Source organism: Rhizobium sp. WYCCWR10014, from assembly GCF_001657485.1.
Taxonomy (GTDB): domain Bacteria; phylum Pseudomonadota; class Alphaproteobacteria; order Rhizobiales; family Rhizobiaceae; genus Rhizobium.
In genome coordinates this window covers 56,186-111,702 of the sequence record NZ_LXFU01000036.1, presented here as the reverse complement: position 1 = coordinate 111,702, position 55,517 = coordinate 56,186, and the positions used below count along the sequence as shown (strand labels likewise).

The 55,517-nt window shown below is 61.6% G+C and carries 55 protein-coding genes and 1 tRNA gene (1 of these 56 cut by a window edge); 31 read left to right on the top strand and 25 right to left on the bottom strand.

Features of this window, described 5'->3' with window-relative positions:
* Window positions 1–149 precede the first annotated feature (149 nt).
* Complete coding sequence (locus A6U98_RS16770; protein WP_064651557.1) at window positions 150–680, top strand: hypothetical protein; 531 nt, start codon at window positions 150–152, stop codon at window positions 678–680.
* 175 nt (window positions 681–855) lie between these two features.
* On the opposite strand, the gene A6U98_RS16765 is transcribed toward A6U98_RS16770, so the two are convergent.
* Window positions 856–929 (bottom strand) — tRNA-Gln (locus tag A6U98_RS16765).
* Between the two features lie 243 nt (window positions 930–1,172).
* On the opposite strand from A6U98_RS16765, the gene A6U98_RS16760 reads away from it, so the two are divergent.
* The 3 genes from A6U98_RS16760 (at window position 1,173) to A6U98_RS16750 (ending at window position 4,020) form a co-directional block, all read left to right on the top strand.
* Window positions 1,173–2,744 carry an exopolyphosphatase gene (locus A6U98_RS16760; RefSeq protein WP_064651556.1) on the top strand — a complete coding sequence of 524 codons (1,572 nt, stop codon included), beginning with the start codon at window positions 1,173–1,175 and terminating at the stop codon, window positions 2,742–2,744.
* A 14-nt stretch (window positions 2,745–2,758) separates the two neighbouring features.
* The gene (locus A6U98_RS16755; RefSeq protein WP_017959110.1) at window positions 2,759–3,478 is read left to right on the top strand and encodes an RlmE family RNA methyltransferase; all 720 of its coding nucleotides are present in this window, start codon (window positions 2,759–2,761) and stop codon (window positions 3,476–3,478) included.
* Window positions 3,479–3,636: 158 nt separating this feature from the next.
* Entirely contained in the window at window positions 3,637–4,020 is a 384-nt protein-coding gene (locus A6U98_RS16750) for a VOC family protein (RefSeq protein ID WP_020048594.1), read from the top strand.
* A 7-nt stretch (window positions 4,021–4,027) separates the two neighbouring features.
* On the opposite strand, the gene A6U98_RS16745 is transcribed toward A6U98_RS16750, so the two are convergent.
* Window positions 4,028–5,452: a DHA2 family efflux MFS transporter permease subunit gene (locus A6U98_RS16745; RefSeq protein ID WP_064651554.1), complete on the bottom strand. Its 1,425-nt coding sequence runs from the start codon at window positions 5,450–5,452 to the stop codon at window positions 4,028–4,030.
* A gap of 251 nt (window positions 5,453–5,703) precedes the next feature.
* Here A6U98_RS16745 and A6U98_RS16740 point away from each other — a divergent pair, with 251 nt between their 5' ends.
* From A6U98_RS16740 to A6U98_RS16730, 3 genes are all read left to right on the top strand, one after another.
* Window positions 5,704–6,696, top strand: a complete 993-nt coding sequence (locus A6U98_RS16740) for an MBL fold metallo-hydrolase (RefSeq protein ID WP_064651552.1) — start codon at window positions 5,704–5,706, stop codon at window positions 6,694–6,696.
* A 279-nt stretch (window positions 6,697–6,975) separates the two neighbouring features.
* Window positions 6,976–8,460 (top strand): IMP dehydrogenase, encoded by a 1,485-nt coding sequence (gene guaB / locus A6U98_RS16735; RefSeq protein WP_064651550.1) that lies wholly within the window; start codon window positions 6,976–6,978, stop codon window positions 8,458–8,460.
* Window positions 8,461–8,462: 2 nt separating this feature from the next.
* The gene (locus A6U98_RS16730) at window positions 8,463–9,017 is read left to right on the top strand and encodes a hypothetical protein (RefSeq protein ID WP_064651548.1); all 555 of its coding nucleotides are present in this window, start codon (window positions 8,463–8,465) and stop codon (window positions 9,015–9,017) included.
* An 8-nt stretch (window positions 9,018–9,025) separates the two neighbouring features.
* On the opposite strand, the gene A6U98_RS16725 is transcribed toward A6U98_RS16730, so the two are convergent.
* Complete coding sequence (locus A6U98_RS16725; RefSeq protein WP_064651546.1) at window positions 9,026–9,943, bottom strand: LysR family transcriptional regulator; 918 nt, start codon at window positions 9,941–9,943, stop codon at window positions 9,026–9,028.
* A 92-nt stretch (window positions 9,944–10,035) separates the two neighbouring features.
* Between A6U98_RS16725 and A6U98_RS16720 the strand changes: the two genes are divergently transcribed.
* The 3 genes from A6U98_RS16720 to A6U98_RS16710 all read left to right on the top strand — a co-directional run bounded on the left by A6U98_RS16720 (window position 10,036) and on the right by A6U98_RS16710 (window position 12,178).
* Window positions 10,036–10,791: an SDR family oxidoreductase gene (locus tag A6U98_RS16720; protein ID WP_064651544.1), complete on the top strand. Its 756-nt coding sequence runs from the start codon at window positions 10,036–10,038 to the stop codon at window positions 10,789–10,791.
* A 112-nt stretch (window positions 10,792–10,903) separates the two neighbouring features.
* Window positions 10,904–11,320 (top strand): MAPEG family protein, encoded by a 417-nt coding sequence (locus tag A6U98_RS16715; RefSeq protein ID WP_064651542.1) that lies wholly within the window; start codon window positions 10,904–10,906, stop codon window positions 11,318–11,320.
* 216 nt (window positions 11,321–11,536) lie between these two features.
* Window positions 11,537–12,178, top strand: coding sequence for a TetR/AcrR family transcriptional regulator (locus A6U98_RS16710; RefSeq protein ID WP_064651581.1), 642 nt, complete (start codon window positions 11,537–11,539; stop codon window positions 12,176–12,178).
* A 6-nt stretch (window positions 12,179–12,184) separates the two neighbouring features.
* Here the strand turns inward: A6U98_RS16710 and A6U98_RS16705 are convergent, their stop codons facing one another.
* Complete coding sequence (locus tag A6U98_RS16705) at window positions 12,185–13,141, bottom strand: LysR substrate-binding domain-containing protein (protein WP_064651579.1); 957 nt, start codon at window positions 13,139–13,141, stop codon at window positions 12,185–12,187.
* A 214-nt stretch (window positions 13,142–13,355) separates the two neighbouring features.
* Here A6U98_RS16705 and A6U98_RS16700 point away from each other — a divergent pair, with 214 nt between their 5' ends.
* A complete protein-coding gene (locus A6U98_RS16700; RefSeq protein WP_017990379.1) occupies window positions 13,356–13,655 on the top strand; it encodes a DUF1127 domain-containing protein in 300 nt (99 codons plus the stop codon).
* 263 nt (window positions 13,656–13,918) lie between these two features.
* On the opposite strand, the gene A6U98_RS16695 is transcribed toward A6U98_RS16700, so the two are convergent.
* A complete protein-coding gene (locus A6U98_RS16695) occupies window positions 13,919–14,785 on the bottom strand; it encodes a DUF937 domain-containing protein (protein ID WP_064651540.1) in 867 nt (288 codons plus the stop codon).
* Between the two features lie 192 nt (window positions 14,786–14,977).
* Between A6U98_RS16695 and A6U98_RS16690 the strand changes: the two genes are divergently transcribed.
* Window positions 14,978–15,862, top strand: coding sequence for a hypothetical protein (locus A6U98_RS16690; RefSeq protein ID WP_064651538.1), 885 nt, complete (start codon window positions 14,978–14,980; stop codon window positions 15,860–15,862).
* Window positions 15,863–15,928: 66 nt separating this feature from the next.
* Here A6U98_RS16690 and A6U98_RS16685 read toward each other — a convergent pair whose 3' ends face one another.
* The 4 genes from A6U98_RS16685 to A6U98_RS16670 form a co-directional block, all read right to left on the bottom strand.
* The gene (locus tag A6U98_RS16685) at window positions 15,929–17,302 is read right to left on the bottom strand and encodes a glutamate--cysteine ligase (protein ID WP_064651536.1); all 1,374 of its coding nucleotides are present in this window, start codon (window positions 17,300–17,302) and stop codon (window positions 15,929–15,931) included.
* Between the two features lie 147 nt (window positions 17,303–17,449).
* Complete coding sequence (locus A6U98_RS16680; RefSeq protein ID WP_064651534.1) at window positions 17,450–18,187, bottom strand: 16S rRNA (uracil(1498)-N(3))-methyltransferase; 738 nt, start codon at window positions 18,185–18,187, stop codon at window positions 17,450–17,452.
* A 119-nt stretch (window positions 18,188–18,306) separates the two neighbouring features.
* On the bottom strand, window positions 18,307–19,803 hold the full coding sequence (locus A6U98_RS16675; protein ID WP_064651532.1) for an inorganic phosphate transporter: 1,497 nt from the start codon (window positions 19,801–19,803) through the stop codon (window positions 18,307–18,309).
* 62 nt (window positions 19,804–19,865) lie between these two features.
* Window positions 19,866–20,390, bottom strand: a complete 525-nt coding sequence (locus A6U98_RS16670) for an NUDIX hydrolase (RefSeq protein WP_064651530.1) — start codon at window positions 20,388–20,390, stop codon at window positions 19,866–19,868.
* A 232-nt stretch (window positions 20,391–20,622) separates the two neighbouring features.
* Between A6U98_RS16670 and A6U98_RS16665 the strand changes: the two genes are divergently transcribed.
* The gene (locus A6U98_RS16665) at window positions 20,623–21,531 is read left to right on the top strand and encodes a LysR substrate-binding domain-containing protein (protein ID WP_064651528.1); all 909 of its coding nucleotides are present in this window, start codon (window positions 20,623–20,625) and stop codon (window positions 21,529–21,531) included.
* A gap of 98 nt (window positions 21,532–21,629) precedes the next feature.
* Window positions 21,630–22,787: an adenosylhomocysteinase gene (locus A6U98_RS16660; RefSeq protein WP_064651525.1), complete on the top strand. Its 1,158-nt coding sequence runs from the start codon at window positions 21,630–21,632 to the stop codon at window positions 22,785–22,787.
* Window positions 22,788–22,806: 19 nt separating this feature from the next.
* Here A6U98_RS16660 and A6U98_RS16655 read toward each other — a convergent pair whose 3' ends face one another.
* A complete protein-coding gene (locus tag A6U98_RS16655) occupies window positions 22,807–23,802 on the bottom strand; it encodes a zinc-dependent alcohol dehydrogenase family protein (protein ID WP_064651523.1) in 996 nt (331 codons plus the stop codon).
* 142 nt (window positions 23,803–23,944) lie between these two features.
* Here A6U98_RS16655 and A6U98_RS16650 point away from each other — a divergent pair, with 142 nt between their 5' ends.
* Window positions 23,945–24,796, top strand: a complete 852-nt coding sequence (locus A6U98_RS16650; protein ID WP_064651521.1) for a LysR family transcriptional regulator — start codon at window positions 23,945–23,947, stop codon at window positions 24,794–24,796.
* Window positions 24,797–24,809: 13 nt separating this feature from the next.
* Here A6U98_RS16650 and A6U98_RS16645 read toward each other — a convergent pair whose 3' ends face one another.
* Complete coding sequence (locus tag A6U98_RS16645; protein ID WP_064651519.1) at window positions 24,810–25,706, bottom strand: LysR family transcriptional regulator; 897 nt, start codon at window positions 25,704–25,706, stop codon at window positions 24,810–24,812.
* 161 nt (window positions 25,707–25,867) lie between these two features.
* On the opposite strand from A6U98_RS16645, the gene A6U98_RS16640 reads away from it, so the two are divergent.
* From A6U98_RS16640 to A6U98_RS16625, 4 genes are all read left to right on the top strand, one after another.
* Complete coding sequence (locus tag A6U98_RS16640) at window positions 25,868–27,307, top strand: FAD-linked oxidase C-terminal domain-containing protein (protein WP_064651516.1); 1,440 nt, start codon at window positions 25,868–25,870, stop codon at window positions 27,305–27,307.
* On the top strand, window positions 27,304–28,503 hold the full coding sequence (gene glcE / locus A6U98_RS16635; protein ID WP_064651514.1) for a glycolate oxidase subunit GlcE: 1,200 nt from the start codon (window positions 27,304–27,306) through the stop codon (window positions 28,501–28,503). The genes A6U98_RS16640 and glcE overlap by 4 nt, the downstream gene beginning before the upstream one ends.
* A gap of 251 nt (window positions 28,504–28,754) precedes the next feature.
* The gene (gene glcF / locus A6U98_RS16630) at window positions 28,755–30,065 is read left to right on the top strand and encodes a glycolate oxidase subunit GlcF (RefSeq protein ID WP_064651512.1); all 1,311 of its coding nucleotides are present in this window, start codon (window positions 28,755–28,757) and stop codon (window positions 30,063–30,065) included.
* A 65-nt stretch (window positions 30,066–30,130) separates the two neighbouring features.
* Window positions 30,131–30,571, top strand: coding sequence for a hypothetical protein (locus A6U98_RS16625; RefSeq protein WP_064651510.1), 441 nt, complete (start codon window positions 30,131–30,133; stop codon window positions 30,569–30,571).
* A gap of 138 nt (window positions 30,572–30,709) precedes the next feature.
* Here the strand turns inward: A6U98_RS16625 and A6U98_RS16620 are convergent, their stop codons facing one another.
* The 3 genes from A6U98_RS16620 to A6U98_RS16610 all read right to left on the bottom strand — a co-directional run bounded on the left by A6U98_RS16620 (window position 30,710) and on the right by A6U98_RS16610 (window position 33,184).
* Window positions 30,710–31,384 carry an outer membrane beta-barrel protein gene (locus A6U98_RS16620; protein ID WP_064651508.1) on the bottom strand — a complete coding sequence of 225 codons (675 nt, stop codon included), beginning with the start codon at window positions 31,382–31,384 and terminating at the stop codon, window positions 30,710–30,712.
* Window positions 31,385–31,503: 119 nt separating this feature from the next.
* Window positions 31,504–32,196 carry a L,D-transpeptidase gene (locus A6U98_RS16615; protein ID WP_064651506.1) on the bottom strand — a complete coding sequence of 231 codons (693 nt, stop codon included), beginning with the start codon at window positions 32,194–32,196 and terminating at the stop codon, window positions 31,504–31,506.
* Window positions 32,197–32,434: 238 nt separating this feature from the next.
* Entirely contained in the window at window positions 32,435–33,184 is a 750-nt protein-coding gene (locus tag A6U98_RS16610) for a L,D-transpeptidase (protein WP_064651504.1), read from the bottom strand.
* 249 nt (window positions 33,185–33,433) lie between these two features.
* Here A6U98_RS16610 and A6U98_RS16605 point away from each other — a divergent pair, with 249 nt between their 5' ends.
* Together A6U98_RS16605 and A6U98_RS16600 are read left to right on the top strand one after the other, a co-directional pair.
* Window positions 33,434–34,063 (top strand): DNA-3-methyladenine glycosylase I, encoded by a 630-nt coding sequence (locus tag A6U98_RS16605; RefSeq protein WP_064651502.1) that lies wholly within the window; start codon window positions 33,434–33,436, stop codon window positions 34,061–34,063.
* Window positions 34,060–34,566, top strand: coding sequence for a hypothetical protein (locus A6U98_RS16600; protein WP_064651500.1), 507 nt, complete (start codon window positions 34,060–34,062; stop codon window positions 34,564–34,566). The genes A6U98_RS16605 and A6U98_RS16600 overlap by 4 nt, the downstream gene beginning before the upstream one ends.
* 19 nt (window positions 34,567–34,585) lie before the next feature.
* On the opposite strand, the gene A6U98_RS16595 is transcribed toward A6U98_RS16600, so the two are convergent.
* On the bottom strand, window positions 34,586–35,290 hold the full coding sequence (locus A6U98_RS16595) for an HAD family hydrolase (RefSeq protein ID WP_064651499.1): 705 nt from the start codon (window positions 35,288–35,290) through the stop codon (window positions 34,586–34,588).
* A gap of 347 nt (window positions 35,291–35,637) precedes the next feature.
* Here A6U98_RS16595 and A6U98_RS16590 point away from each other — a divergent pair, with 347 nt between their 5' ends.
* Window positions 35,638–36,687 (top strand): aldo/keto reductase, encoded by a 1,050-nt coding sequence (locus tag A6U98_RS16590; RefSeq protein WP_064651577.1) that lies wholly within the window; start codon window positions 35,638–35,640, stop codon window positions 36,685–36,687.
* A 64-nt stretch (window positions 36,688–36,751) separates the two neighbouring features.
* Here A6U98_RS16590 and A6U98_RS16585 read toward each other — a convergent pair whose 3' ends face one another.
* The 3 genes from A6U98_RS16585 to A6U98_RS16575 form a co-directional block, all read right to left on the bottom strand.
* The gene (locus A6U98_RS16585; RefSeq protein WP_064651498.1) at window positions 36,752–37,111 is read right to left on the bottom strand and encodes a DUF305 domain-containing protein; all 360 of its coding nucleotides are present in this window, start codon (window positions 37,109–37,111) and stop codon (window positions 36,752–36,754) included.
* A gap of 73 nt (window positions 37,112–37,184) precedes the next feature.
* Entirely contained in the window at window positions 37,185–37,550 is a 366-nt protein-coding gene (locus tag A6U98_RS16580; RefSeq protein ID WP_064651497.1) for a hypothetical protein, read from the bottom strand.
* Between the two features lie 57 nt (window positions 37,551–37,607).
* Window positions 37,608–38,369, bottom strand: coding sequence for a hypothetical protein (locus A6U98_RS16575; protein ID WP_197496398.1), 762 nt, complete (start codon window positions 38,367–38,369; stop codon window positions 37,608–37,610).
* Window positions 38,370–38,499: 130 nt separating this feature from the next.
* On the opposite strand from A6U98_RS16575, the gene hisS reads away from it, so the two are divergent.
* The 3 genes from hisS to hisG all read left to right on the top strand — a co-directional run bounded on the left by hisS (window position 38,500) and on the right by hisG (window position 42,011).
* Window positions 38,500–40,020, top strand: coding sequence for a histidine--tRNA ligase (gene hisS / locus A6U98_RS16570; protein ID WP_064651495.1), 1,521 nt, complete (start codon window positions 38,500–38,502; stop codon window positions 40,018–40,020).
* A 177-nt stretch (window positions 40,021–40,197) separates the two neighbouring features.
* Window positions 40,198–41,319: an ATP phosphoribosyltransferase regulatory subunit gene (locus A6U98_RS16565; protein ID WP_064651494.1), complete on the top strand. Its 1,122-nt coding sequence runs from the start codon at window positions 40,198–40,200 to the stop codon at window positions 41,317–41,319.
* The gene (gene hisG / locus A6U98_RS16560; protein WP_029872589.1) at window positions 41,316–42,011 is read left to right on the top strand and encodes an ATP phosphoribosyltransferase; all 696 of its coding nucleotides are present in this window, start codon (window positions 41,316–41,318) and stop codon (window positions 42,009–42,011) included. The genes A6U98_RS16565 and hisG overlap by 4 nt, the downstream gene beginning before the upstream one ends.
* An 81-nt stretch (window positions 42,012–42,092) precedes the next feature.
* On the opposite strand, the gene A6U98_RS16555 is transcribed toward hisG, so the two are convergent.
* Window positions 42,093–42,506, bottom strand: a complete 414-nt coding sequence (locus tag A6U98_RS16555; protein WP_029872590.1) for a DoxX family protein — start codon at window positions 42,504–42,506, stop codon at window positions 42,093–42,095.
* A gap of 314 nt (window positions 42,507–42,820) precedes the next feature.
* Between A6U98_RS16555 and A6U98_RS16550 the strand changes: the two genes are divergently transcribed.
* Complete coding sequence (locus tag A6U98_RS16550) at window positions 42,821–43,531, top strand: glutathione binding-like protein (protein WP_064651493.1); 711 nt, start codon at window positions 42,821–42,823, stop codon at window positions 43,529–43,531.
* Between the two features lie 74 nt (window positions 43,532–43,605).
* On the opposite strand, the gene A6U98_RS16545 is transcribed toward A6U98_RS16550, so the two are convergent.
* From A6U98_RS16545 to groES, 3 genes are all read right to left on the bottom strand, one after another.
* Window positions 43,606–44,043, bottom strand: a complete 438-nt coding sequence (locus A6U98_RS16545) for a hypothetical protein (RefSeq protein ID WP_064651492.1) — start codon at window positions 44,041–44,043, stop codon at window positions 43,606–43,608.
* 734 nt (window positions 44,044–44,777) lie between these two features.
* Window positions 44,778–46,421, bottom strand: a complete 1,644-nt coding sequence (groL, locus tag A6U98_RS16540) for a chaperonin GroEL (RefSeq protein ID WP_003545786.1) — start codon at window positions 46,419–46,421, stop codon at window positions 44,778–44,780.
* A 72-nt stretch (window positions 46,422–46,493) separates the two neighbouring features.
* Window positions 46,494–46,790, bottom strand: a complete 297-nt coding sequence (gene groES, locus A6U98_RS16535; protein WP_003545797.1) for a co-chaperone GroES — start codon at window positions 46,788–46,790, stop codon at window positions 46,494–46,496.
* Window positions 46,791–47,179: 389 nt separating this feature from the next.
* Here groES and A6U98_RS16530 point away from each other — a divergent pair, with 389 nt between their 5' ends.
* Both A6U98_RS16530 and A6U98_RS16525 read left to right on the top strand, forming a co-directional pair.
* Window positions 47,180–48,028, top strand: coding sequence for a TIGR01459 family HAD-type hydrolase (locus A6U98_RS16530; protein ID WP_064651491.1), 849 nt, complete (start codon window positions 47,180–47,182; stop codon window positions 48,026–48,028).
* 31 nt (window positions 48,029–48,059) lie between these two features.
* On the top strand, window positions 48,060–49,052 hold the full coding sequence (locus A6U98_RS16525) for a bifunctional riboflavin kinase/FAD synthetase (RefSeq protein WP_064651574.1): 993 nt from the start codon (window positions 48,060–48,062) through the stop codon (window positions 49,050–49,052).
* Here the strand turns inward: A6U98_RS16525 and A6U98_RS16520 are convergent.
* Together A6U98_RS16520 and A6U98_RS16515 are read right to left on the bottom strand one after the other, a co-directional pair.
* Window positions 49,041–49,475, bottom strand: a complete 435-nt coding sequence (locus tag A6U98_RS16520; RefSeq protein ID WP_064651490.1) for an RES family NAD+ phosphorylase — start codon at window positions 49,473–49,475, stop codon at window positions 49,041–49,043. The genes A6U98_RS16525 and A6U98_RS16520 overlap by 12 nt on opposite strands.
* Before the next feature lie 3 nt (window positions 49,476–49,478).
* Window positions 49,479–49,889, bottom strand: a complete 411-nt coding sequence (locus A6U98_RS16515; RefSeq protein ID WP_003545804.1) for an antitoxin Xre/MbcA/ParS toxin-binding domain-containing protein — start codon at window positions 49,887–49,889, stop codon at window positions 49,479–49,481.
* Window positions 49,890–50,179: 290 nt separating this feature from the next.
* Between A6U98_RS16515 and ileS the strand changes: the two genes are divergently transcribed.
* Window positions 50,180–53,143, top strand: coding sequence for an isoleucine--tRNA ligase (ileS, locus tag A6U98_RS16510; RefSeq protein WP_064651489.1), 2,964 nt, complete (start codon window positions 50,180–50,182; stop codon window positions 53,141–53,143).
* A 133-nt stretch (window positions 53,144–53,276) separates the two neighbouring features.
* Window positions 53,277–53,906 carry a hypothetical protein gene (locus tag A6U98_RS16505; RefSeq protein ID WP_028743735.1) on the top strand — a complete coding sequence of 210 codons (630 nt, stop codon included), beginning with the start codon at window positions 53,277–53,279 and terminating at the stop codon, window positions 53,904–53,906.
* Between the two features lie 50 nt (window positions 53,907–53,956).
* Here the strand turns inward: A6U98_RS16505 and A6U98_RS16500 are convergent, their stop codons facing one another.
* Window positions 53,957–54,394, bottom strand: a complete 438-nt coding sequence (locus A6U98_RS16500; protein ID WP_064651488.1) for a nucleoside deaminase — start codon at window positions 54,392–54,394, stop codon at window positions 53,957–53,959.
* A 90-nt stretch (window positions 54,395–54,484) separates the two neighbouring features.
* Between A6U98_RS16500 and A6U98_RS16495 the strand changes: the two genes are divergently transcribed.
* On the top strand, window positions 54,485–55,517 hold the beginning of the coding sequence (locus A6U98_RS16495; RefSeq protein ID WP_064651487.1) for a pseudouridine synthase. Its footprint extends 1,103 nt past the window's final position; 1,033 of the gene's 2,136 nt are visible here — the first part of the coding sequence; it begins with the start codon at window positions 54,485–54,487; its stop codon lies off the right edge, out of view.

Here is a 55,517-nt window from a genome sequence, read left to right as displayed (position 1 = left end):
CCACTCGTGTCCATGTCAATCACACCGCGGCGGCTTGGTCCAAAATGATCCGGTCGGCTTTTCCCGTAGAACTTCTTCAAGCCTAAACGGCATCCCCGTTGGACATGTCTCCAAGGCGCGCGGCGACCGCTGAGCGTATGAGAGCCAGGATGGCTCGCCTCGGCGTAACTCCCGTAGGGCACAAGGTATGGACGGAGATCGAAGACGATTTCTGTCGTCTTCTGTATTTTGACCACTTCGCGCTGCGCCAAATACTCAGACATCGAACGGCGCGGGCAATTCAAGCGCGCTGCTGCAAGCTTGGATTTGGGCGGAAATATCACCGCTGGGGCCCATTAGAACGGCAGAAGCTTCGAAAGTTGTATCCCGAGGCTTCTCGGGAAGAGATATGCGCCACGTTTCCCGACATCCCCTGGGAAAACATCCAAGCCGCTGCTCGCTATTATGGTTATCGGCGAAAAAAGAAGCGATACGTCATAACGGGCATCGCAGCCAATGATCAGGTTCGAGCTTTTTGCTACGATCTGGGGTGGATAATGCGGGACCTGGATGAGGAAAGCGGCACAGGCCGCTACTTTCAGAGAAACGGCAGCAGGCGCAAGTATCCAGATTTCAAGGCGATAAGCAAAGCCGTCAAGGCGCTCGGGGGCATCCTCGAAGTCCGTTGGCAAGAGGAATGATGGCTCAGGGGTGTCAGCGCCGCATGTTGCATTCCATGTCGCGTGGATTCGCCGCTACCTAATTGAAACGCTTGGAAATCAACGCAAGCAGATGTAACACGCTTGCGACATGGGACTGGCTCGATCGAGTGGGCTGATCGCTCACTAACTAACTGAAATTGTCGAAGAAATTGATTGGCTGGGGAACCTGGATTCGAACCAAGATTAACGGAGTCAGAGTCCGTCGTTCTACCATTGAACTATTCCCCAGCATAAGCGAACCGGCGGGCGGTCGGCTGGTGTGCGGCGCTTATAACCAAAAGCCGGGGGATTGCAAATAGCTGTTTTGAAAAAAATCGGTGCTGCCGCGGAAAGGTGAAACCGCTGCAAATCCCTTGGTCCAAAAAAGAATTTGGCGAATTCGGCGGGCGCTGATATTCTTGCCGCAACGCAAAAATCGAATGAGCGCCTGCTGCATATCTCAAGACTTGCGCGGCGCGATGGAAAAACAACGTGGAAGACCCCGAAGGCGGCGCAAAGTCGCAATTTGACGGGGCGTCGGCGGCAGGGCGCAAGGACGGCAAGAAGTCCAGGCGCCGCAAGGGCAAGCGTGGCGGGCAATCCCGCAACGCGGCTCATCCCGCTTCGCATGAGCCTTCCGGCGGTGCCGGACAGCCTGCGCGCCCGATGGAAGATGCAGCCGGGAATCCGGCCCGCAAGCGCAAGCGTCGCCGTCGTGGCGGCCATGGTGCTGTGCAGGACGGTTCACCTCTCCCCCAGGCAATCGAACAGACGGCAGCGGCAGGCAATGCCGTCCGCGCCGATAGCGATTCAGCGCCGAGCCGTCGCAACCGCCGCAAACACCGCGGCAAGCGCGGTCTGCAGGGCCGACCGCTGACACCGGCAAAACCATCAGGTGTCTCGCAACAGGAACGTCGCGCGGAAGAGACGGCGTTCGGTGCCGAACTTCGTGAAACACTGAATGGGGCGAGCGCCGACCGCAGGGCCCGCCAGGAAAGCCATTCCCATTCCGGGCATCAGGGGGATCGTCAGGCCGCCGGCGAATATGCGTGGCCGGAAGAGCTCTACGCCGCCCTCGATCTCGGCACCAACAATTGCCGTCTCCTCATTGCCCAGCCGACTCGTCCGGGTCAATTCCGCGTTGTCGACGCTTTTTCCCGCATCGTGCGCCTCGGCGAAGGCCTTGCGGCCAGCGGCCGTCTGTCGGATGAGGCGATGGAGCGGGCGATCGAGGCGTTGAGGATCTGCGCCTCCAAGCTCAGGAACCGGCAGATCCGCCGCATGCGGCTGATCGCCACCGAAGCCTGCCGCCAGGCCGTCAATGGCGAGGAATTCCTCAGCCGGGTCGTTGCCGAAACCGGCCTCGCGCTCGAGATCATCGATCGCGAGACAGAGGCGCGGCTTGCCGTCTCCGGCTGCTCCTCGCTGGTCGGTCGCGAGACGCGCTCCGTCGTGCTCTTCGATATCGGCGGCGGCTCGTCGGAGATCGCCGTCATCCGTATCGGCGACAATCGCTTCAGTCGCCTTGCCAATCACATCACCCACTGGACCTCGCTTCCGGTCGGCGTCGTAACGCTGTCGGAGCGCCATGGCGGGCACGACGTCACGCCGGAGGCTTTCGAAGGCATGGTGCGCGAAGTCGAAGGCATGCTTGGAAGCTTCGATTGCCCGGAGATCGAGGTCGCCCAGACCGGCGACTTTCACCTGATCGGCACATCGGGCACGGTGACGACGCTTGCCGGCGTCCATCTCGACCTGCCGCGTTATGACCGGCGCAAGGTCGATGGCATCTGGCTGTCCGACGATGAGGTCTCCGCCATGCAGGCAAAGCTTCTCTCCTGGGATTTCGCAAGCCGCGCCGCCAATCCCTGCATCGGGCCTGACCGGGCCGATCTGGTGCTCGCCGGCTGCGCCATTCTCGAGGCGATCCGCCGCCGCTGGCCGAGCCCGCGCATGCGGGTTGCCGATCGCGGCTTGAGGGAAGGCTTGCTCACCGACATGATGGCCGATGACGGCGTGTGGCGGCGCAATCGCAACCGCCGCGGCCAGCGCGTGAGATCGTGAGATAAGGAATAGGCATGACCAAGGCACCGATCGCGGGAAACCGCACCGGCCGCAAGCTCGGCCAGCGCGTCAAGAACAAGAAGATGAAGGCCTCTTCCCGCCAATGGCTGGAGCGCCACATCAACGATCCCTATGTGCAGCGCGCCCAGCTCGAAGGCTATCGCGCCCGAGCCGCCTTCAAGCTGCTGGAGATCGACGAGAAACATCATATCCTGCGTGGCGCCAGGCGCATCATTGACCTCGGCGCTGCCCCCGGCAGCTGGTCGCAGATCGCCGCCAAGGTCACCGGCTCGACAGATGATGATATTCGTGTGGCTGCGATCGATTTCCTTGAAATGACCCAGCTGCCGGGGGTCAAGATCCTGCAGCTCGATTTCCTCGATCCGACTGCGCCGGAAAAGCTGCTGGAGGCCGTCGGCGGCACACCCGACCTTGTCATATCGGACATGGCAGCACCCACCACCGGCCACCACCGCACCGACCATCTGCGCACCATGCATCTCTGCGAAGTCGCGGCCCATTTCGCCGTCGAAGTGCTGGGGGAAGGCGGGCACTTCCTCACCAAGACCTTTCAGGGCGGCACCGAGCGTGAGCTGCTCGCCATGCTCAAGCAGAACTTCCGCCAGGTCGTCCATGTCAAGCCGAACTCGTCGCGCGCCGAATCGGTCGAGATGTTCCTGCTGGCCAAGGGGTTCAAGGGGCGCAAGGCCGAAGGCGAAGCAGAAGAAGCTTGATCTTCGGGCCGATCCTGACGGATGATGGCGATCGACTGCATAATTCCTTAAATCGGGATCGATTTAAGGATAAGATAGGCAGCAATGGAAAGCGTTGCCGCGTCCTTTGCGTGTCCGAAAGGACGCGCGGCGCTGTGAGGATTTGAACCGCTGATCCCATGCTTCTTTACGTCACGCTCGGAACCAACGACCTTTATCGCGCAGGGCATTTTTACGATGCCGTGCTATCTCCCCTCGGCTATCGCCGCCAACGCTCTTCCGAAGAGGAAATCGGCTATTCCGCCGAGGGCGATACGCGCTGCCGCTTTTGGGTGGTGACGCCGTTCAATCACCGCCGGGCGACCTCAGGCAATGGCGCCATGGTCGCGCTGGCGGCCGAAACGCGGGCCGATGTCGATGCCTTCCATGCCGCGGCGATCGCGGCAGGCGCCGTGGATGAGGGTGAGCCCGGCCTGCGCTCCTACCACGCCCATTTCTATGCCGCTTATATCCGTGATCTCGACGGCAACAAGCTCTCTGCCGTCTGCGAAAGCCCGGACTAGCGTCTGCCTATTTCACCGCCTGCTGTTCGGCTTCAACCGTTGCGGCCGTCATCGCCTTCGAGCGGTGGCCGGAAACGAGCGCGCCGGCATTGCGGTCCATCCGGATGAAGGGAATGGTCGCAATGACGGTCAGTCCGGCGATGATGTAGAAGGCGAGGTGGAAATCGGCCACCTTCAGCGCTTCGCCGCGGAAGTAGATCGAGCTCTCCAGGATCGCGGCGGCGACAGCGACGCCAAGCGCGAGGCTGATCTGCTGCATCACCGAGCTCATCGATGTCGCCTGGCTGGCTTCCGCATCATCGATATCGGCGAAGGCAAGTGCATTGACCCCGGTAAACATGAAGGAGCGGGAGAAGCCGCCGAGCAGCAGCACGCCGATGATGACGAGATGCGGCGTCGACGGCGTGAACAGGCCGGTGATGACAGTCACCAGGGTCGTTACCATGGCGGCGCCGAGAAGCGTCGTGCGGAAGCCGGCGGCTGCGAAGACGCGCTTCGCCATGAACTTGGTGGTGATCGCCCCGATCGCCCCGGCAAAGGTAATGAGGCCGGATTGGAACGGCGTCAGCCCGAAGCCGAGTTGCAGCATCAGCGGCGTCAGGAAGGGCATGGCGCCGACGCAGATACGGAAGAGCATGCCGCCCAGGGTGGAGGTTCGAAACGTCGGGTTCTTGAACAGGTTGAGGTTGAGGATCGGCGCCGGATGCCGCTTTGCATGGCGCACATAGAGAAAGCCACAAAGCACGCCGATCAAGGTGGCGGTGACGCCGATGATCGGGGGCAAGGCCGGCAGACTGACCACCGACAGGCCGAAGACGACGCCCGCGGCCGAAAGCGAGGTCAGCACGAAACCGGTGAAATCGAGCTTCGGTGGCGCCGTCGCTTCCACCTCCGGCAGGAAGATCGTCGCCAGCCAGATGCCGATGATGCCGACCGGCACGTTGATCAGGAAGATCCAGTGCCAGCTGAAATAGGTGGTGATGAAGCCGCCGAGCGGCGGTCCCGTGAGCGGGCCGACAAGGGCCGGAATGGTGAGCAGCGCCATGGCCGAGACCAGATCGCTGCGCTTTGTGGTACGCACCAGCACGAGGCGGCCGACCGGCGTCATCATCGCGCCGCCCATGCCTTGCAGGAAGCGGGCAAACACGAATTCGACGAGGTTGGACGAAATTGCGCAGAAGATCGAGCCGATGACGAAGACCGAGATGGCAAGGCGGAAGATTTTCTTGGCGCCGAACCTGTCGGCCATCCAGCCGCTGACCGGGATGAACACTGCCAGCGCCACCATGTAGGAAGTCAGCGCCAGCTTCAGCGTGATCGGCCCGACATTGAGATCCGCCGCAATCGCCGGCAGCGCCGTCGCAATGACGGTCGAGTCCATCTGCTCCATGAAAAGGGCGACGGCAAGGATCAGCGGGACGATGCGATTCATAGGCGGGAGCCTTGATGGGGCAGCGGATTGGAGCTGGGAAGGCCCGTGCTGTTTAGTCCCAGCTTCAGGTTCTGCCAATCCCCAATTCCGGGTCGATGACACGTTTGCTTCACGTCTGCGTGAGACGGCTTGCGCATCAACGTCGCGTGTCAAGATTGACATATGTTTACTTGGCCGGGGCAAGAAATCCGGCTGGAAACATCATCGGGGGCCGTGCGGCGACGCACCGCACGTCATAGGAGGATGGACATATGGCAAATTCGTCGGGAATAAAGCGGCGCACCCTTTTTGCCGCAGGTCTCGGCCTGCTCGCAGCGCCGGTCATTTTAAGAGAGAAGGCCGAAGCGGCCGCAACTGGAGAGCGCAATCATATGGATGGAACGCCTTTGCCTGAGATCAATCAATTCAAGCTCGGTTCCTATAAGTTCACCGTCGTCCGCGACGGCACCAGCATTGTCGAAAAGCCCTATGAAACCTTCGGCACCAATCAGGACGCCGAAACGGTCAAGACGTTGCTGACCGCAAACTTCCTGCCGGCCGACAAGTTCATGAATGGTTATACGCCGGCTCTCATCGATACCGGTTCGGATGTCATCCTCGTTGATACTGGCTTCGGCGCTGGCGGCCGTGCACGCGGCGCCGGCCAGCTTGCAGAAGGCCTGAAGGCGGCAGGATATTCGGCCGACGACGTCACGCTGGTGGCTCTCACCCATCTGCACGGCGATCATATCGGCGGCCTGATGGAAGACGGCGCGGCTGCCTTCAAGAATGCCCGCTATGTCGTCGGCCAGGCCGAATATGATTTCTGGTCGGACAAGGCGCGTGAGGGCACACCTGCCGAGGGCGGTCACAAGGCCGTGCTCGCCAATGTTGTGCCGCTCGCCGAGAAGACCACTTTTATTAAGGACGGTGATAGCGTCGCACCCGGCCTAACGGCGATGCTGGCGGCCGGCCACTCACCGGGGCATATGGTGTTCCACGTCGAATCCGAGGGCAAACGCATTGTGCTGACAGGCGATACGGCCAACCACTATATCCTGTCGCTGCTGCGGCCGGATTGGGAGGTGCGTTTCGACATGGACAAAACGCAGGCAGCCGCCACCCGCCGCAAGGTTTTCGAGATGATCGCGACCGAGAAGATCGCCTTCCTCGGTTATCACATGCCATTCCCGGCAGTCGGCTTCGTCGAGAGGCAGGATGGCGGTTATCGCTTCGTGCCGAAGACCTATCAGTTCGACATCTGATCCAAAGCGGTTCAGCCTTTCACGGAAGTGCTGAACCGCTATAAGCTCTTGTTTTTACCCAATTCCGGACAGAAAAACGCTTAGCGGTTTTCCCGGAATGCTCCTGGCGCATGGCACCCATGACGAGCCCGGCGGGCAGGCCGGGCTTTTTGCTATTTCCTTCCTGTCATAGACGTGTTACCAGCCCTCGCCAACTTCCAAGCAACCCATGCAGACCGCCGGGGCGGACGATTCGTTTCCGGACAGGGTCGCATTTTTATTAAATGAAGGAATTTGGCCATGGCACGCATCATTGAAACGGCAACCGGCGCCGACGCGCTTACCTTCGACGACGTGCTGCTGCAGCCGGGACATTCCGAGGTTATGCCCGGCCAGACGAATATCTCCACCCGCATCGCCCGGGATTTCGAACTCAACATCCCGATCATTTCATCCGCCATGGATACCGTCACCGAGAGCCGCCTGGCGATCGCCATGGCCCAGGCCGGCAGCCTCGGCGTCATTCATCGCAACCTGACGCCGATCGAGCAGGCCGAGCAGGTCCGGCAAGTCAAGAAATTCGAAAGCGGCATGGTCGTCAATCCGGTGACGATCGGCCCCGATGCGACGCTTGCCGATGCACTCGGGCTCATGAAATCCTACAGCATTTCCGGCATCCCTGTCGTGGAGAAGTCCGGCCGCCTCGTCGGCATCCTGACCAACCGCGACGTCCGCTTTGCTTCCGATCAGGAACAGAAGATCCATGAGCTGATGACCAAGGACAATCTGGTCACCGTCAAGGAAAACGTCGATCAGCAGGAGGCCAAGCGGCTGCTGCATTCGCATCGCATCGAGAAGCTCTTGGTCGTGGACACCGAAGGCCGCTGCGTCGGCCTCATCACCGTCAAGGATATCGAGAAGTCGCAGCTGAACCCGAACGCTTCCAAGGATGCGCAGGGCAGGCTTCGCGCCGCTGCCGCCATCAGCGTCGGCGATGACGGCTTCGAGCGGGCCGAGCGGCTGATCGAGGCCGGCGTCGATCTTCTGGTCGTCGATACCGCCCATGGCCACTCGCAGCGAGTCCTCGATGCCGTCACCCGCGTCAAGAAGCTTTCCAACTCGGTGCGCATCATGGCCGGCAACGTCGCCACCTATGACGGCACCAGGGCGTTGATCGATGCCGGCGCCGATGCCGTCAAGGTCGGCATCGGTCCGGGTTCGATCTGCACGACGCGCATCGTCGCCGGCGTCGGCGTGCCGCAGCTCGCCGCCATCATGTCGGCGGTGCAGGCCGCGAATGAACAGGACGTGCCCGTCATCGCCGATGGCGGCATCAAATTCTCCGGCGATCTTGCCAAGGCGATCGCCGCCGGCGCTTCCGCGGTCATGATCGGCTCGCTGCTTGCCGGTACCGATGAGAGCCCGGGCGAGGTCTATCTCTACCAGGGCCGTTCGTTCAAGGCCTATCGCGGCATGGGCTCCGTCGGCGCCATGGCCCGCGGCTCGGCCGACCGTTACTTCCAGGCCGAGGTGCGCGACACGCTGAAGCTTGTGCCTGAGGGGATCGAAGGTCAGGTGCCCTACAAGGGACCGGTCTCGGGCGTCATCCACCAGCTCGCCGGCGGTCTCAAGGCGGCCATGGGCTATGTCGGCGGCAAGGACCTCAAGGATTTCCAGGACCGCGCCACTTTCGTGCGCATCTCCGGTGCCGGTCTTCGCGAAAGCCACGCCCATGATGTGACGATCACCCGCGAGAGCCCGAACTATCCGGGCGCCGGCCTCTGACTATGAAGGCGGGCAGCGGGATTCCTCTCTGGGTCGTCGCGCTGCTCGCAGCCCTCTGCCTTGCCGTGCTCGCCTGGACGACCTTCGGCTTCGTCGTTCCCTTCAAGCACGAAACCGGCCAGGCGGTGCTCGATACCTATTTCGCCGGTTACGACGAGTCGGCGGTCTTCCACATGCAGAAGCTGCTCGATGAGAACGAGACGGCGACGAGGTTGCTGCGCGCCATGTATTTCGGGCCGGAGCTGATCTTTCCGGCATTGCTGACGGCGCTGCTGTTTCTCGCTTTCCTCAAGCTCGGTCCTGTCTGTTCGTGGTTCGGCCAATCTGGGCATCCGCTCATCGGCAAGGCGGTCTACCTGCTGCCGTTCATCTATGGCATCGCCGACTACGGCGAGAACATTTCGAGCCTGATCGCCTTCGGCAACGGTGCGCCCTCAACTGTTGCAACGCAGCTGCTGCCGTGGATGACACGGCTGAAATTCGCAAGCCTCGCCATCTGCTTCATCCTCATCGCCCGGCTTGCCATCGCCCGCTGGCTCTCGCCGCGCCAGGACTGAGGGTGCTATCAGCCTGTCCACCGCCACGCCGGATTTGATAGCCGCGCCACCATGAAATCCGAGAGCACCTCCACCTTCGCAGGCCGAGCCCGGGCAGAGGGCGTGACGAAATAGAGTGCTCCGCTCGGCAGCGTCCAGTCGGCGAGGATCGCTTTCAACCTGCCATCGGCGAGATATTCATGCGCCATGAATTCCGGCAGCTCTACAATCCCAAGGCCGTGCAACGCCATCGGAATCAAGGCTTGCGAATTGGTGGAGCGCAACGGACCGGCCGGCACGACAACTTCCTCTTCGCCTGCCTTATTGCGAAAGCGCCAGACGTCCTGGCGCGGCCGATAGGCGTACCCTAGGCAATGGTCAGCCTTAAGCTCGCGCGGATGCCGCGGCGCGCCGTATCTATCGAGGTACGCCGGTGCAGCGAGAATGAACGGAGCGACCGCTGTCAGCCTGCGGGCGACCAATGAGGAATCCGGCAGAACTGCAATCCTCAGGGCAGCATCGAAACCGTCTCCCACCAGGTCGACGATGGCGTCGCTCATATGCAGGTCGATAGAAATATCGGGATAGAGGTCGAAAAAGTCGGGCAGGATCGGCGCCAGCCAGCGTGTGCCGAAGGCCATCGGCACGGCAAGCCGGATAAGCCCCCGCGGTTGGCTGGACAGCTCGCGCGCTGCATTTTCCGCAGCCTCTGCCTCCGCATAGAGCCGCGAGGCACTGTCTACCAATCGCAAGCCGAAATCGGTGAGCGCCAGTTGCCGCGAGGTGCGGTTGAAGAGCCGTGCGCCAAGCCTCTCCTCCAGCCGGCTCACAGCCCGCGAAACGGTAGGCACCGACACACCGAGCGTCCTAGCGGCGCGGGCGAAAGAACGCTCTTCGGCGACCTTGGCGAACATTGCGAGGCCTTCGAAATCCGGAAATTTCGTCATTTCATTCCTGTAATAATAGCTTTCATTTCTTTCTATTTCGAAACGTTCGTCGCGTCCATATCTCAGCCTTGGTCGAACAACAGGAGACGACAATGACACAGAGGTTGAGTGGAAAGATTGCCGTGATTACTGGCGCAACGTCGGGCATCGGTCTTGCGACTGCCAAGCGTTTCGCCGCCGAAGGCGCCCAGCTTTTCGTGACCGGCCGGCGCAGGGACGTGCTCGACGCGGCCGTTGCGGAAATAGGGGGTAAGGTTGTTGGCATCCAGGCGGACTCGGCAAAGCTGGCGGACCTTGACCGGCTCTATGACCGCGTGAAAGCCGAAGCCGGCCGGATAGATGTGTTGTTCGTCAATGCCGGCGGTGGTTCGATGCTGCCACTCGGCGAAATTACCGAAGAGCAGTATGACGACACGTTCGACAGAAATGTGAAAGGTGTTCTTTTCACCGTGCAAAAGGCGCTGCCGCTGCTCGGTCAGGGCTCATCGGTCATCTTAACGGGATCGACGGCGGGCTCGACCGGCACTCCGGCCTTCAGCGTCTACGCCGCCTCGAAGGCCGCGCTACGAAGCTTCGCTCGCAACTGGATCCTTGATCTCAAGGATCGCGGCATTCGTATCAATACGCTGAGCCCTGGTCCTACAAAGACAACCGGTCTCGTCGAACTCGCCGGCAAGGATGAGGTGCAGCAGCAGAACCTGCTCGATTATCTCGCAACGCAGGTGCCAATGGGGCGGGTCGGCCGCGCCGAAGAGATCGCCGCCGCCGCACTCTTTCTCGCTTCCGACGATTCGAGCTTCGTCACCGGTACCGAACTCTTCGCCGACGGTGGCGCCGCGCAGGTTTGATGAAATTCGGCGGCCCGCCATATTCTGATGGCTGGCCGCCGACGCTGGTATCCTGATCGTCTTTCGACTAATGCTCGCGTCGAAATCGGAAGCGGAAAGGAAACGGCCACACATGACCGGCTATCAAATCTTCTGGCCACTCCTCGCCCATGTGGCCCTGGTCTATGGTCTTTATGCGCTTCTGGGCCTTCGGCGCGCAAAAATGGTCCGCGCCGGCAGCGTAGCGAAATCGGATTATCGCGAAAACCGCGGCGAGCCGGCCGAAAGCCTTGTCGTCAAGAACTGCCTTGCCAACCAGTTCGAACTGCCGGTGCTCTTCTACGCCTGCTCCGTTCTCCTCTACATCACCGAGGCCGACAATCTCGTTGCCCTCGGTCTCGCCTGGGCCTTCGTCGCCCTGCGCTACGCCCACGCCGCCATCCACGTCACCAGCAACGATCTGCGCTACCGCAGCCCGATCTTCGCTGCCGGTTATCTGGTGCTTGCCGCCATGTGGATCTGGCTTGCCGCATGGATGCTGATGAGCTGAGACGGCAGGCCTATCAACCATCATGCGGCCCAGACCGCATGGAACTGGTTGTGAGGCGACAAAACCGCAGCCTGAAATCGCGATTACACACGCTTTTGCCGGCCGTTAAAATGCGAGTGTTTCCATTTACGGCGGATGAAGACCTGCATGTCATATCGGCCCGACGCGGTGGTTTGGTACATGCCTTCCGCCGCGGACAAAAAGAATGGGAACGACATGGGCGCGGAAAGCATGGATCGGATAGGCCTGCGAAGGAAGCCGAAGCAGGAGCGCAGCATCCAGAGGCTGGACCTCATTCTCGCCGCCGCCGCCACGATCATCGCCGAAAAGGGCGTCAGCGCCATGCGGATGACGGAGCTCGCCGCCGCCGCCAAGGTGCCGATCGGTTCGGTTTACCAGTATTTCCCGGAGAAGGCGGCGATCGTCAAGGCCCTGTTCGACCAGCACGCCTCGGCGATCCAGGCGAAGATGGCGGCGATGTTTGCCGACGTACGGTCACTCGACCAGGCGCTGGACGTCGTCTGCGCCACAATCGACTGGTATTACGATTCCTACCACAACGATCCCGTCTATCTCGGCGTCTGGATGGGAACGGAAACCGATCAGGATCTGTTGCAGTTGAATATCGAGCATAGCGGTCACGTCGCCGGCATCTTCCGGGACGCCGTGCGCCAACTGGCCCCAGACCTTTGCGACGAAGAAATGTATGCGCGCACTTACCTGTTCAGCCACCTGATCGGCGCCGTCATCCGGCTTGCCGCCGTCAGCGAGGAGGCCCTAGCGCGGCGTATGCTCGATGAGTGGAAGCGCGTCATCCGCGCCTCACTTTTCACCAAGACCGTGCCGGCTGCTGCCTGAGAGCTCTTACCAGCTTGGGACCATATTGGCCGCCTTCAGCCGCGGATAAAGGCGCGCCTGGGCGGATTTGACGTCCGCATCGAGGCTGTCGTCGACGACAGCAGGCGTGATATTGTCGAGGCAGGCGGTGATATGCGCCGTGATCGCGTTCATCAGCGAGAGCGAAACGCCCGGCCGCTTCATGATTCCGATCTGCACCGGCGGCAGCGCCGGAAAGCCGTCCGCCTGGCTCAGCACCTTCATGCCCGTCCGCAGCGCTGATTCCGGCATCACCGAAACCGCCATGCCGGCAAGCACGGCGGCGGCAACGACGGTGCACGACCAGCTGGTGAACAGGATCTGGTGCTCGCGTCCCACAGCATCGAGCGCTGAGCAGGCGAGCTGGCGCCACTGGCAGTCGCGTCGGCCGACGGCAAGCGGCACCGGCGCGTCGTCGCGGATCGGATGATTGGCCGAACCCACCCAGCAGAGCGGCTCGGTTCTCACCACATCGGACATGCGCTCGCGCGGATTGTGGGTGACGAGCGCGATGTCGAGCTCGCCCTTATGCATACGTTCGGCAAGATCCACCGAGGGCTCGCAGACGATATAGAGCTCGACATTCGGATGCGTCTTGGCGAAGCGGCCGATGATTTCGGGCATGTAGCGGTCGGCGTAGTCGTCCGGCGTGCCGATCCGCAGCATCCCCTCCAGCCTGTTGTCGTCGAAGGCCGCGATCGCCTCGTTGTTGAGGCGGATGATGCGCCGGGCATAGTTGAGCAGCTTTTCGCCCTCGACCGTCAGCCGGTTGCCGCGCCCATCCTTGATGAACAGCTGCTTGCCGATGCGTTCCTCGAGACGGCGCATCTGCATGGAGACAGCCGATTGGGTCTTGTAGACCCTGTCGGCGGCCTTGGTGAAGCTGCCGGAATCGACGATGGCGATGAAAGTCTGCAATTGGTCGAGATCAAGAGGCGCGGACATGTTGTCACCCATAAAGATAGCTGATGATAATCATTAGAAACATTCGTTGGACTGATCAATAGGTCTTTGGCATCTTCGGGATGCAAATCAAGCAAAGTGAAGGACAGACCCCTGCCTGTCCGAGCCCAATTCAGCCTTGCTCCCTCCCGCGCGACCTCGTGGGAGGGGTGGGTTGTTGCGTGCCTGAAAGAAAATCGAAAGAAAGGAGAGTCCCATGCGGATGACAGACAGAACAATAGAACTCGACTGCGGCAAGCTCACCCCGACGTTTTCCCAGCGTCTGGTAGCAGGCCTCGCACCGTTGACCTCCCTCTTTCGCGGATTCCGCAATCGCATGGAGATTAACGCGCTGCACGATCTGAACGACACGCAGCTGAGGGATATCGGCCTTAGCAGAGCCGACCTGACCTCTGCGTTCCTGGCGTCGACCTTCTTCGAGGACCCGTCGGAACACCTGACGCGCTCGGCGCGCAATCGCTGGCGCCTGTCGCTCTTCCGCTCCTACGAACAGTAGGGGCGTCGAGTTTCCCCGCAGGGTGATAGCCAATAGCCCTGCCGCTTGACCCGGTGATCGGCTTTCCCAAGCCATCTCCGGGTTTTTTTGCGCCAAAGCATGTCGCGCAAAAGTGTGCCGCGGTTTTGCGATAACGACATGCGCAAAAAATCTAAAGCATGTCGCGCAAAAGTGTGCCGCGGTTTTGCGGCAACAACATGCGAGAAACCAAGGACCTAAAGCGTGGCAAGCGAATCTGAAAGATCGCGACGCGCTTTAGAGCGCTATTCGCTCTGTTCCGAGGAGGGCTTCGGCCGATAGGTTTCGAAGATCGCTTCCAGGTTCCGCTGGTAGTTCTTCTGCACTTCCAGTCCGCTGTCGAACATGGCGTTCAGCATTGCCGTATAGCTGTCGGCATTGACCTTCGCCTCTTCCTTCGGCGCCTCCGGCGTCTTGGTCTTGGCTGGGGCCGCCGGCTGCTGGCCGAGCCCGCCCATCATCTCCTGGAAGGCCTTGGCGAAGGGATTGTCGAGGAAGGGGTTCGGCTGAGATGTCGCTTCCGGCTTCGGCACCGAAAACATCTGCTGCATAGCCTGCGTGAAGGGATTGTCGAAGATGTTGGGTTCCGGAGCCGTCTTCGGCTTCGGCGCAAAGCCGGTGCTTTCCAGCCATTTCTGGATGGTCTCGTTCATCGCGGTGTTGACGAAGGGGTTGACCGGCGAGGCCATCTGGCCGGTCGTCTGCTTGAAGAGCCCGCCCATCAGCGTATCGGCCAGAACCGGCAGCATCCGTTTGTAGATATCCTGGCCGATGCCGGTCATCTGCGCCGCCTGGGCGGCGACCGCGCGCGAAACCTCCTTCGAGCCGAAGAGCTGGGCAAGGATGTTGTTGCCGTCGGAAATACCCTCCGGCGTGAAGGCCCGGCTCATATCCTCGAAATATCGAGCATAGTTGCCGGAGGAGACCGCCTGCATCAGTCCGACGAAATCATAGGGATTGCTGGTACTGCGTTTCAGCCCGGCGGAAAAGGCCGGCGTCAGCGCCGCCATCGCCTTCGTCGCCTGTTCCTGCGCAAGGTTGAACTGCCGGGCGATCGCTTCCATCGCCGCGCCGTTCTGCGCCTGCATCATCATGTCGAAGAGTGGCAGCATGGAAGTCCCTTTCCCCCGGTCGTGACGCGTTGTAACGCCACTATAACCGGAAATGGTAATGCGCAAACGGCTTTTTGCCATAAGAACTTAGCTTGATGAGGCGAAAGCGGCGATAACGACGGCCGGCACTTCCGTCGGCCTATATGCTATCCTCACCGGAAACCGATCCCTGCGCGCCGGCGTTCTTCTTCCATGGCCGAAACCAAATCTTCCACTGGTCACGACGAGGTGCCGCCGAATGAAGACGGTGCGAAGCCGGGCGCCGACATTTCCTTCCCCTATGACAGGATGACCGTCGAACAATTCCGAAGACGTTTCCCCCGTGCCCGCTGGAGTGATGCCCGCAAGGCCTGGTTCGTTCCCGGGCGGACGGCGTCCCGCCGCATCGGGCAATGGCTTGCTGAGATGGAGGCCGAAGCCGACGCCCATGCAGATGCGAAGGGCCGCGACGCCTTCGCCTTCGATCCCATCGACAGTCCTTACCTTGAACTCGGCAAGGCCGGCTTTCGAATCCGCACGCCCTATTCGAAGACCGTCGTCGACGAACTGCGCGAGGTGCCACTCTCGCGATGGGACGGTGATCTCAAAATATGGCACGTTCCCTTCCGGTCCTATGAGGAACTCAGACGCCGGTGGCAGGAGATCGAGCCGGCGGCGCGCAGAAACGAGCCGGAAGAAAGACGACGTCGAGCCGAAGAGCGCAAGGGGACCGAAGAGGATGTGCGCAGCAAGCTCCGCTCTGCGGAGCGGAAGCGTCATCGATACCCGCTTCAGAGCGACGACTTGCCGCCGATAGGTCGTCCCGTGGTCACCGCCTACGGAATCGTCGTCTTTACCGAAATCTCAGGTGAATTGGTCGACCCGAACGTCGTTACGGACTTCTATGCCAGCGTGACCGAGGATCATGTCTGGGGATATTGGCGGGTCCCCACATTGGAAGAACTCGTCCGCACCTGGCCTGCGAAGATGCCACCAGTTCAGGAGGGCGAGTGGTGGCTGCCGACGATCGAGGAACTGAGGCCCGCCCGCCGCACGGCAAGATCGCGCGAAACCAGGAAGCGCGCGCAGGCGCCGTGACCACGGCTTGCCACAGCATATTCCTTGAATCGGTTCCGATTTAGGGAATTATGCAGTGGCTCAGGCTCAGTACTGATAGTCCTCGAATACGGGTTCCACGGAGCCCTGCCAGCGGCCGTGATAGAGCGACAGCAGATCCTCGGCGAGCGTCGCTTTCTTGGCAAGCACTTCTTCGAGCGGCGCCAGGAAGATGCTCTCGTCCTGGCCTTCCCGGTTGAGCTTGCCGCGCGCCTTGAGGCCGGCCCCTGATATGCCGATCACCTCGCGCGCCATGTCGAAGAGCGGATGTCCGCGGAATTGCGCCTTCAACCCTTCGGCAGGAACGGCGTTGCGCAGCGCACCGATCTCGGCAAAGCTCCAGTCCTTGGTCAGTTCATCGGCGGCATCGAGTGCGGCATCGTCGTAGAGCAGGCCGACCCAGAAGGCCGGTAGCGCACAGATGCGGCGCCATGGGCCGCCGTCGGCGCCGCGCATTTCGAGGAAACGCTTCAGCCGCACGTCGGGGAAAAGTGTCGAAAGATGGTTCGTCCAGTCACCCATCGTCGGCGCCGGATCGGCAACCTCGCCTTTCAAAGCGCCGTTCATGAACTGGCGGAAGGTGACATGGGTACAGTCGTGATAGCGGCCGTCGCGGACGATGAAATACATCGGCGCGTCGAGCGCCCATTCGGCATAGTCGCGGAAGCCGAAGTCGTCGCGGAAGGTGAAGTCGAGCAGGCCGGCGCGCCGGTTGTCGACATCGCGCCAAATATCGCCGCGCCAGGAGAGCAGCCCGTTCGGCTTGCCCTCGGTGAAGGGCGAGGATGCAAACAGAGCGGTCGCCAGCGATTGCAGCTTCATCGACACGCGCATTTTCTTGCGCATGTCGGCTTCCGAGGAGAAGTCGAGGTTCACCTGGATCGTGCAGGTGCGGTACATCATGTCGAGACCATGGGTGCCGACCTTCGGCATATAGCGGGTCATGATCTCGTAGCGTGATTTCGGCATCTGCGGGGTTTCCGCATAGGTCCATTTCGGACTGCCGCCGATGCCGAGGAAGCGGATGCCCATCGGCTCGGCGATGTCGCGCAGCGTCGCCAGATGCTGGTTCGATTCCCGACAGGTCTCATGGATCGTCTCCAGCGGTGCGCCGGAGAGTTCGAACTGGCCGCCGGGCTCGATCGAGATCGCGCCCATGCCGCTCTGCTCGGCAAGCCCGATGATGTTGCCGCCGTCGGTGATCGGCTCCCAGCCGCTTTTTTTCTGCAGGCCGGTCAAGAGGGCCGAAATACTGGCATCGCCGAAATAGGGAACCGGGCTGTTGTCGGCGCGGAAGAAGGCGAATTTCTCGTGTTCGGTGCCGATCCGGAAGCGCTCCCGCGGCTTGTTGCCCGCGGCGATATAATCGGTCAAATCCTGGACCGAAGAGAGCGGTGTCTGGTCGGTAGTGTCGCGGGCCATGCGGGATACCTGTATTCAGAAAGGCGCCCAGGGGGCCGGGCAGTTGGAAGGGTGATTTGGACCCAAGCTACCCATGTTGCAAGTGAAATTCTTTCAACGACGCATCAAAAAAATAACAGCGATTTCGATGTCAACCCGTTTTCGACCTTAGTTCCAGTCGCCGATCGCCGCCTGCACCACCGCCAGTGCCGCAACGGCTGCCGTATCGGCCCGCAGGATGCGCGGTCCGAGCGGAATGGCGGTGACGAAATCGAGGCTTCGAAGCCGCGCCCGTTCTTCTTCCGAAAAGCCGCCTTCCGGCCCGACAAGCAGAGCGAGATGTCTTTCCCTGATCGCCGACAGCACCGGCAGCGGGTTTTGTCCGGCATCGCCCTCGTCGCAATAGATGATGCGGCGCTCGCTCGGCCAGCGGTCGAGCAGCTCGAGAAGCCTCACCGGCTCGGCCACATCTGGGATGCCGAGGATGCCGCATTGCTCCGCCGCTTCGACGACATTGGCGCGCAGCTTGTCGAGATTGGTGATCTTGCCCTGGACGTGCTGGGTCATGACCGGCTGCAGCAGGCCGGCTCCCATTTCGACCGCCTTCTGCACGAGGTAGTCCATCCGGCCGACCTTGAGCGGCGCAAAGAGATAGTGCAGGTCGCAAGGCGGCGGCTGCGGTCGCGTCTCTTCGGTTGCCGTCAGCTGAATGCGTTTGCGCGTGGGGAAGGAGAGGGCAGCCTTCCACTCGCCGTCGCGGCCGTTGAAGAGCAGGATCTCCGCACCTTCCTCCATCCTCAGTACATTGGCGAGATAGTTGAACTGATCGGCATTTGCCTCCACGACGGCACCGCTGGAAAGCGGCGCCTCGACGAAAAGCCGTTGCATGCGGAAATTGGCGCGCATTAAAAACTCTAGGTCGTGAAGCATGTCTCGCAAAAATCTGCAGCGGTTTTGCGATCATGACATGCTGGAAAATAAAGACCTAAAGCGCGGAGCGCGGACCTGAAAGATCGCGACGCGCTTTAGACGAAGAGCGCGAACATAACCCAATAAATCATTGCCGCAAGCGCTGCCGAAACCGGCACGGTGACGATCCAGGCGGCGATGATCGTCATGAAATGCGAACGGCGCACGAGATAGCGCCGCCGGGTCTCGTGGATATTCGGCTCTTCCGGCTCGTCGATATCAAAGCTTTCGGCCTTGCGTCTGATATAGGCGATGCGAGCCTTCGAATGGCGCGTGTACCATTCGCGGAAGAAGCCGACGCCGAAAACGGAGCCGACGGCGATATGCGTGGTGCTGACCGGCAGGCCGAGCCAGGAGGCGACGATGACGGTGAAGGCGGTCGACAGCGCGACGCAATAGGCCCGCATCGGATTGAGCTTGGTGATCTCCTCGCCGACGAGCCGGATGAGGCGCGGCCCGAAGAGCAGCAGGCCGACGGAGATGCCGAAGGCGCCGATCAGCATCACCCAGAGCGGCGGGCGCCCGATGGCGTCGCCGCCGATGCCGACCGAATGGACGATTGCCGACAGCGGCCCGACCGCGTTCGAAACGTCGTTGGCGCCATGCGCGAAGGACAGCAGCGCTGCGGAGCCGATCAGCGGCAGCTTAAACAGCACCCGCAGCGAGCTGTTGCGGTTTTCGAGCTCTCGCGCTTGCGCGAGAATGAGCGGCCGGGCGGCAAGCCAGCTCACCAGTCCGATGCCGATCCCGATGAGGATGATGGTGAAAGGCTGAAATCGACCGATGGGCGAGAGCTGCAGCACCATATAGGCCATGAAGCCGCCGGCCATCACCGCGACCAGCACCGGTACCCAGCGCTGCGCGGCCGCAATCTTGTCGTCGCGATAGATGATCAGGGTCTTGACGAGATAAAGCAGCCCGGCGGCAATCAGCCCGCCGATCAGCGGCGAGGTGACCCAGCTCGCGGTGATCTCCAGCATCACCTGCCAGTTCACCGGCTCCGGCCCGACGGCTGAGATGCCGGCGCCGATCACCGCCCCGACGATCGCATGGGTGGTGGAAACCGGCGCGTTCATCCAGGTTGCGAGGTTGATCCAGAGGGCTGCCGCCATCAGGGCCGCCATCATGATCCAGCCGAGCAGCGCCGGCGGTACCTGGACGGCGTCGACGATGTTTGCGGAAATCGTCTTGACGACCTCGCCGCCGGCGATCGTGGCGCCGAGAACTTCGAAAATTGCAGCGATGACCAGTGCCTGGCCCATCGTCATGGCGCGCGCGCCGACGGCGGCACCGACATTGTTGGTCACGTCATTGGCGCCGATGTTCATCGCCATGTAGCCGGCAAGGGCTGCCGCCGCGATGACGAGCATCGCTCCCGGCCGGTCGAATACGTAGACGCCGGCAAAGAGCATGGCCAGGCCGACGAAGATCAGCCCGAGACCAGGCGGCACCAGCCGCCGCAAAACATGCTTCGCCGCGTCCTCGGCATGGGTGATCTTGTCGAGGTCCTTGTCGAGCGTTCGTTTCGTGAGGACTGCGGGACGTGGCGGCATTCTTTTTCCTGAGGATGAATCTGCTTCTACGCTGCTTTCCTAGCAGCGCAAGATGGCAGGATTCATTCTGCCGGAATTTGTTTCACTGCCGGAATTGCCGCCTTGGCCGAAAGCCTGTCGGCCATCCTTTGCTTGAAGGCGAGGAAAAGGTGGCGGAGTTCCGGTTCGCGCACGCGCCCGGCCGCCTCGTCGAACGAGACCCATTCGATGCGGCGCTCGCCCTTTTCCTTGAAGTTTTTCGCCATGTCGGTGACTTCGAGTGCATAGACCTGCACCTTGCAGATCACCTGCACCCCGTCGCGCAGCACCTTCGAATAAGTGTAGGCGCCGAGCGTCTCCGTTTCGACGACGCCGCGGACGCCGGCTTCCTCGAAGGCTTCTTGCATGGCAACCTCATGGGCGCATTTGCGCGTCATCGGCCAGCCCTTGGGAATGACCCAACGGCCGGTGTCACGGCTCGTCATCAACAGTACTTCGACCTCGCCGCTCTTCTTCTTTACCCGATAGCAGAGCGCACCATATTGCTGACGTGGCGGACGCCGGAACATCAGTTGCACATCGGAGGCCAGTCGGGCGAGAAGAGTCAATGGTCGGGTCACCTTCGCAGTCGTCGTTAGGAATCACTCATATATGTATATCACGGAAAGCTTACTCAATCCAAAATAGGCGTGGCGATTCGAAACGCGATTTGATCGCCGTTCATAGGGAAATCGAGGCCGGACAGGTTCAAGAAATCCGCCACATCCTGTCTCGAATGCGTCACATTGCACAGCTGTACAATATGGCGTGAACTTGCCTTTCGTTCAATGGCGAGATCTAGTGATCCACCATGATTTTGTGAATGTCGTCCTCATGCGTCTTCCACCGCTCAATGCTGTCCGCGCCTTCGAAGCCGTCTGCCGTCACGGCAGTATTCTGAAGGCTGCCGAAGAGCTGAATGTGGTGCGCGGCGCCGTCCGCCAACAGGTCGCCACGCTGGAGAATCACTTCGGCCGCAAGCTCTTCACGCGTGATGGTCGCAGGCTGGTCCCGACCTTGCAGGCCAGCGCCTTTGCCGGCGCCGCCAGTGCGGCTTTCGACATTCTGCAGCGCGCTGCTTCGGAGCTTGAAGGTGTGGTACCGGGCCGCATCCGCCTTGGCGTGCCCTCCGCCTTTGCGGTCTGGTGGCTGATGCCGCGCGCAGCAGACATGCAGGCGAGCCTCGGCGATACCGTCGACATCGTGCCGATGACCGTGGTCGAACCGCTGCAGATGCACCCCGAATTGGACGCCGTGATCATGGGCGGCGAATACCGGCCGGCCACAGGCATTACCGCCCTGCGGTTCATGGAGGACGAATTCGGCCCGGTCGCGACGCCGGCGCTTGCCGCGACACTATCGCGCGGCCCGGCGGCAATGGGCGCGCTGACGATGCTTATCAGCCGCAGCGTTCCGAAACTCTGGGACGAGTGGTTTGCCGAAAGCGGCACGCCGCCAGTCGTCTTTTCTCGTGCCCAAGAATTCGAGGATCTGCTGCTGGCGCTGGGTGCCGCCCGCTCCGGGCTTGGCGTCGCGCTTGCGCCACGCGCTTCGATCGAGGACGATCTTCAGCGCGGGGATCTGGTCGCGCCCTATGGCTTCATCTCGCGGCCATCGGGCTACAACCTCTGCTGCCGCACGCCGGATGCGAAACGGCCGGCCTTTGCCGCCTTATCCGGGTGGTTGTTTCGTTGCGGGGCAGGGGCCTGAAAGGGCAGATTTTATGCACCCTCGCCAGAATTACTTCCATATTCGCGGCCCTGTTGCTCCGCTAAAAACAGCACCAATACGCAAATAGGAAAGAGATGATGGAAAAGAGCGCAACCCGCATCGACTGGATCGGCAACAGCTGCCGGCTGCTCAGGGCGACGGCCGCCGAATTCGAGCGGACGCGTCCTTTCGAGGGCCTGTCGATTGGCACCGGCATCCACCTGGAGCCGAAGACGGTGGCGCTGCTGATGACGCTTCGCGCCGGCGGCGCGCGTCTCGTCTGCACCGGCAATCTCAACAGCACCCAGCCTTCGACGGTCGAGTTCCTGCGTTCCCAAGGCATCACGGTCTTTGCCACACAGACGACCGATCCCGCCGCTCATCATCAGAGCCTCGAAGCGGTCATTGCCGAAAGGCCGGATCTGCTGCTCGACAATGGCGGCGATCTTTTCGCCATCGCGGCGGAAAAACCCTACGCCAATCTCCGCGGCGGCACCGAGGAAACCACCTCCGGCCGCACCCGGCTGCTGCCGCTGCGCGAGCGCCTGAACATGCCGATCCTCGTCATCAACGACAGCCCGATCAAGCAGTTCGCCGAAAACAGGCATGCCGTCGGCCAGAGCCTGTTCGAAAGCTACCTCCGCTTCACCAACCGCTCCACCAACGGTAAACGCGTGACGGTCTTTGGCTACGGCGCCTGCGGCAAGGGCACGGCTGCCTGTTTCCGCAATGGCTTTTCCACCGTCAGCGTCGTCGATATCGATCCGGTGACGACACTCGAAGCTCATCTCGATGGTTTCGTCACGCCGCTGCGCGATGCGGCGATCCGCTCGGCCGATATAATCGTCACCGTCACGGGTTTTGCCAGCATCGTGACGGCAGCCGACCTGCCGCTCGTCAAGGACGGCGCGATCCTGATGAACGGCGGCCATTTCCCGCATGAGATCGATGTCGAAGCCTTCCGCCGCCATCCCGATGTCATCGGCATCGACCGCTACGAGGCCGACCATATCGAGACCTTCCATCTCAGCGACAGCCGCTCCTTCCATGTGCTGGGCGATGGTCACATGGCCAATCTCGCCGGCCCGCGGCCGCTCGGCAATACGGTCGAGTCGATGGATCTCGGCTTCACCCTTCAGGCCCGCTGTCTGGAACGTATCGCCAGGCACGAGGCCGGTCCCCAATCCTGCCTCGTGCCTGTGCCGGCTGATATTGATGCTTTGGTGGCAAGCGCCTACCTCGATCTGGCGCGTTAATTCCGCCGATGGATTAAGATCAGTCGATCTCGACGACAAGCTTCCCGTCCGCCTGCCGGGTTTCGATCAGCCGATGCGCCTCATCGGCTTCGGCAAGGGTGAAGCGGTGGGAGTCGAGCTTCGGCATGACCTTGCCGGCTTCAGCGAGCTTCGTCATCTCCCGCATGATCTCACCGTGATGGGCGCGTCCTTCGCCGGTCAGAAGCGGCAGCAGCGTGAAGACGCCGGAATAGGTGGCGGCCTTGAAGGAGAGCGGTGCCAGCGCGTGGCTTCCCCAGCCAAGGCAACTCACGACATGGCCGAACTGGCTGACGGCTCGGAATGCCGTATCGAGCCCCTGGCCGCCGACCGTATCGTAGACCAGTTCGAAACCCTTGCCGCCGGTGTGTCTTGCGACATAGGTTTCAACCGTTTCCGCGTCGCGATCGATCGGCGTTGCGCCAAGGCCGGCGAGATAGTCTGCTTTCGACGCGCCGTCGACCACATAGACCTCGGCTCCAGCAGCCTTGGCGATCTGCGCGACGATATGGCCGACACCGCCGCCGCCAATCACGAGAACCTTCTGGCCGGCCTTGACCCCGGCGCGGTCGACAAGCCCCTCCCAGGCGGTGATCGATATCAGCGGCAGAGCGGCTGCCTCGCGCATCGACAGGTTCTGCGGCTTTGGCGCCAGCAGCGCGGCGTCGACAGCTGCAAATTCGGCAAGCGATCCCTGAACGCCGCCGACCCCGCCGGTCATGCCGTAGACCGCGTCGCCCTGGCGGAAACCGCTGACGCCAGCCCCGATCTCTTCGACGATGCCGGCCATATCGATGCCGACAATGGCGGGAAGCGGATGGCGGGCATGGGCCGCATTGCCGGCCCGGATCTTGAGGTCGAGCGGATTGACGCCGCTTGCCATGATGCGCACCAGAACCTGGCCTTCGCCGGGCACCGGTTTTGCAATACCGGCGATGCGCAATGGCGAGTTCGGCATTTCCGCCAGCAGCGCTTTCATCGTTGATTGTACAGACATGGCGGTCTCCTTCGTTCGCATCGTGGCGTCCGTAGGGCGCCCGCAGCAAGTTGTTCTGGAAGTAAGATGGTTCATTGAAACACGAATGAAAATGAAAGATAACGACTGAAGTCCATGCATTTTTGTTTGGCGGATGCGAGCGATGGAATGGAGTGACCTCAAGCTGTTTCTGGCGATCGCGCGGTTCGGCACGTTGGGGTCAGCAGCCCGCAGCCTCGGACTCACGCAACCGACGATGGGCAGGCGGCTGCGTGCCCTTGAAGCCTCTCTCGGCCAGACGCTTTTTCAGCGCACCACCGATGGCTTCGTCTTGACCGACGAAGGCACAGCCGTGTTCGCCGGCGCTGAACGCATCGAGGAGGAGGCGCTCGCCATGGAGCGCGTCCTTGCCGGCGGCAGCCGTCAGCTCGATGGTTTTCTCAGGCTGTCCTCATCCGACTGGTTCGGCGCGCATGTGCTTTCGCCGGTGCTGGCGGAATTCTCGCAAGTCCATCCGAAGGTAGAGATCGAATTGCTGACCGACAGCCGACTTCTCAACCTGTCGCGACGCGAAGCCGACCTCGTCTTCCGCATCCAGCCCTTCACGGAAGCGGAGGTCATATCGCGCAAGCTCATCCATATCGAATACGGCCTTTACATCAGACGCGGCGCGCAGCACCCCGAAGCCGGCGACGGCAGGGGCGCCCGCCTCATCACCATGGACGAGGCTTTTGGCGACATGCCGGATGTCGGCTGGCTGCAACGCCTGTTGCCGCGGGCCGACATCGTCATGCGCAGCAACAGCCGCGACGTGCAGGCAGCGCTCTGTGCCAATGGAGCCGGGCTCGCGGTCCTGCCGCGGCCGCTCGGCGATTCTCTTGCCGCCATCGAACTGGTCGATCTCGGTGAACCGCCACCCGGCCGCGACACCTGGGTCGGCTATCACCGCGACATGAAGCGCCTGGCGCGGCTGCGCGCCCTGCTGGATCTCGTCATCGAGAGATTGGCGGGCTGAACCGGCGCTGCCATCAGCGCTCCCAGTAGGGGACCGGCCCATAAAGCTCTGCCAGATAGTCGATGAACAACCGCACCTTGGCCGGTAGGAACTGCCGGCTGGGATAGACGGCCGACAGCGCGACATTGTGCGAGCCCTCATAGGCTGGCAGCACCTGCACCAGCCGGCCGGCCTTGAGCTCTTCGCCGATATCCCAGGTGGAGCGCAGCGCGATCCCGAGGCCGGCGATCATAGCCTCGCGGATCACCTCGCTGGAATTGGTGATCAGCATGCCTTCCGGCCTGAGACTCAGCGCCCCGTCCGGCCCTTTCAGCCGCCAGGTATCGTTATTGTGGGCCGGCAGGCAGCGGTGGTGTTTCAGCTCTTCGATATGCTTTGGCTCGCCATGCGCTGCAAGGTAATCCGGTGAAGCGCAGAGCAGCCGGCGCACCGGCGCCAGCCTTCGGGCAACAAGGCTCGAATCGGTGAGTTCGGCGATGCGGATCGCCAGATCGAAGCCGCCACCGACGATGTCGCTGAATTCGTCGGTCAGCACCAGGTTGATCGCAAGCTCCGGGTGCGCCTCCATGAAATCCTTGAGATGCGGCGCGATATGCATGCGGCCGAAGGAGGTCGGGGCCGAAATCTTCAGCGTGCCGTGCATCTGCGCCGAGCGGCCGGAAATGTAGAATTCTGCCTCCTCCAACCCGGCGAGAATGCCGAGAACGCGGTCGTAGAATCCCTGTCCGGCTTCCGTCAGTGAGATCTGCCGCGTCGTGCGCTGCAGAAGCCGGGTACCGAGCCGGTCCTCCAGCCGCTTGATCCGTTTGGAGACGACGGCCGGGGAAAAGCCGAGCGCCCGCCCGGCGAGCGACATGCTTCCCGTTGAAACGACCTTGGCAAAGATTTCGAGATCACCCAGATTGGTCATAAGGTTTTGCGACTTTTTCCCCTTTTGGCATAAGTGCTTAGCATTTGCGCCACTTTCGGGAAAGTGCTAAGCCGGTCTATCGGCGGCAGGGAGGTTCGCGGCCGGTTTCCGCTGTCATCTTCCCGCTGTCATTCCCCCTCGTCAGGGCCAGGGAGAACGCCATGTCCGACGCCATTTCGTTTCTCGCCCCGCGCGCTAACGTGCTGGCGCGCCGAGCCCAGATCGTTGCCGATCTGACCGATCTTCTGCCGCCGGAATGCCTGGTGCATGAGGCGCGCGAGCTGGTGCCGTTCGAGACCGACGCCTTCGTATCCTACCGCCGCTTGCCGCTCGCCGTCGCCCTGCCGCGCACCACGGCTGAGGTTTCGGCCGTCATGCGCTATTGCAACCGCTACGGCATTCCAGTGGTGCCGCGTGGCGCCGGTACCTCGCTCTCCGGCGGCGCCATTCCGCAGGAGGATGCCGTAGTACTCGGCCTGTCGAAGATGAACAGCATTCTCGAAATCGATTTGCCGAACCGCGTCGCCGTGGTCCAGGCTGGTGTCACCAATCTCAATATCTCCGAATCCGTCTCCGGGGACGGCTTTTTCTATGCGCCTGACCCGAGTTCGCAGCTTGCCTGCACGATCGGCGGCAATATCGGCATGAATTCCGGCGGCGCCCACTGTCTGAAATACGGCGTCACCACCAATAATCTGCTCGGCGTCATGATGGTGCTGGTCGACGGCACGGTGATCGAACTCGGCGGCAAGGCGCTGGATGCGGCAGGTTATGACCTGCTCGGCCTCGTCTGCGGCCATGAAGGCCAGCTCGGCATCGTCACCGAGGCGACGGTGCGGTTGATCGCCAAGCCGGAAGGCGCGCGCCCGGTACTCTTCGGCTTCGAGAGTTCGGAGGAGGCCGGCGCCTGCGTTGCCGATGTCATCGCAGCCGGCATCATCCCGGTTGCGATCGAATTCATGGACAAGCCGGCGATCGAGATCTGCGAGGCCTTCGCCCATGCCGGATACCCCCTCGATGTCGGCGCGCTGTTGATCGTCGAGGTTGAGGGATCGGAAGCGGAAATGGATGCCGCGCTGAAGGACATCGTCGAGATCGCCCGCCGGCACGCTGTGAAGACCGTGCGCGAGTGCCAGTCGGCGACCGAGGCGGCGCTGATCTGGAAGGGGCGCAAATCCGCCTTCGGCGCCACCGGCCGCATCGCCGACTATATTTGCATGGATGGCACCGTGCCGCTCAGCCAGCTTTCCTACGTGTTGAAAAGAACCGCCGAGATCGTCGATCATTATGGCCTGCGCGTCGCCAACGTCTTCCATGCCGGCGACGGCAATATGCACCCGCTGATCCTCTTCAATGCCAATGATCCCGAGGATGCCGCCCGCGCCGAGGCGGCCGGCAACGATATTCTGAGGCTGTGCGTCGATGCCGGCGGCTGCCTCACCGGCGAACACGGCGTCGGCATCGAGAAGCGCGACCTGATGCGCCACCAATATTCCGAGGTGGATCTCGTCCAGCAGATGGCGGCGCGCGCCGCCTTCGATCCCGGCTGGCTCCTCAACCCATCGAAGGTCTTCCCGCTCGAAGGGCGCCCCGCCGCATGATCGATCTGATGCCGACGAGCGAGGAAGAGGCAGCAGTGATTGTCCGCGCCCATGCGGAGGCCGGACGGCCTTTGGCGATCTGCGGCGGCGATAGCCGCTCGGGCTTCGGCAATGCGGTTGCCGCCGAGGACCGGCTGCGCTCGACCGGGCTTACCGGCATCGTCGCCTATAATCCCGGCGAAATGGTCATGACCGTCCGATCGGGCACGCCGCTTGCCGAGGTCGAGGCGGCACTTTCGGAGAGCGGCCAGATGCTCGCCTTCGAGCCGATGGATCATCGCCCCGTGATGGGCACCTCCGGCGAGCCGACCATCGGCGGCGTCTTTGCCGCCAATATCTCCGGTCCGCGCCGGCTGATCGCGGGTGCTGCCCGCGACAGCCTGCTCGGCGTGCGCTTCGTCAACGGCAGGGGCGAGATCATCAAGGCCGGCGGCCGGGTGATGAAGAATGTCACCGGCCTCGATCTCGTCAAGCTGATAGCCGGCTCGCATGGCACGCTGGGCTTCCTCACCGAAGTCACCTTCCGCGTGCCGCCGCGCCCGAAGACGGAGCGGACGGTGGTGCTATCGGGTCTCAACGACGCCGATGCGGCAAACGCCATGGCGGCGGCGATGGCGCTGCCGGTCGAAGTCTCGGGTGCCGCGCATCTGCCCTTGACGGTGACGTGGAAATTCCTCGCCGGCAAATTGCCCGAGGGCGAGGCGACCGTTCTGCGCATTGAAGGCCTGCCGGGCTCGGTTGACGTGCGCATCGAAAAGCTTGCCGCGGCAATGTCGGGCTTCGCCACGGTCACGCGGCTGGAACAGCCGGAAAGCTCCAGGCTCTGGCAGGAAATCCGCGACGTGCTGCCCTATGCCGACGGCACGGCGCGGCCAGTCTGGCGCGTCTCGGTCGCCCCCGGCACCGGCCATCAGCTGGTCGCAGCCCTCCGCCTCGAGGCCGGCGTCGACGCCTTCTATGACTGGCAGGGCGGCCTCGTCTGGATGCGTATGGAAGCGGCCCCCGAGGCCGAACTGGTCCGCCGCTACATCAAGGCGCTCGGCGGCGGCCACGCAACGCTGATCCGTGCATCAGGTCAGGCGAGGGCGGTTACATCAGCTTTCCATCCGGAACCTGAGGCAGTGGTGATGCTGTCACGGCGGGTGAAGGAGAAGTTCGATCCGGCCGGCATATTCAATCCGGGGAAGATGGGATGAGGGATAAGATGGGTCTGCGTCTGGGTTACCCCCCTCTGTCGTGCCGGACATCTCCCCCACAAGGGGGGAGATTGGCTGGGGGCTATGACTTCCCCAAACAATTCGGGCACTGCGATTCCGACACCGCAGATAGGAAGCGATGGTCTAACCTCTTGCCGATCTCCCCCCTTGTGGGGGAGATGTCCGGCAGGACAGAGGGGGGTATTGCAGGCACAATATCAAGCATCCTCCCCAAGCGGAGATCCCGCTAGATGCAAACAAACTTCACCCTGACCCAGCTCCTCGATCCTGATGTCGCCGAATCCGAGCAGATCCTGCGCAAATGTGTCCATTGCGGTTTCTGCACCGCCACCTGTCCCACCTATGTAACGCTCGGCAACGAGCTCGACAGTCCGCGCGGCCGCATCTACCTGATCAAGGACATGCTGGAAAACGGCCGGCCCGCCGATACCGAGGTCGTCACCCATATCGATCGCTGTCTCTCTTGCCTTGCCTGCGTCACCACCTGTCCCTCCGGCGTCGATTACATGCATCTGGTCGATCACGCCCGCGCCCATATCGAAAAGACCTACAAGCGCCCGTTCATGAACCGGCTGACGCGCGCCATCCTTGCCGCCGTGCTGCCCTATCCCGGCCGTTTCCGCCTGGCGCTCAATCTCACCCGCCTCGGCCGGCCCTTCGCCGGCCTGATGCGGGGTGGCGCACTGAAACCCTTTGCCGCCATGCTCGCGCTTGCGCCGCGCCGCGTGCCCGCAGCTTCGGACTTCGCAAAACCCGGCAGCTATCTGCCCGAGACGGAACGGCGCGGCCGGGTGGCGATCCTTTCCGGCTGTGCTCAGCCGGTGCTCGATCCCGGCATCAACGCGGCGGCGATCCGCCTGCTGACGCGCTTCGGTGTCGAGGTCGTGATGCCGGAAGGCGAGGTCTGCTGCGGCTCGCTGGTCCATCACATGGGCCGCGCCGAACAGGCGCTCGAAAGTGCGCGCGCCAATGTCGATATCTGGATGCGCGAGATCGACGGGCAGGGCCTCGACGCGATCATCATCACCGCTTCCGGCTGCGGCACGACGATCAAGGACTACGGCCACATGCTCCGCCTCGATCCTGTCTATGCCGCAAAGGCGGCCAGGGTCTCGGCGCTGGCCAAGGACGTCACCGAATATCTCGCAACCCTCGACCTGCCGGCGCAGATGCCGAAAGGCATCACGGTCGCCTATCATTCCGCCTGTTCCATGCAGCACGGCCAGCGCATCACGCTCGCGCCGAAGCAATTGCTGAAGGCGGCGGGCTTTACGGTGCGCGATCCGGCGGAAGGCCATCTCTGCTGCGGCTCCGCCGGCACCTACAACATCATGCAGCCGGAGATCTCGGCCGCGCTGAAGGCGCGCAAGGTCAAGAACATCGAGGCCACCAAGGCCGATATCATCGCCACTGGCAATATCGGCTGCATCACCCAGATCGCCACCGGTACCGGCATGCCGATCCTACATACGGTCGAACTGCTCGATTGGGCCTACGGCGGCGCTGTGCCGGAAAAATTAACAGGTTTGCCGTTAGGCTGAGACCTATTGCAGCGCCGCGCATCTTTTCGAGAGCCGCAAAGGACGCTGTCTCGGGAGATTAGGCGATGTGGCGTGGAATGATCGTATTTGCTGGACTGCTCGGTGCGGCAGGCACTGCCCATGCGGATAGCCGTTATTTCTGTTCCGCCGATGACAAGGAAGCGCGCTTCACGCTGGAAAGCGGATTCGAAAGCGCTGCCGGCCACAAGCTCAACCATTTCCGCGGTGCGCTGATCGTCAAGGATCCGGCCCAAGAGGCCGTATTCGGAAAGCGTGCTTTCGAATCGCAGCACCTGACCAACCATTGGTCGCATAACGGCGAACTGCTCATGGAAGTCTTCGACGGCGGCGAGGATGACACCGGCGGCGCAACGCTGGATCTGGTGGTCGTCGCCGGCGAGCGCGGCAAGCCGACGGCAAATTTCAGCGGTAGCTATTCCCTGACGATCGAAGGCGGTGAAAAACCCTATGCCGTCGAGGGTAAGGTCAGTTGCGGCACCAAATAGAGCAATTTCAGGAAAAGTGCGAAGCGGTTTTCCCAGGCAAAGCGCAAAGGTTTTGCCGGGAATTGCGTAACAATAAAAGGTTAGAGCGGTTCTGCGCTTTTATGCGCTGAACCGCTCTAACGCCGCAGCTGAAATTTATTACCAGTGGAACGATACGCCGACGTTGACGGCATTCGTGAAGATGTTGGTCTTCAGGTCCACGCCGCTGTCGATCGGAACATCGACGCGCGAATAGGTTCCCTTGTATTCGACGAAGGTCGACCAGCGTTCGGTCACCTTGAAGTCGACACCGGCCTGGGCCTGCAGTGTCACGCCGCCGAATTCATAGGCCCAGGTCTTGCCCTCAGGGCGAATCACTTCGACATGCGGAATGTTCACGCCGATACCGGCGCCGAGATAGGGCGTCCAGCGGCGGGTCGGATCCTGGAAGCGATAGAGACCGTTCACCGTGATCAGGTTCAGGCCATCGGTGAATTCGAAATGCGACCAGCCGGCCTTGGCGAGCGTATCGTCGTCCGCATAGACCTTGTCATGGGTATAATCGAGCGAGATACCCCAGTTCGGCTTGTTGAAATTCTCGAGCCACCAGGTGACGCGGGCACCGTAATAAGGCGGGCTGCCGAAGGACTTGCCTTCCCAGCCGGCGGTGAAATGCGTGCCGTCGGAAAGATCGACGCCGCTGTGCGGTGCGGTCTGATAACCGCCGTAGATGGAGAATTGCAGATCTTCCGCCGAGGCGGAAACTGCCGAACAGATGGTAAAAAACGCAATGCCCGCAAGCAGGGAAGCTGAGGAACGCAGCGCAGATGTCATTGAATAGCCCCGATATAATATGTCGACTCTTAGGCACGTGTGCCAGCTTTTCGCCGCAAAGTCTAAGCAAAACAAAAGGCGCGTCAAACTGCGCCTTTCGTTTTTTTGGTAAGTGTTGCTCAGCCGCCGAACATGGTGCGCAGCACGTCGATGCCCCTGTCCTCGAACGCCACCTTGCCCTGCCTGTTGCCGGGGCCGATGACGATCACCTTGGTGCCGACAGGGGCGCGATCGTAGAGATGGGTCACATCCTGGTTCATCATCCGGATGCAGCCGGAAGACATGTTGAGACCGATCGTCCAGGGCTGATTGGTGCCGTGGATGCGGAAGATCGTGTCGCGGCCGCCCTGGTAGAGATACATGGCGCGGGCGCCGAGCGGATTGTCCTCTCCGCCTTCCTGGAAAGCAGGAATAATATGTCCCTTCGCGGCTTCGCGGCGGCGCATCTCGGCCGGCGGCGTCCAGCTCGGCCATTCGGCCTTGCGGCCGATCTTGACGACCCCCGACCAGCCGAAGCCGTCGCGGCCGACGCCGATGCCGTAGCGGGTGGCGCGATTGTTGCCTTCGACGAGGTAGAGATACTTGTTGTTGGTATCGATGATGACGGTGCCGGTGGCCTCCGTCGTTACCAGGCGCACTTTCTTGCGCTTGAACTGCGGCTTCACATATTTCGGCATCTGCGCGACGCGCACGATCTGCGCCGGGCGCCGTGCATTGTCGGACGCGGAGCCGGCGGGTGCAGCAAAGGCGGATGTGGACATCAAGGACAGGACAAGTCCGGCAGCAGCCAGACCCGGCATTAGTTTGATCATGATCGATTCCCCTCAAGCAAATCCGCTCGAAGCTACATGAACTTCTGCCCGATTCAAGATCGGTGTGGCCGGATAAAGCATTTTTGGAGAAGGGGAGCCGGATGTTCTTGCGGCTCCTACTGCATAATTTATCCTCAAATCGAAGTCGACTTAAGGAGAAATTATGCAGCAATTTAAAGGTTACAGCGCCATTTGCGCATCAGAAAAGGCGCGCGGCGCTGTAAGTATTGCGCCGCCGTTACATGACGATGACGCGGGTCCCCACATTGACGCGGTCGTAGAGGTCGACAACGTCTTCGTTGCGCAGGCGGATGCAGCCGGAGGAAACGGCGCTGCCGATCGACCAGGGCGCATTGGTGCCGTGGATGCGGTAAAGCGTCGAGCCGAGATACATGGCGCGGGCGCCGAGCGGGTTTTCCGCCCCGCCGTCCATGCGCGCCGGCAGGTAATGGCCCTTGGCGGCTTCGCGGCTGATCATCTCGGAAGGCGGCGTCCAATCCGGCCATTCGGTCTTGCGGGTGATCTTGTGGGCGCCTGCCCATTCGAAGCCCGGCTTGCCGACGCCGACGCCGTAGCGCCGCGCCTTGCCGCCTTGCATTACCAGATAGAGGAAGCGGTTATTGGTATCGATGACGATCGTGCCGGGCTTTTCGGTGGTGTCGTAATCGACCATCTGCGGCAGGTATTGCGGCTCGATCGGACGGCGGATCGACGGGATGCCGGGATTGATCGCCGAAACGGTCTGCGGTGCCGCCTGCGGCACCTGACGCAGCACGCGGCGCTGGAAAAGGCCGCGCTGCTGCTGGCGGACGACCGGCCGCTGATAGACGACGGGACGAACCCTGCCACCGCCCAGCTGGTTGATCCAGGGCGCGGTCAGATCGGGGCTGAGCACGACGGGCGGGCGGGTGGCGTAGCGGTCGTCTGCAAGGGCGGCCGTGGAGAAAATGCCGAAGAGGGCTGCGGCAAGAACAAGCTGTTTCATCATCGGACGAACTCTCTACAAAATGACCGAAAATGCGCTGGCGGGACATGTCCGCCCGGGCGGAGATGTTCCGCCCGGCAAAGACGCTGCCACCCTATCCGCCAGCGAATGGTAAAGATCGATTCACGAAAAGCCGACCGACCGGATAAACTTTTCGTCAGGGTTACCGTTCGGTTTGGAAAGACGGTTTGCAAATGGTAAAGCCGGAATCATCAGCAGAGAACGAAGCGGATCCCCGCAGAATGAAGGCTCATGAGCGCGACAGGCATCATCATCGGCGAGGACGGTAAGAGCCGCTGCCACTGGCACGCCAATCTGCCCGATTATCTCCGATACCATGACGAGGAATGGGGTCGCCCGGTCACCGATGACATCCGCCTCTTCGAGAAGATCTGCCTCGAAGGCTTCCAGTCCGGTCTTTCCTGGCTGACCATCCTGCGCAAACGCGAGAATTTCCGCGCCGCCTTTTCAGGTTTCGATTTCGAAAAGATCGCCCTCTTCGGCGAAGGGGATGTCGCTCGCTGCCTTGCCGATGCCGGCATCATCCGCCATCGCGGCAAGATCGTTTCGACCATCAACAATGCCAAGCGTGCAATCGAGCTCAGGGACGAATTCGGCTCGCTCGCCCATTATTTCTGGCGCTACGAACCCGGCCATAACGAGCGGCCGGCGGTGGTCGACCGCGAGCATATCATCGCCAATCCGACGACGCCGACATCGGGGGTCATTTCGAAGGATCTGAAGAAACGCGGCTGGACCTTTGTCGGCCCGACCACAGTTTATGCTTTCATGCAGGCGATGGGTCTCGTCAACGATCATCTGGACGGCTGCTTCTGCCGGCCCGAGGTCGAGGCGATGCGCACCGCCCTGGTTCGTCCATGAAAGATCACTCCGTGAGAACACTGATCGCCGCCGCTGCCCTTTTCCTCCTGACCGTCTCCGCCATGGCGCAGACGCCGCAGCTCGATCCCGGCGAGAAGCTGGAGAAGCTGCAATTCCCGGCCGTCACCATGCAGTTGAAGGGCTGGACGAAGTTCGGCAATGGCCATGTCTATACGCTGCCGGTGCGCGCCGGCCAGCACCTAAAGATCAGCTTTTCGACGAAAAGCAAATTTGCCTTCTTGGCGATTTTCGACCTGTCGAAACCGGATGACGAGGCCTTCTTCGGCACCGACGAGGACGGCATGAGCTTCGAGACGACGGTCAAGGAAAACGCCACCTGGCTGCTGCGTCCCTATTATTCCAAGGTCTCGCCGCGCCGCGGCCTCGGCGCTCCCTTCAGCATCCTGATCGAGCCGTTGGCGGCTGCCCCGCAGCAGCCGAAACCGCCGGCCGAGCCGGAGCGCCCGTCGCTGTTCCCGAAGGCCCCGCCGAAGCCGCAATGAGGCAGAGGTCGCGCCCGGCTTAGCCGAGCCGGTCGATCAGGTCGCGCAATTCGCCGAGGTGGTCGATCTTGCGGAAACGCGGCGCCTCTTTCGGCTCGTCCACATGTTCCAGCACCCAGGTTAGTTCGTGCGGCACGAAAACGCCGTAGCTGCCGGCGGCGATTGCCGGAACGATGTCCGATTTCAGCGAATTGCCGACCATCATCGCCCGCTCCGGCCCGTCGCCGACCTTGGCGAAGATGCGGCGATAGGTGACGGCCGTCTTGTCGGAGACGATCTCGACGGCATCGAAGAAGTCGCCGAGCCCGGATTGCGCAAGCTTGCGCTCCTGGTCGAAGAGATCGCCCTTGGTGATCATGACAAGCAGGTATTTGCCGGTAAGCGCCTCCAGCGTGTCGCGCACATGCGGCATGGTCTCGACGGGATGGGAAAGGAGTTCGCGGCCGGTATCGAGGATCTTGGCGATCACGCTCGCCGGAATCTTGCCCTCGGTGATCTCGATCGCCGTCTCGATCATCGACAGCGTGAAACCCTTGATGCCGAAACCGTAGTGGCGAAGGTTGCGTTTCTCGGCTTCCAGCAGCCGTTCGGAAATCTTCGGTCCTTCGGCGAAATCGGCAAGAAGCCCGGTGAAATGCGCTTCCGTCAGCCGGTAATATTGTTCGTTCTGCCAGAGAGTATCGTCGGCATCGAAGCCGATCGTGGTCAGTGGTCGCGTCGTCATATGCGTACCCTAGAGCATGATGCCGAAAAGTGTGAGCGGTTTTCGGACGACATCATGCTCTCACTATTTAACTTAGAACAGGATTCAGATTTTAGGCCGAACAGGCCTAAAATCATCCTGTTCTGGAAATAAGGCCGGCAATCTATCGGATGCCTGTGTCGAGACAAGGGCATCGCCTCCGCGCAGCCAAGGTACGGCGTTGAAAAGCGCCGCCGCCGCACTACATGGAAATCGCCTCACTTGCAGCCAGCCACGGCTGTGCCTGTCATATGCAGGCCAATAATCAAAAAATGAAGTTCAGCAGTTCGCAAGCCCCTCTTGCGGCAGACACAAAGGAATTTTTCGACATGCGTTACAATCAACTCGGAAATACGGGACTTTTCGTCTCGGAAATTTGCCTGGGCACGATGACCTTCGGCGAAGCCAAACAGGGCAGTATGTGGGGCGCCATCGCCGACGTCGACCAGAATGCCGCCGACCGGATCGTCGAGCGCTCGCTTGCATCAGGCGTCAATTTCATCGACACGGCCGACGTCTATTCATCCGGCGAGTCCGAAAGGCTGCTCGGCCAGGCGCTGAAGAATCTCGACATCCCGCGCAAGGACGTCGTCATCGCCACCAAGGTCTACGGCGTCATGGGCGACAAGCCGAACGACCGCGGCGCCTCGCGCGGCCACATCATGGATTCGGTGGAGGCGAGCCTCAAGCGCCTGCAGACCGATCATATCGACCTCTATCAGATCCACGCGACCGATACGGTGACGCCGATCGAGGAGACGCTGCGCGCTCTTGACGATCTCGTTTCCCGCGGTCTCGTGCGTTATATCGGCGTCTCCAACTGGCAGGCCTGGCGCATTTCCAAGGCGCTTGGCCTCTCCGAACGTCGCGGCTTTGCCCGTTTCGAAACCGTGCAGGCCTATTATTCCATCGCCGGCCGCGATCTCGAACGCGACATCGTGCCGATGATGCAAGAGGAAAAGCTTGGCCTGATGGTCTGGTCGCCGCTCGCCGGCGGTCTGCTCTCCGGCAAGTACAGTCCGGGCGCGCCAGGCAACGGCGAAGGCCGCCGCGCCAGTTTCGATTTCCCGCCCGTTGACAAGGACAAGGCCTGGGCGTGCGTCGCTGTCATGCGCGAAGTCGCCGAAAAGCACGGCGTCAGCGTCGCCACCGTGGCGCTCGCCTATATCCTCGCCAAGCCTTTCGTCACCACAGTCATCATCGGCGCCAAGCGTGTCGACCAGCTCGACCAGAACCTTGCCGCCGTCAAGCTGAAGCTCGATGAAGACGATATGAAGAGGCTCGACGAGGTGAGCGCGCTTGCGCCGGAATATCCGGGCTGGATGCTGGCGCGACAGGGCGCCGGCCGCCGCCCGGCCGATTTCGAGCCGAAGGACTGACCTCGCCAGACATAAGTCTTTGGGAACGCCGGACATCCGGCGTCCCCTTTTCATCAACGATCGATTACTTGCCGTGGGCCTTGAGCCAGGCGTTCATCTCGGCGATCTCGGCTTCCTGCGCCTTGATGACGGCTTCGGCGAGTTTGCGGATATCGGGATCTTTTCCGTATTGCAGCTCGATCCTGGCCATATCGATCGCGCCCTGATGATGCGGGATCATGCCGCGGACGAAATCCGCATCGGCATCGCCGCTATACTCGATCATCATATCCTTGTGCATCTTGGCATTCGCCTCGCTGAAGGCGTGGATTGCCGCATCGTGGTTGCCCATCGGCTTGCTCATGTCCATCGGCTTGTCTTCGGCAAGGACGGGAGTGGCAATGATGGCGAGCATTGCGGTGAAGGCGATGATTTTCAAAGACATGAGAGTTCCTTCCTCTGTCTGACATAGGTCTCCAGGCGGCCAAGCCACGTGATTGGCATGGATAATCGTGGTGTCAGGACAGTCGGGGAGGGGGCGGCTGCGGTGTCGGCTTCTCGTCGTCCAGGGCGCGGGCAAGCGCTGGGGCGGGATAGCCGAAAATGGACTTTTCGCCGTCCATGACCGTCACCGCCGGTGGTAACAGAAGACAGGCGGCGCAAAGCGGCATATGCGCGGACTTGCCGGTGGCGCAAGGGTCTTTTGAGGGATCGGCCTTACCTGCCGCCCCAGGCATGTCCACGCCGTGCATTTCGTGGTGCATGGTGGTTTCGACGGCAACCGGTACATTCATCGACGCGCATGTCGGACAGCCTGCCCATGCGGACATGGCGCCGTAGGCCAGCCAGCCGAGCAACATCGGGATGAGAGCGAGCGTGCGCATGCTGTTTTATAGGCGAAGGCCGGATACAAGCCAAGCCGATTGGCCGTCACATCCTGGTCACCAGGCGGCAATGACCTTGTGCTCGATCCTATAATCCTTGCTCTCTTCGCCGAGCGGCGCAACCGGCCATGTCCAGGCGGCTTTTGCCGGCGGCGGTAAAACGCCGTGCAGCAGGTCGGCCTCTTCATGCGTCTTGCCGTTGCGGTCGATGACGGCATAGGCGATGTCGGTCACCAGGCAGCTGCGGCAGGGAAGGCTCGAAAGCCCGGTCAGATGTGCCGCGATCAGCCTTTCCACCGTGTCTTCAGGCATTCGCCCTGGCTCGGCCTCATGGCGCCGTTTCACGCCGCGACCGATCTGTGACAAGAGGTTGGCGGAAACCACGAAATCGAGATAGGGCACGGCGCGCAGGAAGCCGAGCGGTTCGGGCTCGCGGCCGGCGGCAAGGTCATCATAGCCGGAGAGATCGCGCTCGATCAGCCGGACATTGCGATAGCCTTTGGCGGGCAGCCATAGGCGCACTGAAGCGAGATGAACGAGATCGACCAGAACGACGGTGTCGAAATCTCGCGCCAGCACCTCGATCGGCACATCGCGCAACAGGCCGGAGCCGAGCACGACCGCGGTTCGCTTCTGCCTGAGATCGGACGCTGCCTCCAGGATCGCCTTTCGGCTCATCTCCTCATGTTCGGCCCAATCCGCCGCACAGCGCCCGGCCCGCGACCAGAGATTGACGGAATAGCGGATAAACTTTCGATGCGGCTTGCCGGTCAGCGGCAAGGTCGCGGCATAGAGAAGCGCCTCAGTGATCATGAGCATATCCGCATTTCTGATGGATGCCTTTTCGTTCAATCGATTCTGCCAGCCACATCAAGACCCTTCGCCCTTGCCGCTCCCCGCCCAATCCGCTAGGAAACCGCCACTGTCACAGTCAGTGGAATCCCCGGAAATGAACGACAAGCAGAAGAAACCGCAAAAGCTCAAGGCCCGCCTGCCGCGCGGCTTCGTCGACCGGACGGCCGGCGATATCCGCGCCGTCAACGAGATGACGGCAAAGATCCGGGAAGTCTATGAGCATTATGGTTTCGATCCGCTCGAAACGCCGCTGTTCGAATATACCGATGCGCTCGGCAAGTTCCTGCCTGACAGCGACCGGCCGAACGAGGGCGTCTTCTCGCTGCAGGACGATGACGAGCAATGGATGTCGCTGCGTTACGACCTGACGGCGCCGCTCGCCCGTCATGTCGCCGAGAATTTCAACGAGATCCAGCTGCCCTACCGCACCTATCGCGCCGGTTACGTCTTCCGCAACGAAAAGCCGGGCCCCGGCCGCTTCCGTCAGTTCATGCAGTTCGATGCCGATACCGTCGGTGCGCCTGGCGTTCAGGCCGATGCCGAAATGTGCATGATGATGGCCGATACGCTGGAAGCCCTCGGCATCAAGCGCGGCGATTACCTCATTCGCGTCAATAACCGCAAGGTTCTGGATGGCGTGCTCGAGGCGATCGGCCTCGGCGGCGACGACAAGGCCGGCCAGCGGCTCAACGTGCTGCGCGCCATCGACAAGCTCGACAAGTTCGGCCCGGAGGGCGTGGCCCTGCTGCTCGGTCCTGGCCGCAAGGATGAATCCGGCGACTTCACCAAGGGCGCCGGTCTCGACAAGGAGCAGATCGACAAGGTGCTGTTCTTTGTCGGCATCAAAGACTATGCCGAAAGCGCTGCCCGCCTCGCCCAGCTGGTTGCCGGAACCGCCAGGGGTGGCGAAGGCGTCGAGGAACTGAATTTCATCGGTGCACTCGTCACCAGCGCCGGTTATGGCCCTGACCGCATCAAGATCGACCCCTCCGTCGTCCGCGGCCTCGAATATTATACAGGCCCGGTCTACGAGGCCGAACTGACCTTCGACGTCACCAACGAAAAGGGCGAAAAGGTCGTCTTCGGTTCGGTCGGCGGCGGCGGTCGTTATGACGGCCTCGTCTCCCGCTTCATGGGCCAGCCGGTTCCGGCGACCGGCTTTTCGATCGGCGTCTCCAGGCTGATGACGGCACTCAAAAACCTCGGCAAGCTCGGCGCCAGCGAGGTCATCGAGCCGGTGCTGGTGACCGTCATGGACGGCGATGTCGAGGCGATGGGCCGCTATCAGACGATGACGCAGGAACTGCGCGCCGCCGGCATCCGCGCCGAGATGTTCCAGGGCAACTGGAAGAAGTTCGGCAACCAGCTGAAATATGCCGATCGCCGCGGCTGCCCTGTCGCCATCATCCAGGGCGGCGACGAGCGCGCGACAAGCGTCGTGCAGATCAAGGATCTGATCGAAGGCAAGCGGCTGTCCGGCGAGATCGAGGACAATGCCAGCTGGCGCGAAGCGCGCGTCGCACAGGAGACGGCCCCGGAAGCCGACCTCGTCGCCAAGGTGAAGGAGATCCTTGCTGCGCAGGCCGAGGATCGGAAGCGAGCGGCGAATGCGTAGCAAACCCCTCCCCAACCCCTCCCCACAAGGGGGAGGGGCTTTCCGCAGCGCAGTCCTGCCCAAAACAATTTTTGCCCACGTTCCAACGATTCTGACTTCACTGGATGAGTGCTCCGAGTTAGTCCCTCCCCCCTGTGGGGAGGGGTTGGGGAGGGGACTTTTCCCAGGAGCGACACAATGCCCCTGATCAATCTCCCCGAATTCGCCAACGACCTCATTGCCGAATTCATCGAGCGCAACGCCGAGCGTATCGATACGCCTGTCATTCAGCCGGCCGAACCTTTCCTGGATATCGCCGGCGAGGATCTGCGCCGCCGTATTTTCATGACGGAGAGCGAAACCGGCGCCAGCCTCTGCCTGCGTCCCGAGTTCACCATTCCCGTCTGTCTGCGCCACATCGAGACGGCGACCGGCACGCCGAAGCGCTACGCCTATCTCGGCGAGGTTTTTCGCCAGCGTCGCGACGGCGCCAATGAATTCTATCAGGCCGGCATCGAGGATCTTGGCGATATCGACCTGTCAAACGCCGACGCCCGCGCCATCGGCGATGCCACCGGCATTCTCGCCCGCCTGCTGCCGGGCCGGCGCTTAGCCGTGACATTGGGCGACCAGGCAGTGTTCGAGGCTGTCGTCCAGGCGCTCGGGCTGCCGCTCGGCTGGCAGAAGCGCCTGATCCACGCCTTCGGCAATATGACGCAGCTGGAAGCGCTGCTTGCCAGCCTCGTCAGCCCGCAATTCGTCACCGGGCTGGACGACGATATCGCCAGGCTCGTCGCATCGGGCGACGAGCAGGCGCTGGTCGCCTATCTCGAGCGGGAGATGCAGAAGACCGGCTATTCGACGAATGCCGGCCGCTCGGCTCTGGAGATCGCCCGAAGGCTCAAGGAAAAGCTCATCCTGTCGGAAACGCGCCTGGACGATGCCGCCTTCCATGTGCTGGAAGAGTTCCTGTCGCTCGACGTGCCGCTCGTCAATGCGTCCGCGGCCCTTTCCGGTTTCGCTGATGCTGCCGGGCTGAAACTCGGCAACGCGCTCGCCCGCTTCAATGGCCGCGTTGCAGCGCTTTCCAATGCCGGCGTCGATCTTTCCTGCCTCGACTACCGCGCCGCCTTCGGACGGCCGCTCGACTATTACACAGGCCTCGTCTTCGAGGTGACGGTGGAAGGCTCGACCGCGGTGCTGGCCGGCGGCGGCCGCTTCGATCGGCTCCTGACCTTCCTCGGTGCGACGGACCGCATCCCGGCCGTCGGCTTCTCCTTCTGGCTCGACCGCATCGAAACCGAAAGGGCAGCCGCATGACCATCACCATCGCGCTTCCCTCCAAGGGCCGGATGAAGGAGGACGCTTCGGCGATCTTCGAACGTGCCGGCATGACGATCTCGGCGGTCGGCAACGATCGCTCCTATCGCGGCCGCGTCGAAGGCTGGGACGATGTGGAAATCGCCTTCCTTTCGGCTTCCGAAATCTCCCGTGAAATCGGCAACGGCACCGTCGATTTCGGTGTCACCGGCGAAGATCTGATGCGGGAAGGTTTTGCCGAGGTCGACAAGCGTGTCGAATTCTGCGCCCGGCTCGGCTTCGGCCATGCCGATGTCGTTGTTGCCGTGCCGGAGATCTGGCTCGATGTCGACACCATGGCCGATCTCGTCGATGTCGCCGCCGATTTCCGCGCCCGCCACTCCAGACGCCTTGCCATTGCCACCAAATACTGGCGGTTGACCCAGCAGTTTTTTTCGAGCCAGCACGGCATCCAGCTTTATCGCATCGTCGAAAGCCTGGGCGCCACCGAGGGCGCTCCCGCCGCCGGCTCGGCCGATATCATCGTCGATATCACCTCCACCGGCTCGACGCTGCGCGCCAACCACCTGAAGGTGCTCCAGGACGGCGTCATCCTGCATTCGCAGGCCTGCCTCGTGCGCGCCCGCAAGGAAAGCCATGCCGGCGAACCCGCTGTGCAGGCCATCATCGAGGCGGTGCGCGCCGCCCTCTGATATCCCGGCTGCCAAGGCATAAGAAAACCCGCCGTCGGATGACGGCGGGTATTTCTGTTTCTGGGAGGATGTCTGCTGGTGTCAGGCAGTTGCGTAAGCGCCGCGGCGGGCGTCGAGCGAGTAGGCGCCGGCACCGACGGTGGCGAGCAGTATGTACGCGCCGGCCAGCGTGATATTCTTCATGACCATGATCTGGTTGAGAATGTTCACGAGTTCCGTGCCACTCGCGTAGGGCAGGTGGAAGGCAATGCCCGTGAAGACACAGAAGGCGGCGAGCAGCCAGCCGGCAATACGGACCTGGAAGCCTGTGAGAACCGCAAGGCCGGCCAGCAGTTCGAAAAGGCCTGCGACATAGGCCAGCAGGGTTGCTGCCGGCAGGCCGGCACCGGCGATCATGCCCGCAGTACCGGCAGGATCGGTGAGCTTCATGAAGCCGGAAAGGATGAACATGAAAGACAGAAGAATGCGGGCAATCAGGATGATGACGTTGGACATGGATGTTGTCTCCGTTTCAAGGACTTTGGAGATCTTGGTGCCCCGGCACCGGTTCGACCTCGGATGCCTCTATGTCGCTCTTTTCTTGCGTTGTGGAAAGATAAACGAAAGGGGACACTTCGTTCACTAATATGGAACGATCTCCAAAGCGCGTCGCGTTCGACCGGATTCATGCGACGCGCCTAGATCTTTGTTGTCATGCATGTCGTTTTCCCAAAACCGCTGCGCACTTTTGGGCGACATGCATTGGCCGTCCCCCGCTTGCCTTTGCCGAGCCCGGTCTTTTATGGTCGGCGCCCAACATGGAGAATCCGATGGCAGATCTTTCCGCATTTCCGATCACGACACGCTGGCCGGCGAAGAATCCCGATATCATCCAGCTCTATTCCCTGCAGACGCCGAATGGGGTGAAGGTCTCCGTCGCCCTCGAAGAGCTCGGTCTCGCCTATGAGCCGCATTATATTTCCTTCGCCGCCAACGAGCAGAAGTCGCCGGAATTCGAATCTCTCAATCCGAACGGCCGCATTCCGGCAATCATCGATCCGAACGGTCCGGACGGGAAGCCGATCGGCCTTTTTGAATCCGGCGCCATCCTGCTTTATCTCGCCGAAAAAACCGGCAAGCTCATCCCTGCCGATGCCGCCGGCCGCTACGAAACCATCCAATGGGTGTTTTTCCAGATGGCGGGCATCGGCCCGATGTTCGGCCAGTTCGGCCATTTCCACAAATTCGCCGCCGATAAGGTCGCCAACAATTCCTACCCGGTGGAGCGTTATCGCGATGAATCCAAACGGCTGCTCGGCGTGCTCGAAGGTCGGCTGAAGGGTCGTCAGTGGATCATGGGCGATCAGTATACGATCGCCGACATCACCACCTTCACCTGGGTTCGCGGCGCCGATATCTTCTATGGCGGCCGCGAGGTGCTCGAATATGCGAAATTTCCCGCCATCTCGGATTGGCTGGAGCGCTGCATCGCCCGTCCGGCAAGTGCCAGGGGCCTCAACATCCCGGTCAAGCCGGAGTAACGGACGGATCGCCGGAATGTAGAAAGGCCGCCCTCGAAGACGTCGGGGGCGGCCGTTGATTTGCTCTTCCAGCCTTATCGCCGGCTTGTGATCTGCCTCGCGCCTTCCAGCTTGAAGCGCGGAAAGATGAAGACGCCGACCATGCTGCCGCTGTATTTCTGCTCAAGCCCGTTCGACTCACCCATGCAGAACAACGGCTGACGAAAGCCGTTGGGCATGATGATCGTCGTCGAATAACAGAAGGAGGAGCAGCGCGTCGCCGCCTGTTCAAACAGCTCCAATATGTGGCTGCGGTCCTTGGCATCATAGCAGCGGATCAGGCTGAGCAGTCCGCATTCCTGTGCGGCGAGGCCGTGCAGCATCGCGCCCCACTCGCCGAGATGGAGCATGCCGCTCGAAAAATCTCCAGTCCAGGCTTCGGAAACGGAAAACTGCGCCAACATTTGATTGGCGTCATCAAACGAGCCGGGCGTCAAAGGTACGGCTGCATTGGCTCTGGCGATCTTAAACAAGGCGTTCTCCCGTTCGGATGCGGCTCTTCCGCCGCACGCTCGGCAAACACAAAGAAACAGGATCACGCAGCAGCGGGCATGATGCTCGCGCTTCGGCGATTATTGCCACGGCCATCTGGCCTCCGTAACCGGAGCCCTTCGAAGCCGAACGTTCACGTATCGTCTTCCGCGCTCCGGCCTCGTCTATTGGCGAAAAATTATCGCCGGGCGCGCTTTAATTGCAGCGCGGATTTATAGGAGCTTTTGGACAAACGGCAACGGCTTTTTAAGGGGTATTCGCAGTCGCCTCCTTTCCCGCGGTGTCCGTATTTGCGTGCGATTTTGTGAGAAACAGCATCGGAAGATCGTCCTTGAGAGCTTTGGAAGCGTTTTCACTCCGCGTGAGCCCGGAAATCTTGCCATAACGCAGTGATCTCTCGCATGTCGGTCGGTTGAGAAAGACGCGGGGCAACGCAAGCCTGGCGCAAGCTTCGCGCCCAGGGGCTGCAACAGGGAGCCAGACAAACGTTTCGTCGGCTATGCCAATCAGTGTGCCGCGCCTCGAATCGCATTGGGCAAAAGAAAAGGGCGACCCGAGGGCCGCCCTTCCTATTTCCGGATGCCGGAATGGTCGTCAGTGATGGCTTTTGCCGATCACATCATGTCCATTCCGCCAGTTCAGCGCGCTTGACGCGCTGAACCATCTTAGATGATGGGCGGATTCATGAACGATGCTGTGAAAGGCCGTTGGCCTATCACATCATGTCCATACCGCCCATGCCGCCCATTCCGCCCGGCATGCCGCCGCCAGCCGATTCTTTCTTCGGCAGTTCGGCAATCATGGCTTCGGTGGTGATCAGCAGCGATGCGACAGAAGCAGCGTTCTGCAGCGCCGTGCGAACGACCTTGAGCGGGTCGACGATACCCATGGCGATCATGTCGCCATATTCGGACGTCTGGGCGTTGTAGCCGAAGTTGTCTTCGTTCTTGTCGAGGACCTTGCCGACAACGATCGAGGCTTCGTCGCCTGCGTTTTCAGCGATCTGACGAACGAGCGACTGCAGGGCGCGGCGAACGATGTTGATGCCGGCTTCCTGGTCGTCGTTTGCACCCTTGACGGTGATCTTCGTGGAGGAGCGGAGCAGAGCGATACCGCCGCCGGGGACGATGCCTTCCTGAACGGCAGCGCGCGTCGCGTTGAGCGCGTCGTCGATGCGGTCCTTCTTTTCCTTCACTTCGACTTCCGTCGAGCCGCCAACGCGGATGACGGCAACGCCGCCAGCGAGCTTGGCAAGACGTTCCTGCAGCTTCTCGCGGTCGTAGTCGGAGGTGGTTTCTTCGATCTGGGCCTTGATCTGGGCAACGCGGCCTTCGATGTCGGTCTTGGCGCCCGAACCGTCGACGATCGTGGTGTTTTCCTTGGAGATCGAAACCTTCTTGGCACGGCCGAGCATGTCGAGCGTGACGGATTCGAGCTTGATGCCGAGGTCTTCGGAGATGACAGTGCCGCCCGTCAGGATGGCGATGTCTTCGAGCATGGCCTTGCGGCGGTCGCCGAAGCCAGGAGCCTTGACGGCAGCAATCTTCAGGCCGCCGCGCAGCTTGTTGACGACGAGCGTTGCGAGGGCTTCGCCTTCGACGTCTTCAGCAACGATGAGGAGCGGCTTGCCGGTCTGAACGACAGCTTCGAGAACCGGGAGCATCGACTGCAGGTTCGAGAGCTTCTTCTCGTGAAGGAGAATGAAGACGTCTTCGAGGTCTGCGATCATCTTTTCCGGGTTGGTCACGAAGTAGGGGCTGAGGTAGCCGCGGTCGAACTGCATGCCTTCGACGACTTCGAGTTCGGTTTCGGCGGTCTTGGCTTCTTCAACCGTGATGACGCCTTCGTTGCCGACCTTCTGCATGGCTTCAGCAATGTCGAGACCGACCTGCTTGTCGCCATTGGCGGAAATCGTACCGACCTGCGCAACTTCTTCCGAAGTCGAGATCTTCTTGGCCTTGGCCTGGAGATCCTTCACGACGTCGGCGACAGCGAGGTCGATGCCGCGCTTCAGATCCATCGGGTTCATGCCGGCTGCAACGGCCTTGTTGCCTTCGCGAACGATCGCCTGGGCAAGAACGGTTGCAGTCGTGGTGCCGTCGCCGGCGATGTCGTTGGTCTTCGAAGCAACTTCGCGGACCATCTGGGCGCCCATGTTCTCGAACTTGTCTTCGAGTTCGATTTCCTTGGCGACCGAAACGCCGTCCTTGGTGATGCGCGGCGCGCCGAAGGACTTGTCGATGATGACGTTACGGCCCTTCGGGCCGAGCGTTACCTTGACTGCATCGGCGAGAATGTCGACGCCGCGCAGCATCTTTTCGCGCGCGGTGCGGCCAAACTTGATTTCTTTAGATGCCATATTCTTAACTCCTGAATTCGAGTTGTTCGGGCAAAAGGCCCGTCAGCCATTTCGGGAAAGCAGGTCGGCCGATCAGCCGATGATGCCCATGATGTCGGCTTCCTTCATGATCAGAAGGTCTTCGCCGTCGATCTTGACTTCGGTGCCGGACCACTTGCCGAACAGGATGCGGTCGCCAGCCTTGACGTCGAGTGCGACGACCTTGCCGGACTCATCGCGCGCGCCGGAGCCGACGGCGACGATTTCGCCTTCCTGCGGCTTTTCCTTGGCGGTATCGGGAATGATGATGCCGCCCTTGGTCTTGGCTTCGGACTCAACGCGGCGAACAACGACGCGGTCGTGAAGGGGGCGGAAGTTGGTGCTTGCCATTGTCTAATCCCTCGATCGAATGACATTCGCGGACCGGAGTGGCCCACATGGATAGATGTTAGCACTCCCTTGCGGTGAGTGCTAGCGACGAGCATTTAGGGATGGCTCCCGGAGGAGTCAATGAGAGCAATCACGAATTTTTGTGCCGGAATTGTGAAGAGACCGGAGAATAGTCGGAGATCGCGGCCGAAACCCGGGCGCAGGCGAACTTTGCCGAACTTGTCCGCCGTCGGCGATCTGCCGCTTCAGGATAATCGTCAAAACCCTCTGCCGCTCCGCCGGATCGCCGTTCGAGCTCTACGCATTGGCCCGGCGGCGAAGAAAATGCCTTGCCATCGTCTTACGCCTTTGCAATGTCACCGGTGACTGAAGCAAATCGGGAAATCGGAATGGCCAAGCGGATAGAAAACTTCTCGGAGATATCAGGTCGCTATGATGTGGTGCTCTGCGATGTCTGGGGCGTCGTTCACAACGGCGTCGATCCGTTCCCGAAGGCGGCCGCAGCCCTTGAAGCGGCACGCGAAAGCGGCGTCGCCGTCGTCCTCATCACCAATTCGCCGCGCCTTTCCTGGCAGGTGGTCGAGCAACTGCGCCAGATCGGCGTTCCCGACAGCGCCTATGACAGGATCGTCACCTCTGGCGACGTCACGCGCGGCTTGATCGCCGAAGGGCCAAAGACCGTCTTCCTGCTCGGCCCCGAGCGCGACAAGGCGCTTCTCGAAGGCATTGGCGTCGAGCGCCGGCCGGCGGGCGAAGCGCAATCGCTGGTCTGCACCGGCTTTTTCGACGACGAGACGGAGAAGCCGGAGGATTACACCGACATGCTTCTCGATTTCAAAGCCCGCGACGTGCCGATGATCTGCGCCAATCCCGACCTCATCGTCGAGCGCGGCCATCGCATCATCCCCTGCGCCGGCGCCATGGCCGCCTATTACGAGCAGCTTGGCGGCAGCACCCGCATCGCCGGCAAGCCGCACCGGCCGATCTACGAGGCGACGCTGGCCGCTGCCCGCGAGCTTCGCGGCGATTTCCCGGTCGAGCGCGTGCTGGCGATCGGCGACGGCATGCCGACCGATGTGCGCGGCGCCTTGAATTACGGCCTCGACCTTCTCTACATCAGCGGCGGTATCCACGCTAAGGAATATACTCTCAACGGCGAGACCGACGAGGCGATCCTCAACGCCTATCTCGAACGGGAAAACGCCGCGCCGAAGTGGTGGATGCCCCGCCTTGCATGAAGACACGCCTTGCATGAAGAGAAGCCAGCCGATGACCGTCTTCCACCGCAATGAAACCCGGGAACCCTTGCCCGCCCATCTGAAGGGCGGCGTCATTGCCATCGGCAATTTCGACGGCGTGCACCGCGGCCACCAGTCGGTGTTGAACCGCGCGCTCGAAATCTCCAAGGCGCGCGGTATCCCCGCTCTGGTGCTGACCTTCGAGCCGCATCCGCGTACGGTCTTCCGGCCGCAGACACCGGTCTTCCGGCTGACGCCGGCGCCCCTGAAGGCCCGTATCCTGGAAACGTTGGGCTTCAGCGCGGTCATCGAATATCCCTTCGACTACGAATTCTCGCAGCGCTCGGCCGATGATTTCATCCATTCGATCCTGAAGGATTGGCTCGGCGCCTCCGAAGTCGTCACCGGCTTCGATTTCCATTTTGGCCGCGGCCGCGAGGGCGGTCCGGCCTTCCTGATGAATGCCGGCCATACCTACGGCTTCGGCGTCACCCTGATCGATGCCTTCCGCGACGAAAACGCCGATGTCGTCTCTTCGAGCCATATCCGCGCGCTCCTGAAGGAGGGCAGCGTCAGCGAAGTCGCTGGCATGCTGGGTTACCGCTATACGGTGGAAGCCGAGGTGATCGATGGCGAAAAGCTCGGCCGGCAGCTGGGTTTTCCCACGGCCAACATGCGCCTGCCGCCGGAGGTCGATCTTGCCGCCGGCATCTACGCCGTCCGCTTCCGCCGCCAGGACGGCACGCTCCACGATGCCGTCGCAAGCTACGGCCGCCGCCCGACGGTGACGGAAAACGGCGCGCCGCTGCTCGAAACCTATCTTTTCGATTTCAGCGGCGATCTCTACGGTGAGCTATGCTCCGTCTCCTTCTTCGGCTATCTCCGCCCCGAGCTGAAATTCGACGGCCTCGATCCGCTCGTCGCGCAGATCAAACGCGATGAGGAAGAGGCGAGGGCACTGCTTGCCGGCGTTACGCCGCTCGGTGCGCTTGATCGGAAACTGTGCTTTTCCTCAGCGCAATAGCCGGCTGTCGAAAGGATAGCGGATCGTTTTTTCGATTGTCAGACGCGACGCGTCCGGATGACGTGGGTTGATAAGAATATTCGCAGCCTCTGGCATGATCGCCGATGGGACGCGCAGGAGACAGAAATCATTGTCTTCCAGTAATTTGCTGCCACGGTCGCGCGTCAGGCTGCTCTGGTTGATCGCGGCAGGATCGATCCCGATATCGAAGACTTCGATGTCGTCCGGGCAATGGATTTTCAGGAGCTGAAAATCCCTCGGAATTTGATGCAGATCGACCTGTACCAGAATTTCGAGGAGCGCAGTCGACGGGTGATCACAGCAATAGACGACGGTAATTCCCTGATGATGCCATCGTCCCGGCGCAAGCAGCCCGCCGCGTCCGGAAAGATCGGCGTAATTCGAGATACGCCATAAGATCATCGCCTAGACGTAAATCCCGTGGTCGATCTGGTGCAGGGCCTGCTCGACGAGGCGGGCGCCGGTTTCCGATTCCAGCAGATCGATCGGCGCGATGCCGTCCATTCCGCGATTGGGCTTGCGCAGCCAATCGAACGCAACGGCTCCGTCGCCGAAAATGCGCTTAGCCATCTCCGCAATCCGCACGATACGCAATGCGCCGTCGTTTTCCTCGACCGTCAGCGGCTCGCCGTTTGCATTGCGTCTCGCCAGAGTTCGGCGCGGTGCGACGAAACGATATATTTCCTCCACGGAAAAGCCGAGCTCCGTCAATTTCAATGCCATCGCTCCGTCATAAACCTGGACGGAGCCGTGCGAAGCGATCTCGAGGCGCTCACGTATGGTCATCGATTCTGATGTCTGAAGAAAACCGAGCATTGCCAACCTCTGTGCCACTTGCCCCAATATATATGCGCATTTGGCGCCATCTTCAATTGCTTCCGTTGTGGCAAGCCGGCCTCTTCCTTTTCCCGGCAAAAACGCCTATGAACCGGCGCGATGACCAAATATCGGCTGGCAATGATGATGCGAATTATCGGCCCGGCCTTCCGCGCGCGCTAAGCGGCCGGAAGGTCCGGGTTTTTGGCGCTTGGATACGAGCGCTTCCGTCACCAGCTATTTCACGCCCGTTGCGCCCTTTCCGGGCCGCCAGAAAACGATTGTCAGACATGACCGACACAGCCGAAAAGATCGACTATTCGAAGACCCTCTATTTGCCCGAGACCGATTTCCCCATGCGCGCTGGCCTGCCGCAGAAGGAACCGGAACTCGTCAAGCGCTGGCAGGAGATGGGTCTCTACAAGAAACTGCGCGCCTCTGCCGCCGGCCGCGAGAAATTCGTCCTTCACGACGGCCCGCCCTATGCCAATGGCAACATCCATATCGGCCACGCGCTGAACAAGATCCTCAAGGACGTCATCAACCGCTCGTTCCAGATGCGCGGCTACGACGCCAATTACGTGCCCGGCTGGGATTGCCACGGCCTGCCGATCGAATGGAAGATCGAGGAAAAGTACCGCGAAAAGGGCAAGAACAAGGACGAGGTCCCGGTCAACGAATTCCGCCGGGAATGCCGTGAATTTGCCGCCGGCTGGATCAAGGTTCAGGCGGAAGAATTCAAGCGTCTCGGCATCGAGGGTGACTTCGACAATCCCTATACGACGATGAACTTCCACGCGGAATCGCGCATCGCCGGCGAACTCCTGAAGATCGCCGCAAGCGGTCAGCTTTATCGCGGCTCCAAGCCGATCATGTGGTCGGTCGTCGAGCGCACCGCGCTGGCCGAGGCAGAAGTCGAATACCAGGACTATGAGAGCGATACGATCTGGGTGAAATTCCCGGTAGTGGATGGTCCTGCTCCCGTCGATCTACTGGTAACAAAGGGTAAGCCGGCTCCGATTGAAGACATCCCTATGTCTCCGAATTCGCTTGCTGACGATCATGCCTCAGTTGTCATCTGGACGACGACGCCTTGGACGATCCCTGGCAACCGTGCGATCTCCTATTCCTCACGCGTTTCCTATGGCCTTTATGAGGTCGCGGCCGCGGAGAATGATTTTGGCCCACGCCCTGGCGAGAAGCTGATCTTTGCCGATAAGCTGGCCGAGGAATCCTTTGCCAAAGCAAAGCTGCAGTACAAGCGCCTGCGCGATGTTTCCGTGGACGAACTCGCCGTTATCACTTGTGCCCATCCCTTCAAGGGTCTCGACGGCGGCTATGAATTCCTCGTGCCGCTGCTCGATGGCGACCACGTCACCGATGACGCCGGCACCGGCTTCGTCCACACAGCACCCAGCCACGGTCGCGAAGACTTTGATGCCTGGATGTCGGCGGTCCGCACACTCGAGGCCCGTGGCATCGAGACCAAGATCCCGTTCCCGGTCGACGACGGCGGCTTCTACACATCAGACGCCCCCGGCTTCGAGGGCGCCCGCGTCATCGACGACAACGGCAAGAAGGGCGATGCCAACGACCGCGTCATCAGGGAACTGATCGCCCGCGGCGCGCTCTTTGCCCGCGGCCGGCTGAAGCACCAGTATCCACATTCCTGGCGCTCGAAGAAGCCGGTCATCTTCCGCAACACGCCGCAATGGTTCGTCTATATGGACAAGACCCTTGCCGATGGCACGACGCTGCGTTCGCGCGCGCTCAGTGCAATCGACGACACCCGCTTCGTGCCCGCCGCCGGCCAGAACCGCCTGCGCGCCATGATCGAGGGCCGTCCGGACTGGGTGCTCTCGCGCCAGCGCGCCTGGGGCGTGCCGATCGCCGTCTTCGCCGACGATGAGGGCGAAGTCCTCGTCGATGAAGCCGTCAACGCCCGCATCCTCGAAGCCTTTGAACACGAGGGCGCCGACGCCTGGTTTGCTGAAGGCGCCAAGGAGCGTTTCCTCGGCAATGACCACGACCATTCCCGCTGGACCCAGGTCATGGATATCCTCGACGTCTGGTTCGACTCTGGCTCGACGCACACCTTCACGCTCGAAGACCGTCCGGACCTGAAGTGGCCGGCTGATCTTTATCTCGAGGGTTCCGACCAGCATCGCGGCTGGTTCCATTCGTCGCTGCTGGAATCGGCTGCCACCCGCGGCCGCGCGCCTTACGACGCCGTCCTCACCCATGGTTTCACCATGGACGAGAAGGGCGAGAAGATGTCGAAGTCGAAGGGCAACGTCACAGCGCCACAGGAAGTGATGAAGGATGCCGGCGCCGATATCCTGCGCCTCTGGGTGATGACCTCGGATTATGCCGACGACCTGCGCGTCGGCAAGACGATCATCCAGACCAATGTCGACGCCTATCGCAAGCTGCGAAACACCATCCGCTGGATGCTCGGCACGCTCGCCCATGACAAGGGCGAGGAGATCGCGCTTTCCGATCTGCCGGAATTGGAGCAGCTGATGCTGCATCGGTTGGCCGAACTCGACGAGCTGGTGCGCGAGAACTACGATGCCTTCGACTTCAAGAAGATCGCCCGCGCGCTGATCGATTTCGCCAATGTCGAGCTTTCGGCCTTCTATTTCGATGTCCGCAAGGATGCGCTCTATTGCGACGCGCCGTCGAGTCTCCGCCGGCGCGCCAGCCTGCACGTCATCCGCCAGATCTTCGATTGCATGGTGACATGGCTTGCCCCGATGCTGCCCTTCACCACCGAGGAAGCCTGGCTGTCGCGCAACCCGTCCGCCGTTTCCGTGCATCTGGAGCAGTTTGCCCCGGTCGCAACGGAATGGCGCAACGATGCCCTGGCCGAGAAGTGGAAGAAGATCCGCGCCGTGCGTTCGGTTGTAACCGGCGCCCTGGAAGTCGAGCGCAAGGACAAGCGCATCGGCTCCTCGCTGGAAGCGGCTCCGCTTGTCCATATCGCCGATCCGGAACTGATGAAGGCGCTGGAAGGCCAGGACTTCACCGAGGTCTGCATCACCTCGGCAATCGAGATCAAGGCCGGCGAAGGCCCGGCGGATGCTTTCCGCCTTGCCGAGGTGCCGCAGGTCAGCGTCGTGCCGAAGCTTGCCGAAGGTGAAAAATGCGCTCGGTCATGGCGCATCACCAGGGATGTCGGTTCCGATCCCGAATATCCCGATGTTTCGGCCCGCGACGCTGCTGCCCTTCGCGAACTTGCCGCGCTCAAGTGAAGAATATTGCCGGATGAATTGCGCTTTCGCGGTTCATCCGGTAAAAGCTGCCTGAAAATGGCCGGATTTTTGCGTCAGGGGGACGGTTGTCCGGTTGGGCGACGATTGCACCGGCAGGGCTGGAAGGGTTTTCATGTTAGCAACGCATTGGTTCCGTATGGGCGCCTGCCTGTCTGTTGTAGTGGCGGGATGCTCCCTGGTGTCCGGTTGTGCCAGCAGCCCGACCTACGGCACCGACAAGACCGCCATGGAACAGCTGACCGACGATCTCGGCCAGTCCGTGTCTTTGACCGGCCCGGACCCGAAGAACAAGGGCGTCAAGTACACGCCGCGCCCGACGCTGGTGCTGCCGGCACAGGCTCAGAAAGAGACCCTCGTTGCGCCGCAGCAGACGGTCGCCAACAAGGACAATCCGCAATGGCTTGAATCGCCGGAGGAGACGCGTGCTCGCCTCGTTTCGGAAGCCGACGCGAATTCGGACAATCCGAATTACCGCTCGCCGCTCGCCAGCTCTGCGATCGAAGGCGGCCGGCGCACGACGGAAGCCCAGACCAAGGCCTATCGTGAAGCCCGTGCCCTGCAGAAGGGCTCCTATGTCGATCAGCGCCGCTATATATCCGATCCGCCGCCCGGCTACCGCACTGTCGACGATCCGGCAAAGCTCGATGATGTCGGCGAGCCCGAGCTCAAGAAGCAGAAGAAGCGTAAGAAGGATGCAGCTGTCGCCAACACCGGCAAGCAGTGGTGGAACCTCCTGCAATAGCTTTTTCGGCGCGCCGGCAAGGATGACGGCGCCGCGCACCGGCGCTGGGATTACGGCGTCTCTCTCCTTTGCGAAAAGAACTTTCGCAACAGATCGGCCGATTGGACCTCGTTGAAGCCGGAATAGACTTCCGGCGCGTGGTGGCAGGTCGGCTGCCCATAGAATCGCACGCCATTGTCGACGGCGCCGCCCTTCGGGTCCTCGGCGCCGTAATAGAGCCTGCGGATACGCGCAAACGAGATGGCTGCTGCGCACATGGTGCAAGGCTCAAGCGTCACATAGAGATCGGCGCCGATAAGTCGTTCCTCTCCGAGCGCTTCGCAGGCGAGCCGGATCGCGGCGATTTCGGCATGCGCGGTGACGTCTTTGAGCTCGCGCGTGCGGTTTCCCGAGCGTGAAACGGCAATATTGTCGACAACGACGACGGCGCCGATCGGCACCTCGCCGCGTTCTCCGGCGGCACGCGCTTCTTCGAGCGCCATCTCCATGAAACGATTTGTCTTCACGATCGCAAGAATTTCCACTTAACCGCAGATGCGTGACCTGATAGACAGGCCCAAAAGGCAGGCAAACAACAAATGACACCCAAAGACAAGCCAAAACGCCCGGGCGCAAAGCCCCTTTCACGGGATATCAGGTCGAAAGCCGGCCCGAAGGCGGACGGCGAGAAGCCGGCAAAGCCTGCGGCCGCACGCGCGGTCGCCGCCGAAACCGATGGCGAGGCCAAGGCCGAACGCATTTCCAAGGTGATGGCGCGCGCCGGCGTCGCCTCCCGCCGTGACATCGAACGCATGATCATGGAAGGCCGTGTGACGCTGAACGGCAGGGTTCTCGAAACCCCCGTCGTCAACGTCACGCTCGCCGATCGCATCGAAGTCGACGGCGTGCCGATCCGCGGCATCGAGCGCACCAGGCTGTGGCTCTATCACAAGCCCGCCGGCCTGGTGACCACCAATGCCGATCCGGAAGGCCGGCCGACCGTCTTCGACAACCTGCCGGAAGAACTGCCGCGCGTCATGTCGATCGGCCGCCTCGACATCAACACCGAAGGCCTGCTGCTCTTGACCAATGACGGTGGTCTCGCCCGCGCGCTCGAGCTGCCGGCAACCGGTTGGTTGCGGCGCTACCGCGTCCGCGCCCATGGCGAGATCGATCAGGACGCGCTCGACAAACTGAAGGACGGCATCGCTGTCGACGGCGTGCTCTACGGCTCGATCGAGGCGACGCTCGACCGCACGCAAGGCTCGAACGTCTGGATCACCATGGGTCTTCGCGAGGGCAAGAACCGCGAAATCAAGAACGTGCTCGGCGCGCTCGGCCTCGACGTCAATCGCCTGATCCGCATTTCCTATGGCCCGTTCCAGCTCGGCGACCTGCCGGAAGGCCATGTCGTCGAAGTGCGCGGCCGCACACTCCGCGACCAGCTCGGCCCGCGCCTCATCGAGGAAGCTAAGGCGAATTTCGACGCGCCGATCTACAATGCGGCGGCGGTCGCTGCCGAGGAAGAGGCAGAGCCCGCAGCACCGGAAAAGCGCGAGCGTCCGCGCCGTGACGAGGACAAGCGCGAACGGGCGCTGAGCCGTCTCGACACCAAGCGCGATGATCGCCACG

Coding starts and splice junctions, on each gene's coding strand:
- A6U98_RS16710 (WP_064651581.1), top strand. CDS start 11,537: ATGGGCGCGGAAAGCATGGATCGGATAGGCCTGCGAAGGAAGCCGAAG.
- A6U98_RS16585 (WP_064651498.1), bottom strand. CDS start 37,111: ATGTCTTTGAAAATCATCGCCTTCACCGCAATGCTCGCCATCATTGCC.
- ileS (WP_064651489.1), top strand. CDS start 50,180: ATGACCGACACAGCCGAAAAGATCGACTATTCGAAGACCCTCTATTTG.
- glcF (WP_064651512.1), top strand. CDS start 28,755: ATGCAAACAAACTTCACCCTGACCCAGCTCCTCGATCCTGATGTCGCC.
- A6U98_RS16550 (WP_064651493.1), top strand. CDS start 42,821: ATGGCAGATCTTTCCGCATTTCCGATCACGACACGCTGGCCGGCGAAG.
- A6U98_RS16615 (WP_064651506.1), bottom strand. CDS start 32,196: ATGATCAAACTAATGCCGGGTCTGGCTGCTGCCGGACTTGTCCTGTCC.
- groES (WP_003545797.1), bottom strand. CDS start 46,790: ATGGCAAGCACCAACTTCCGCCCCCTTCACGACCGCGTCGTTGTTCGC.
- A6U98_RS16660 (WP_064651525.1), top strand. CDS start 21,630: ATGGAAAAGAGCGCAACCCGCATCGACTGGATCGGCAACAGCTGCCGG.
- glcE (WP_064651514.1), top strand. CDS start 27,304: ATGATCGATCTGATGCCGACGAGCGAGGAAGAGGCAGCAGTGATTGTC.
- A6U98_RS16595 (WP_064651499.1), bottom strand. CDS start 35,290: ATGACGACGCGACCACTGACCACGATCGGCTTCGATGCCGACGATACT.
- A6U98_RS16605 (WP_064651502.1), top strand. CDS start 33,434: ATGAGCGCGACAGGCATCATCATCGGCGAGGACGGTAAGAGCCGCTGC.
- A6U98_RS16575 (WP_197496398.1), bottom strand. CDS start 38,369: ATGCTCATGATCACTGAGGCGCTTCTCTATGCCGCGACCTTGCCGCTG.
- A6U98_RS16505 (WP_028743735.1), top strand. CDS start 53,277: ATGTTAGCAACGCATTGGTTCCGTATGGGCGCCTGCCTGTCTGTTGTA.
- A6U98_RS16645 (WP_064651519.1), bottom strand. CDS start 25,706: ATGACCAATCTGGGTGATCTCGAAATCTTTGCCAAGGTCGTTTCAACG.
- A6U98_RS16530 (WP_064651491.1), top strand. CDS start 47,180: ATGGCCAAGCGGATAGAAAACTTCTCGGAGATATCAGGTCGCTATGAT.
- A6U98_RS16650 (WP_064651521.1), top strand. CDS start 23,945: ATGGAATGGAGTGACCTCAAGCTGTTTCTGGCGATCGCGCGGTTCGGC.
- A6U98_RS16755 (WP_017959110.1), top strand. CDS start 2,759: ATGACCAAGGCACCGATCGCGGGAAACCGCACCGGCCGCAAGCTCGGC.
- A6U98_RS16525 (WP_064651574.1), top strand. CDS start 48,060: ATGACCGTCTTCCACCGCAATGAAACCCGGGAACCCTTGCCCGCCCAT.
- A6U98_RS16740 (WP_064651552.1), top strand. CDS start 5,704: ATGGCAAATTCGTCGGGAATAAAGCGGCGCACCCTTTTTGCCGCAGGT.
- A6U98_RS16730 (WP_064651548.1), top strand. CDS start 8,463: ATGAAGGCGGGCAGCGGGATTCCTCTCTGGGTCGTCGCGCTGCTCGCA.
- hisG (WP_029872589.1), top strand. CDS start 41,316: ATGACCATCACCATCGCGCTTCCCTCCAAGGGCCGGATGAAGGAGGAC.
- hisS (WP_064651495.1), top strand. CDS start 38,500: ATGAACGACAAGCAGAAGAAACCGCAAAAGCTCAAGGCCCGCCTGCCG.
- A6U98_RS16500 (WP_064651488.1), bottom strand. CDS start 54,394: ATGGAGATGGCGCTCGAAGAAGCGCGTGCCGCCGGAGAACGCGGCGAG.
- A6U98_RS16750 (WP_020048594.1), top strand. CDS start 3,637: ATGCTTCTTTACGTCACGCTCGGAACCAACGACCTTTATCGCGCAGGG.
- A6U98_RS16580 (WP_064651497.1), bottom strand. CDS start 37,550: ATGCGCACGCTCGCTCTCATCCCGATGTTGCTCGGCTGGCTGGCCTAC.
- A6U98_RS16555 (WP_029872590.1), bottom strand. CDS start 42,506: ATGTCCAACGTCATCATCCTGATTGCCCGCATTCTTCTGTCTTTCATG.
- guaB (WP_064651550.1), top strand. CDS start 6,976: ATGGCACGCATCATTGAAACGGCAACCGGCGCCGACGCGCTTACCTTC.
- A6U98_RS16770 (WP_064651557.1), top strand. CDS start 150: ATGGCTCGCCTCGGCGTAACTCCCGTAGGGCACAAGGTATGGACGGAG.
- A6U98_RS16720 (WP_064651544.1), top strand. CDS start 10,036: ATGACACAGAGGTTGAGTGGAAAGATTGCCGTGATTACTGGCGCAACG.
- A6U98_RS16590 (WP_064651577.1), top strand. CDS start 35,638: ATGCGTTACAATCAACTCGGAAATACGGGACTTTTCGTCTCGGAAATT.
- A6U98_RS16625 (WP_064651510.1), top strand. CDS start 30,131: ATGTGGCGTGGAATGATCGTATTTGCTGGACTGCTCGGTGCGGCAGGC.
- A6U98_RS16655 (WP_064651523.1), bottom strand. CDS start 23,802: ATGTCTGTACAATCAACGATGAAAGCGCTGCTGGCGGAAATGCCGAAC.
- A6U98_RS16705 (WP_064651579.1), bottom strand. CDS start 13,141: ATGTCCGCGCCTCTTGATCTCGACCAATTGCAGACTTTCATCGCCATC.
- A6U98_RS16695 (WP_064651540.1), bottom strand. CDS start 14,785: ATGCTGCCACTCTTCGACATGATGATGCAGGCGCAGAACGGCGCGGCG.
- A6U98_RS16515 (WP_003545804.1), bottom strand. CDS start 49,889: ATGCTCGGTTTTCTTCAGACATCAGAATCGATGACCATACGTGAGCGC.
- A6U98_RS16690 (WP_064651538.1), top strand. CDS start 14,978: ATGGCCGAAACCAAATCTTCCACTGGTCACGACGAGGTGCCGCCGAAT.
- A6U98_RS16715 (WP_064651542.1), top strand. CDS start 10,904: ATGACCGGCTATCAAATCTTCTGGCCACTCCTCGCCCATGTGGCCCTG.
- A6U98_RS16610 (WP_064651504.1), bottom strand. CDS start 33,184: ATGATGAAACAGCTTGTTCTTGCCGCAGCCCTCTTCGGCATTTTCTCC.
- A6U98_RS16640 (WP_064651516.1), top strand. CDS start 25,868: ATGTCCGACGCCATTTCGTTTCTCGCCCCGCGCGCTAACGTGCTGGCG.
- A6U98_RS16565 (WP_064651494.1), top strand. CDS start 40,198: ATGCCCCTGATCAATCTCCCCGAATTCGCCAACGACCTCATTGCCGAA.
- A6U98_RS16620 (WP_064651508.1), bottom strand. CDS start 31,384: ATGACATCTGCGCTGCGTTCCTCAGCTTCCCTGCTTGCGGGCATTGCG.
- A6U98_RS16520 (WP_064651490.1), bottom strand. CDS start 49,475: ATGATCTTATGGCGTATCTCGAATTACGCCGATCTTTCCGGACGCGGC.
- A6U98_RS16680 (WP_064651534.1), bottom strand. CDS start 18,187: ATGCGCGCCAATTTCCGCATGCAACGGCTTTTCGTCGAGGCGCCGCTT.
- A6U98_RS16700 (WP_017990379.1), top strand. CDS start 13,356: ATGCGGATGACAGACAGAACAATAGAACTCGACTGCGGCAAGCTCACC.
- groL (WP_003545786.1), bottom strand. CDS start 46,421: ATGGCATCTAAAGAAATCAAGTTTGGCCGCACCGCGCGCGAAAAGATG.
- A6U98_RS16745 (WP_064651554.1), bottom strand. CDS start 5,452: ATGAATCGCATCGTCCCGCTGATCCTTGCCGTCGCCCTTTTCATGGAG.
- A6U98_RS16675 (WP_064651532.1), bottom strand. CDS start 19,803: ATGCCGCCACGTCCCGCAGTCCTCACGAAACGAACGCTCGACAAGGAC.
- A6U98_RS16600 (WP_064651500.1), top strand. CDS start 34,060: ATGAAAGATCACTCCGTGAGAACACTGATCGCCGCCGCTGCCCTTTTC.
- A6U98_RS16725 (WP_064651546.1), bottom strand. CDS start 9,943: ATGACGAAATTTCCGGATTTCGAAGGCCTCGCAATGTTCGCCAAGGTC.
- A6U98_RS16685 (WP_064651536.1), bottom strand. CDS start 17,302: ATGGCCCGCGACACTACCGACCAGACACCGCTCTCTTCGGTCCAGGAT.